This window comes from Pseudomonas nitroreducens, assembly GCF_024170165.1.
Taxonomy (GTDB): Bacteria; Pseudomonadota; Gammaproteobacteria; order Pseudomonadales; family Pseudomonadaceae; genus Pseudomonas; species Pseudomonas nitroreducens_C.
Window position 1 is genome coordinate 397,185 of the sequence record NZ_JALJXP010000004.1, and the last position, 53,648, is coordinate 450,832.

The following is a 53,648-nucleotide window of genomic DNA, read 5'->3' on the forward strand; positions in this document are numbered from 1 at the left end:
CCTGGCCACCCGCTGGCAGCCGGCGAGCACGCGGGCACGCACCAGCGCCTGGTGCTCCCAGGTCCAGGCCTCGCCCAGCTGGTAGGTCTCGAAGGCGCGCAGCGAGCTGACCAGCAGGCCGGAAGCACCGCTCGGGCGCAGGCGCATGTCCACCTCGTAGAGCATGCCCGAGGGCGTCTGCGCAGTGAGGAAGTGGATGATCTTCTGCCCCAGCCGCGTGTAGAACTGCGCGCCATCGATGGGCTTGGCGCCGTCGGTCTCGCTCTGCGGGTCGCCGTCGTGGATGAACACCAGGTCCAGGTCGGAGCCGTGCCCCAGCTCCAGGCCGCCGGACTTGCCGTAGCCGATGATGATGAAGTCCGGGTCGCACGGCGTGCCGTCGACACGGGTCGGTCGGCCATGGCGTTGTACCAGCTGGTCCCAGGTCAGGCTCAGCACCTGCTCGAGGATCGCCTCGGCCAGCCAGGTCAGGTAGTCGCTGACTTTCATCAGCGGCAGGGTCCCGGCGATTTCCGAGGCAACCACGCGCAGGGCGTGGGCCAGCTTGAAGTGGCGCAGGGTTTCCATCTGCTGTTCGAGGTCGTCCTCGGGGATGCGCATCAGCCGCTCGCGCAGCTCGGCACCCAGCTCGGCCGCCTGCGGCGGACGGAACAGCCGCCCTTCATTCAATAGCTCGTCGAGCAGGATGGGGAAGCGGGCGATCTGCTCGGCCACCATCGGACTGGCCGCACAGAGCGTCAGCAGGCGCTCCAGCGCCCCGGGGTTCTCGGTGAGCAGCACGAGATAGGCCGAACGCCGCGCCACCGCCTCGATCAGCGGCAGCACGCGCTCCAGCAGCGCATCTGCGGGGCCGCGCTCGGCGATCATGTTCAGCAGGCGCGGCATGAAGGCGTCCAGCCGCTCACGACCCAGGCGCTGCATGGCGCGCACCTGCGGGCCATTGCGCAGGTCGGTCAGGCGCTTCCAGGCCGCCGCCGGCTGGGCGAACCCGGCGTCGGCGAACTGCCGGCAGGCGGACTCCTCGTCCACCGCCTCTTCCCACAGCGGAATCCATTCGCCGCCGATGGTGGTATCCACCCGGCCTTCTTCATCCTCGTCCGGGTCGGCGATGACCTGGCGGAAGTGCCAGTCGATGCGCTCGCGCCATTGATTGGTGGCCTGGTGGAAGGCCGACCAGTTGGCGAAGCCCATGATGAAGGCGACACGGATACGCTCGAACTCGTCCTCCGGCAGCATCTGCGTCTGCCGGTCAGCGATGGCCTGCAGGGCATGCTCGGCGTAGCGCAGGAATTCGTAGCCCTCGCGCAGCTCGGCGACCACCTGCGGCGGCAGGTAGCCCTGCCCTTCGAGGATTGCCAGCACCCGCAGCAGCGGCCGCTGCTGCAGGCTGAGGTCACGACCGCCGTGGATCAGCTGGAAGGCCTGGGCGATGAACTCCACCTCGCGGATGCCGCCGGCGCCCAGCTTGATGTTCTCGCTCATGCCCTTGCGCCGGACTTCCTGCTGGATCAGCTGCTTCATGGTGCGCAGCGCCTCGATGGCGGAGAAGTCCAGGTAGCGCCGATAGACGAACGGGCGCAGCAGTTCCAGCAGGCGCTGGCCGGCTTCCTGGTCGCCGCCGACCACGCGGGCCTTGATCATCGCGTAGCGTTCCCAGTCGCGGCCCTGGTCCTGGTAGTACTGCTCCAGCGCGGCAAAGCTGTGCACCAGCGGGCCGCTGGAGCCGTAGGGACGCAGGCGCATGTCGACGCGGAAGGCGAAGCCTTCGACGGTGATGGCGTCCAGCGACTTGATCAGTTTCTGCCCCAGGCGGGTGAAGAACTCCTGGTTATCCAGCGCGCGCTTGGCGCCCTGGGTCTCGCCGCCCTCGGGGTAGCCGAAGATCAGGTCGATGTCGGAGGACAGGTTCAGCTCGCCTGCCCCCAGCTTGCCCATGCCCAGCACGATCATCTTCTGCGGCAGGCCGGAGCGGTTGCCGATTGGGACGCCGAACTGCTGGCAGTGACGCCGGTAGAGCCAGTCCAGGGACTGGTCGATGCTGGCGTCGGCGAGGTCCGACAGGTCGCGGCAGGTGCCGGCCAGGTCGCTGCGGCGGGTCAGGTCGCGCCAGATGATGCGCATCTGCTGGCGCCGGCGGAAGCGGCGCAGGCGGCGGCCCAGCTCCTCCTCATCGGCGCAGTCGGCGAGCAGCGCTTCCAGCTGTGCGCCCATCTCGCCGGGCTGCAGGGCACGCTCCAGTTCGCCGGTCGCGGCCAGCGCCAATAGAAAGGCAGGATCGCGCTGGACCTGCTCGGCGACGAAATCGCTGCCGGCGGTGACGCGGGCGAAATCGGCGTGCCGCTCGTCGGACCAGCTGTCGAAACTGGCGATCTGCTCGGCGGAAAGCGCGGCGATGGCGGTGCGGAAATTCTGCTCAGCGCGCTCGGCGAGAGGCTTGAGAGTAGCCGGCAAAGCGGCCAGGGACGGCAGGCTCATGGTCTATCCTGAGTGGTCGGCGAGGCGCCGGCATTCCTGTCTTTTCGCGCCCCTGTAGTTTTACTACTAACTTTTTCAGGGGGAGGGATGTATCCGCTGGCGATTTGTAGTAAAACTACAACCCGCCGGGCGTACCCCCGGTGCACTTCCAAGAATTCGCCGCGTCGCCCACGAGGTTGGCGCAGCTGTCGGCAACGATCTACTGGCTTCCGATTCTGGAAGCCTTTCCGCCCTGGAGCAAGCCATGCAAGACCTCGATCCCGTCGAAACCCAGGAATGGCTGGACGCCCTGGAATCGGTCCTGGACCGTGAAGGTGAAGACCGCGCCCATTACCTGATGACCCGCATGGGCGAGCTGGCCAGCCGGTCCGGCACCCAACTGCCCTACGCCATCACCACGCCGTACCGCAACAGCATCCCGGTCACCCACGAAGCCCGCATGCCCGGCGACCTGTTCATGGAACGCCGCATCCGCTCCCTGGTGCGCTGGAACGCCCTGGCGATGGTGATGAAGGCCAACAAGAACGACCCGGATCTGGGTGGCCACATCTCCTCCTTCGCCTCTTCGGCGACCCTGTACGACGTTGGCTTCAACTACTTCTTCCAGGCCCCGACCGACGAGCACGGCGGCGACCTGGTGTTCTTCCAGGGCCACGCCTCCCCCGGCGTCTACGCCCGCGCCTTCCTCGAAGGCCGCATCAGCGAAGACCAGCTGAACAACTTCCGCCAGGAAGTGGACGGCAATGGCCTGTCTTCCTACCCGCACCCCTGGCTGATGCCGGACTTCTGGCAGTTCCCGACCGTTTCCATGGGTCTGGGCCCGATCCAGGCGATCTACCAGGCGCGCTTCATGAAGTACCTGGAAAGCCGCGGTTTCATCCCCGCCGGCAAGCAGAAGGTCTGGTGCTTCATGGGCGACGGCGAGTGCGACGAGCCCGAATCCCTGGGCGCGATCTCCCTGGCCGGCCGCGAGAAGCTGGACAACCTGATCTTCGTCATCAACTGCAACCTGCAGCGCCTCGACGGCCCGGTTCGCGGCAACGGCAAGATCATCCAGGAACTCGAAGGCGTGTTCCGTGGCGCCGAATGGAACGTCAACAAGGTGGTCTGGGGTCGCTTCTGGGACCCGCTGTTCGCCAAGGACACCGCCGGCCTGCTGCAGCAGCGCATGGACGAGGTCATCGACGGCGAGTACCAGAACTACAAGGCCAAAGACGGCGCCTACGTGCGTGAGCACTTCTTCGGCGCACGTCCGGAACTGCTGGAGATGGTCAAGGACCTCTCCGACGAGGAAGTCTGGAAACTCAACCGTGGCGGCCACGACCCCTACAAGGTCTATGCGGCCTACCACCAAGCGGTCAACCACAAGGGCCAGCCGACCGTCATCCTGGCCAAGACCATCAAGGGCTACGGAACCGGCTCGGGCGAAGCGAAGAACATCGCGCACAACGTCAAGAAGGTCGACGTCGAGTCCCTGAAGTCGTTCCGCGACAAGTTCGACATCCCGATCAAGGATGCCGACCTGGAAAACCTGCCGTTCTACCGCCCCGAGGAAGGCAGCGCCGAAGCCAAGTACCTGGCCAACCGCCGTGCCGCACTGGGCGGCGTGATGCCGGTGCGCCGCGAGAAGAGCTTCCAGGTCCCGGTTCCCCCGCTGGAAACCCTCAAGGCCATGCTCGATGGCTCGGGCGACCGCGAAATCTCCACCACCATGGCCTTCGTGCGGATCATCTCGCAGCTGGTCAAGGACAAGGAACTCGGCCCGCGCATCGTCCCGATCGTGCCGGACGAAGCCCGTACCTTCGGTATGGAAGGCATGTTCCGTCAGCTGGGTATCTACTCCTCCGTCGGCCAGCTGTACGAGCCGGTGGATAAAGACCAGGTGATGTTCTACCGCGAGGACAAGAAAGGTCAGATCCTCGAGGAAGGCATCAACGAAGCCGGCGCCATGTCCAGCTGGATCGCCGCGGGTACCTCGTACTCCACGCACAACCAGCCGATGCTGCCGTTCTACATCTTCTACTCGATGTTCGGTTTCCAGCGTATCGGCGACCTGGCCTGGGCCGCTGGCGACAGCCGCGCGCACGGCTTCCTGATCGGCGGCACCGCCGGCCGTACCACCTTGAACGGTGAAGGCCTGCAGCACGAAGACGGTCACAGCCACCTGCTGGCGGCGACCATCCCGAACTGCCGCACCTACGATCCAACCTACGCGTACGAGCTGGCGGTGATCATCCGCGAAGGTTCGCGCCAGATGATCGAAGAGCAGCAGGACATCTTCTATTACATCACCGTGATGAACGAGAACTACGTCCAGCCGGCCATGCCCAAGGGCGCCGAGGAAGGCATCATCAAGGGCATGTACCTGCTCGATGAGGACAAGAAGGACGCCGCGCATCACGTGCAGCTGCTGGGTTCGGGCACCATCCTGCGCGAAGTCGAAGCCGCCGCGAAGATCCTGCGCGAAGACTTCGGCATCGGCGCCGACGTCTGGTCCGTTCCGAGCTTCAACGAACTGCGCCGCGACGGCCTGGCTGTCGAGCGCTGGAACCGCCTGCACCCGGGTCAGAAGCCCAAGCAGAGCTATGTCGAAGAGTGCCTCGCCGGCCGCAAGGGCCCGGTGATCGCCTCCACCGACTACATGAAGCTCTACGCCGAGCAGATCCGTCAGTGGGTGCCGAGCAAGGAGTTCAAGGTCCTGGGCACCGACGGCTTCGGCCGCAGCGACAGCCGCCGCAAGCTGCGCGACTTCTTCGAAGTCGACCGCCACTGGGTGGTGCTGGCCGCGCTGGAAGCCCTGGCCGATCGCGGTGATATCGAACCCAAGGTCGTGGCCGAAGCCATCGCCAAGTTCGGCATCAACCCCGAAAAACGCAACCCGCTGGACTGCTGAGGAGAGGCACGATGAGCGAACTGATTCGTGTACCCGACATCGGCAATGGTCAGGGTGAAGTCATCGAACTGCTGGTCAAGGTCGGCGACACCGTCGAGGCCGACCAGAGCCTGCTGACCCTGGAATCCGACAAGGCCAGCATGGAAATCCCCTCGCCGAAAGCCGGCGTGGTGAAGAGCCTGAAGGTCAAGGTGGGCGACACCCTGAAGGAAGGCGACGAGATCCTCGAGCTGGAAGTCGAAGGTGGTTCGGCCGCAGCCGAAGCGCCCAAGGCCGAAGCTCCGGCACCGGCCGCCGAAGCACCGAAGGCAGAGGCTCCGGCCGCTGCCCCGGCGCCGGCTGCCGCGCCCGCCGCTGCCAGCGTCCAGGACATCCATGTCCCGGACATCGGCTCGGCCGGCAAGGCGAATGTCATCGAAGTCATGGTGAAAGCCGGCGACACGGTCGAAGCCGACCAGTCGCTGATCACCCTGGAATCGGACAAGGCCAGCATGGAAATCCCCTCGCCGGCCTCCGGTGTGGTGGAAAGCGTGTCGATCAAGATCGGTGACGAAGTCGGCACCGGCGACCTGATCCTCAAGCTCAAGGTCGCGGGCGCTGCTGCCCCGGCCGCCGCAGAAGCTCCGGCTGCTGCTCCGGCTCCGGCCGCCGCCGCTCCTGCCGCTGCTCCGGCACCAGCTGCCGCGGCCAAGGCTGCGGAAGCTGCCCCGGTCGGCGCGCCCAGCCGTGACGGCGCCAAGGTCCACGCAGGCCCTGCAGTGCGCATGGTCGCCCGCGAGTTCGGCGTCGAGCTGGGTGAAGTCAAAGGCACCGGTCCGAAAGGCCGCATCCTCAAGGAAGACGTGCAGGCGTTCGTCAAGGAACAACTGCAGCGTGCCAAATCCGGCGCGCCGGCTGGCGCCAGCGGTGGCGCGGGCATCCCGCCGATCCCGGAAGTCGACTTCAGCAAGTTCGGCGAAGTGGAAGAAGTGGCCATGACCCGCCTGATGCAGGTCGGCGCCGCCAATCTGCATCGCAGCTGGCTGAACGTGCCGCACGTGACCCAGTTCGACTCGGCCGACATCACCGAGATGGAAGCCTTCCGCGTGGCCCAGAAAGCCGTCGCGGAGAAGGCCGGCGTCAAGCTGACCGTGCTGCCGATCCTGCTCAAGGCCTGTGCCCACCTGCTCAGGGAAATGCCGGACTTCAACAGCTCGCTGGCCCCCAGCGGCAAGGCGCTGATCCGCAAGAAGTACGTGAACATCGGCTTTGCCGTGGACACCCCGGATGGTCTGCTGGTCCCGGTGATCAAGAACGTCGACCAGAAGAGCCTCCTGCAGCTCGCCGCCGAAGCCGCCGAACTGGCCGAAAAAGCGCGCACCAAGAAGCTCTCCGCCGACGCCATGCAGGGCGCCTGCTTCACCATCTCCAGCCTCGGCCACATTGGCGGCACCGGCTTCACGCCGATCGTCAACGCGCCGGAAGTGGCGATCCTGGGTGTCAGCAAGGCGACCATGCAGCCGGTCTGGGACGGCAAGGCCTTCCAGCCGCGCCTGATGCTGCCGCTGTCGCTGTCCTACGATCACCGCGTGATCAACGGGGCGGCCGCCGCGCGCTACACCAAGCGCCTGTCCGATCTGCTGGGTGATATCCGCACACTGCTCCTGTAAGAGGGGCTGCTGTAAGTGTTGTAAAAGGCCGGCCCTGCGCCGGCCTTCCTCTCGACGAGCGCGCCACGCTCGTACTCTCCAGCCCTGCCGGATGGCGGGGCTTCTTTTTGTCCGGACCGGCGGTCACGCCTGGCTCCCGGCACTGCCTCAACTTCGCACTGTGACGGCCGATACAGTCTTGGCTTGTCATGGCCCCGTGCCTCATGCAAATCTTGCCAACGCCCATAGAAGTCGGGCGAGGCCATGTCCCTCGTCCAGCACCCTGGAAATCCACCGCGCATGAAGAGTCATCCCGATGCCGCCAGCCGTCAGGCGGCCGAGGTTGTCACGCAGCTTCCCGTCCCTTCGAGGCTCGGGATGCTGCGCTTCGAGCGCCTGAATGAACCCAGCTGGACCCTGCTGTTCCTCGACCCCGGCTGCGAACGCCAGATCGGCGTGCCGGCCCAGGACCTCTGCGGCATCCTCGACGCCCCCTACGCCAGCCTGATGGAGCCCGAAGCGCGCCATCGCCTGCATGAGCAGGTGCAGCAGCAACTGCTCAAGGACGGCCGCTACCGGGTGCGCTACCTGCTCCACTCGCCGCGCGGCACGCTGAACGTGCTGGAGGTCGGCGAAAGCTTCCAGCAGCACGGCCGCCAACTGCTCCATGGCTACCTGCTGCAGACCGAGGCGGACGAGCACGAAACCGAGCTGGACCCGCGCCTGCTGGACCTGGAAGCACAGAACATCCGCCTGAAGATGTCCCTGGAGATGTACCAGCGCTCCCAGGACGAACACCTGCAGCACCTGGTGCGCTCGCGCACCCAGCAGAACCTGATCGTGCGCCTGGCGCGGCACCGCTACCTGTCCAGCGACCCGCTGCTCGAAGCCGCCCAGCTGATCGCCCAGGCCGCCTGCGAGGCCTATGACGTGGCCCGCGCCGGCATCTGGCGCCTGCACACCGACCATCGCCTGGAAGCGGTAACCATCTACCGCCGCGACACCGACCAGTACGAAAAGCCGCAGGACATCGACGCCAGCAACTTCCCCAATTACCTCGACGCGGTGCACAGCGGCCGCGCCATCGACGCCCACAACGCCCAGCAGGACCCACGCACCCAGGAACTGGCGATGCGCTATCTGCGCCCGCAGGGCATCAGCGCCATGCTCGACGCCACCATCCGCGTCGGCGGCGAAGTGGTCGGCGTACTCTGCCTGGAGCATGTCGGCGAAGTGCGCATGTGGCAGAGCGACGAGATCGCCTTCGCCGGCGAGTTGGCCGACCAGTACGCCCAGGTGCTGATGAACCACGAACGGCGCAACGTCTCCAGCGCCCTTCACCTGTTCCAGCGCGCCGTCGAGCAGAGCGCCAGCGCCTTCCTGCTGATCGACCGCGACGGGCTGGTGGAATACGTCAACCCGAGCTTCACCGCGATCACCCAGTACGGCGCCGACGAAGTGCGTGGCCGCCGTCTGCCGGAGCTGCCGGCGCTGGCCAACCTCAGCGAGCTGCTGTTCGATGCGCGCTCCACCCTGGTCACGCAGAACAGCTGGCAGGGCGAGTTCCGCAGCCGGCGCAAGAACCTCGAGCCTTACTGGGGCCAGCTGTCGCTGTCCAAGGTCTACGACGACAAGGGCGAGCTGACCCACTACATCGGCATCTACGAAGACATCACCCAGAGCAAGCTGGCCCAGCAGCACATCGAGAAGCTCGCCTACCGCGACAACCTCACGGGCCTGGCCAACCGGCACTTCTTCATCAACGCCCTGGAAGAACGCCTGCAGGTGGGCAGCGAGCACTCGCTGAGCCTGCTGCTGGTGGACATCGACAACTTCAAGCGGATCAACGACAGCCTCGGCCACCAGACCGGCGACAAGCTGCTGGCCAACCTGGCCCGGCGCCTGCGCAGCAGCCTGAGCGACAGCGCCACCCTGGCACGCTTCGCCAGCAACGAATTCGCCGTGCTGCTGGAGGAGTCCGTGGCCGGCCGCGGCGAGAAGGTTGCCGCGCAGATTCTCGACGTGCTCGACAAACCGCTGTTCGTCGACAATCAACTGATCAGCATCACCGGTTCCGTGGGCATCGCCTACGCGCCGCAGCACGGCCAGGACCCGCAGACCCTGATGAAGCACGCGGGCCTGGCGCTGCACAAGGCCAAGGCCAACGGCAAGCACCAGGTGCAGACCTTCACCGAGGCAATGACCGCCGAGGCCAGCTACAAGCTGTTCGTCGAGAGCAACCTGCGCCGCGCACTGGTGCAGGATGAGCTGGCGGTGCATTACCAGCCCAAGCTGTGCCTGCGCAGCGGTGCGCTGCTCGGCCTTGAGGCCCTGCTGCGCTGGCAGCACCCGGAAAAGGGCATGATCCGCCCGGACCAGTTCATCAGCGTCGCCGAGGAAACCGGGCTGATCATCCCCATCGGCAAATGGGTGATCCGCCAGGCCTGCCGCCAGGTCCGCGAGCTGGCCGCCAAGGGCCTGGGCGAGCTGCACATGGCGATCAACCTGTCGCCCAAGCAGTTCAGCGACCCGGACCTGGTCGGCTCCATCGCCGCGATCCTCCACGAGGAAAGCATCCCGGCCTCGCAGCTGGAGCTTGAACTCACTGAAAGCCTGCTGCTGGACGCCACCGACGACACCCGCCAGCAGCTGGAGCGCCTGAAGAGCCTCGGCCTGACCCTGGCCATGGACGACTTTGGCACCGGCTACTCGTCGCTGAGCTACCTGAAGAAATTCCCCATCGACGTGATCAAGATCGATCGCAGCTTCATCAAGGACATCCCGGACAACCAGGACGACATGGAAATCACCTCGGCGGTGATCGCCATGGCCCACAACCTCAAGCTGCAGGTGGTCGCCGAAGGCGTCGAGACCGCCGCCCAGCTGGCCTTCCTCCGGCGCAACCGCTGCGACATCGGCCAGGGCTACCTGTTCGACAAGCCCATCCCCAGCCACGACCTCTCTTCCAGCCTGCAGCGCTACCCCTGCCGCCCGCACTGAGGCGCGCCGGCACGGCGTGCCCGCAGCCATCCCCGCTCCTGGAAAAAACGCTGTAATCTTCGGCCAGTACCCGAGTCTATTGCCGCCCCCATTCAGAGGAGACGAATGCCATGACCCTGCGCTCGCAAATACTTGCCCACAAGCTGGAACTGCCCAGCTCCGCCCAGGCCCTGCCGGGGCGCGAGAGCCCGATGCCGCTGCCCGAAGCGCATTACGTCAATGGCCGCCCGCTGACCGCGCCCTTCCCCGCCGGCATCCAGCAGATCGTTGTCGGCCTGGGTTGCTTCTGGGGCGCCGAGCGGCGCTTCTGGCAACAACCGGGCGTGTGGGTCACCGCGGTGGGTTATGCCGGCGGCTACACGCCGAATCCGACCTACGACGAAGTCTGCTCCGGCCTGACCGGGCACAGCGAAGTCGTGCTGGTGGCGTACGATCCTCGCGAAACCAGCATCGAGGCGCTGCTGAAGGTGTTCTGGGAGTCCCACGACCCGACCCAGGGCATGCGCCAGGGCAACGACACCGGCACCCAGTATCGCTCGGTGATCTACTGGTTCGACCAGGCGCAGAAAACCGCCATCGACGCCAGCCGCGCAGCCTTCCAGAAGGAACTCAGTGCCAAGGGCTACGGCGAGATCACCACGGAAATCCGCGAGGTGCCGCCGCTCTATTACGCCGAGGCTTATCACCAGCAGTACCTGGCGAAGAACCCCAACGGCTACTGCGGCCTGGGCGGCACCGGTGTCTGCCTGCCGGCGTGAACCTGCTCTTGTAGGAGCGAGCTTGCTCGCGAACCGGCCTCGCCGTGAAGCTGTTCGCGAGCAAGCTCGCTCCTACATGAAGACGTCCTGCAAAAAAAAGCCCCGGCACTGCCGGGGCTTTTTTCATTCGGCGATCAGCCAGTCCACCTGGCTGCTGCCTTCGCTCTGCGCCAGCGTCTGCGCCAACCACGGCAACAGCCCGCGCAGCTCTTCATCCAGCGGCCACGGCGGGTTGACGATGACCAGCCCGGAGCCATTCAGACGATCCGCCGTATCAGCCGGGTGCACGCACAGCTCCACACGGAGCATCTTCGGCGCCGAGCTTTTCTCCAGGCGCTGGTAGAAGCGCTTGAGCTGGCGGCGGTCCTTGATCGGATACCAGATGGCGACCACGGTCTGGCGCATGCGGCCGATGGCTTCGTCCAGCGCGGTCACGCAGCGCTCGAGGTCGTCCGGTTGCTCGAAGGGCGGGTCGATCAGCAGCACACCGCGCTTCTCTGCCACCGGCAGGAAGGCTCGGGGCAGCAGCCAGCCGTCGCCCTGGTGTACCGAGATGCGGCGCTCGCCAGCCATGTTGGCCTTGAGCAGGCGGCCGTCTTCCGGGTGCAGTTCGTTGAGCATCACCCGGTCCTGCGGGCGGGTCAGGCGGCGCGCCAGCTCCGGCGAGCCGGGGTAGAACTCCAGGCCGCCATCGGGATTCAGCGCGCCTACGACGTCCAGGTAATCCTGCAGCAGCTCCGGCAGGTCTTCGCGCTCAACCAGGCGGCCGATGCCCGACTCCCACTCGCCGGTACGGCTGGCTTCGTCGCCCAGCAGGTCGTACAGGCCGATGCCGGAATGGCTGTCGAGGTAGGCGAAGGGCGTGTCCTTGCGCGCCATCAGCGCGAAGATGCGGGCCAGGACGATGTGTTTCAGCACGTCGGCGTGGTTGCCGGCGTGGTAGGCATGGCGGTAGTTCATGGATAGCGGACTCCTCAAGGCGCGCAGTTTAGGTCCTGGGGCGGGTGCGGTGCGAGTCCGCCGTCGCCGGGGCCCGCCGGAAGGCCGGGCGTTTTAGCCCTTTATCACGCTCATGGATGATTCTGTGCGCACTTCATTCACCAGACTAGACTGCGCCGATTCCAACGGAGGTCGATCCATGTCCGAGACCCTGCTCAGCTCCCGCAACCTCGCTTTCGAACTCTACGAAGTGCTCGACGCGCAGGCCCTGACCCAGCGCGAACGCTTCGCCGAGCACAACCGCGAAACCTTCGACGCCGCCCTGGGCACCGCCCGTGGCATCGCCGAGGAGCTGTTCGCCCCGCACAACCGCAAGAACGACGAGAACGAACCGCAGTACGTCGACGGCGGCGCGGTGCTCATTCCGGAAGTGAAACCGGCGGTGGACGCCTTCAACGAGGCCGGCTTCCAGAACGCCTCGCGCAGCTTCGAACAGGGCGGCATGCAGCTGCCGCACCTGCTGTCGCGCGCCTGCTTTGCGCACTTCCAGTCGGCCAACATCGCGACCTCTTCCTACCCGATGCTGAGCATGGGCTCCAGCCACCTGATCGAGACCTTCGGCAGCGAAGAACAGAAACGCCTGTTCCTCCAGCCGATGATCGAAGGCCGCTGGTTCGGCACCATGGCCCTGACCGAGCCCCATGCCGGCTCTTCCCTGGCGGACATCCGCACCCGCGCGGAACCGGCCGCCGACGGCAGCTACCGGATCAAGGGCAACAAGATCTTCATCTCCGGCGGCGACCACCCGCTGTCGGACAACATCGTGCACATGGTGCTGGCCAAGCTGCCGGACGCCCCGGCTGGCGTGAAGGGCATCAGCCTGTTCATCGTGCCGAAGTTCCTGGTCAACGACGACGGCTCTCTCGGCGCGCGCAACGACGTGACCCTGGCCGGCCTGTTCCACAAGATGGGCTGGCGCGGCACCACCTCCACCGCGCTGAACTTCGGCGACAAGGGCGAGTGCGTCGGCTATCTGGTGGGCAAACCGCACCACGGCCTGGCCTACATGTTCCAGATGATGAACGAGGCGCGCATCGGCGTCGGCATGGGCGCCATCATGCTCGGCTACGCCGGCTACCTGTATTCCCTGGAGTACGCCCGCGAGCGCCCGCAGGGCCGCCCGGTGGACGCCAAGGACCCGACCTCCGCGCCGGTCTCGATCATCGAGCACGCCGATGTGCGGCGCATGCTGCTGACCCAGAAGGCCTATGTCGAAGGCGCCTTCGACCTCGGCCTGTACGCCGCTCGCCTGGTGGACGACTGTGAGACGCTGGCCACCGAAGAAGAGCGCAAGCAGGCCCACGAGCTGCTCGACCTGCTCACCCCGATCGTCAAGTCCTGGCCCTCGGAGTTCTGCCTGAAGGCCAACGAACTGGCGATCCAGATTCTCGGCGGCCACGGCTACACCCGCGAATACCCGGTGGAGCAGTACTACCGCGACAACCGCCTCAACCCGATCCACGAAGGCACCCATGGCATCCAGTCGCTGGACCTGCTGGGCCGCAAGCTGGCGCAGAACAACGGCGCCGGCCTCAAGCAGCTGACCCGCCTGATCAGCCAGTGCTGCGAGCGCGCCAGCGCGCACCCCTCGCTGGACAAGCTGCGCGAGCCACTGGAGCAACTGATGGCGCGCCTGTCGGCGACCACCCTGAGCCTGCTCGGTGACCTGATGCAGGGCCGCGTGGCCCAGGGCCTGGCCAACTCCGCGCTGTACCTGAAGGTCTTCGGCCACGCGGTGATCGGCTGGCGCTGGCTGGAACAGGCCATTCGCGCCGAGGAAGGCCTGGCCCGTGGCGAGGCATCCGATGTCGACTTCTACCGCGGCAAGCTGCAGGCCGCGCGCTACTTCCTGACCTGGGAAGTGCCGTCCTGCCACCACGACCTGGCGCTGCTCGAAGGCCGCGACGATACCTGTTCCACCATGCAGGACGCCTGGTTCTAGGCCCCCGCATGTCCCTTTCGCCCCGGTCACGTCCGGGGCTTTTTTATGCCTGCGGAAAAGTGCAGCCGCGACAAGGGGACAAGGAATCGAATGAATTGAAGGAGTATTCCGACAACTACAGATGACCAGTCCGGCAGCAAAGCGGCGGGCAATTGCCGTTGAATGGCGCCCGCGCAACTTTTCGCTGTCATGACCATGGCCACTCAAACCTCCTGCCTCGCCACCGCTTCACACCGCCTCCTGCAGCTATTCCCATTGCTCGCCGTCACCGCGGCCCTGGGCTGCCTGCTCGCGCTGTTCAACACCGGCCCCGCCGATGCCCTCCCCCAGAGCTCCCCGCCAGGCAACGTGGCAGGCCTGCTGAGCTCCGCGCCCATCTTCAGCGCCCCCAGCACGGAGGCCCTGCAGCACGCCGACGACTATCTGCAGAGCATCGACAAGGCCATGTCCAACGGACTGGAAGTCCTGCGCGGCGGCGACGGCAAGTCGATCGCTGCGCAGAGCCGCTACTTCAACGCCCTGGTCAACGCCGGCTACGCCCAGTTCGGCTCGTCCTACTACGACCCACTGGGCAGTTGCGGCGTTGCCGGCAGCTCGGCCCGCCACCTGTGGCATACGCAGGTCCGCGCCATCAGCGGCGAGGCGAATATCTCCGGCGAAGTGAGCAGGGCGCGCACCACCTTGCAGCGCGACCGCCAGTCCTGCCTCGATGCCGTCCGGCTGCCCCTGGACGAGGCCGTGGCCTGGGCGCCCACCCTGGTGACCTCTCCGAGCCTGGTACCCATCTGGCCCAGCGCCGGTGCGTGGCCGGAAAGCGCCGCCGAACGGTCCTCAACAAACCTTTGACAGCCTTGTAAATCCGCAGGTTAGAATCGATTGGCATGCGGCCTGCATCCTGATCCCCAAGTAGCGTCGCCACTCCCCTATCCCCCAGGAGGTCGACACCTTGGATGCCGTGGCCATCAACAGCTATTTCCTGATCGCTGCTGTGCTGATCGGCATGAGCATCCTGGTCAGCTCGCTGTCCTCGCGCCTGGGCATCCCGATCCTGGTCATCTTCCTCGCCATGGGCATGATCGCGGGCACCGACGGCCCCGGCGGCATCGGCTTCTCCAACTACCCCATGGCTTACCTGGTGGGCAACCTGGCACTGGCGGTGATCCTGCTGGACGGCGGCTTGCGCACCCGGGTGTCGAGTTTCCGCGTAGCCCTCTGGCCGGCCCTGTCGCTGGCCACCGCCGGGGTGCTGATCACTGCCGGACTCACCGGGATTGCCGCCGCCTGGCTGTTCAAGCTGAGCTGGATGGAAGGCCTGCTGATCGGCGCCATCGTCGGCTCCACCGACGCCGCGGCAGTGTTCTCGCTGCTGGGCGGAAAAGGCCTGAACGAGCGGGTCACCGCCAGCCTGGAAATCGAATCGGGCAGCAACGACCCCATGGCGGTGTTCCTCACCGTTACTCTGATCGATATGCTCGCCCACGGCGAAAGCGGCCTGTCCTGGAGCTTCCTCTGGCATTTCCTGCGCGAATTCGGTATCGGCTCGGTGCTCGGCCTGGCCGGCGGCTGGCTGCTGCTGCAGGTGATCAACCGCATCCACCTGGCCAACGGCCTCTACCCGCTGCTGGCGATCAGCGGCGGCCTGCTGATCTTTGCCCTGGCCAACGCGGTGCACGGCAGTGGCATCCTCGCCATCTACCTGTGCGGCCTGGTGCTGGGCAACCAGCCGATCCGCTCGCGCCACGGCATCATGCACATGCTCGACGGCATGGCGTGGCTGGCGCAGATCGGCATGTTCCTGGTGCTGGGCCTGCTGGTCACGCCCCACGACCTGTGGCCCATCGCCCTGCCCGCCCTGGGCCTGGCGTTGTGGATGATCCTCTTCGCCCGCCCGCTGTCGGTACTGGTCGGGCTGTTCCCGTTCCGCGCCTTCCATGGCCGCGAGAAAGCCTTCATCGCCTGGGTCGGCCTGCGCGGCGCGGTGCCGATCATTCTCGCGGTGTTCCCGCTGATGGCCGGGCTGCCCAACGCTCAGCTGTTCTTCAACGTGGCCTTCTTCATCGTGCTGGTTTCGCTGCTGGTACAAGGTACCAGCCTGCCCTGGGCCGCCAGGCTGCTGCGCGTGGTGGTGCCGCCGGACCCGGCGCCGATCTCCCGCGCCGGCCTGGAAGTCCACCCGACCAGCGAGTGGGAACTGTTCGTCTACCACCTGAGCAAGGAAAAGTGGTGCATCGGCGCCGCCCTGCGCGAGCTGAAGATGCCCGAGGGCACCCGCATCGCCGCGCTGTTCCGTGGTACTCAGCTGCTGCACCCGTCCGGCAGTACCATTCTGGAAGCCGACGACATCCTCTGCGTGATCGGCCACGAGCATGACCTTTCGCCGCTGGGCAAGCTGTTCAGCCAGGCGCCGGATCGCGGCCTGAGCGCGCGCTTCTTCGGCGACTTCGTCCTCGAAGGCGACGCCCAGCTGTCCGCCGTGGCCTCGCTCTATGGCCTGAAGCTCGAAGGCGTGGACGGCGAGCAGAACCTGGGCCGCTTCATCGCCCACGAAATCGGCGGCCAGGCGATCATCGGCGACCAGGTGGAATGGAACGGACTGACCTGGACCGTGGCCGCCCTGGACGGGAACAAGATTCGCAAGGTCGGGGTCAAATTCCCGGAAGGTCGTCCAGGTCCTGGACTCTTCCTCTGACCGCCCACCGGTGCCCGCTTGCGGGCGCCGGCCCGCCAGAACTACCCTCACTCCACTTTTTGCACGAGCCGCTGAACGCGACCATGTCATTCCTGCTGCGTACCCTTCTGACCGCCGCCCTCCTGGTCGGCTCGCTCACCGGTCTGCCCGCGCTGGCCGCCGATACCTCGGTGCCCAGCGCCGACAAGGTGCAGCAGAGCCTCGATGGCCTGGCCGAGCGCAAACTGTCCGACGCCGAATCCAAGCCGATCAAGGCCAGCCTGGAAAACACCCTGAGGCTGCTGGCCGCCAAGGCTGACAGCGAGAAGCAGCTCAGCGAGCTCAACGGCCGCCTGGCCGATGCGCCCAAGCTGATCAGCGAGAACCAGAAGGCGCTCACGCGCCTCAAGGGCAGCAGCGACAAACCCGCCGCCCAGCGCTTTGGTGGCTACAACGCCACCCAGCTGGAAATGCTCCTCAACGAGCAATCCACCCAACTGGCCGCCTGGCAGAAGGAGATGATCGACGCCAAGAGCGAGATCCTCACCGCGCAGACCCGCCCCGAGCGCGCCCAGGCCGACCTGAGCAAGAATCAGACACGCCTGCTGGACATCAACACCGCACTCAAGGCCGGCAAGGAAGGCGGCAAGCCCCTGGCCGAAGAGCGCCGCAACGAGCTGCTCGCCGAGCAGGCCGCACTGACCGCGCAGAACCTGCTGCTGCGCAAGCAACTGGCCGGCAACAACCTGCTGCTCGACCTCGCCTCCAGCCAGCGTGACCTGCTGGCCGAGCGCATCGGCCGCGAGGAACGCGAGACCCTCGATCTGCAGGCGATGATCAGCGACAAGCGCCGCGAACAGTCGGAGAAGACCGTCGCCGAGCTGTCCAAGGACGCCGACCAGGCCGCCGGCACCGACAGCCTGCTGAGCCACGAGAACGCCGCCAACCTCAAGCTCTCCGACTACCTGCTGCGCACCACCGACCGCCTCAATACCCTGACCCGGCGCAACCTGGAAGCCAAGCAGCAGCTGGACAACCTGACCCAGGGCGAGCAGGCCCTGGACGAGCAGATCAACGTGCTGCGCGGCAGCCTGCTGCTGTCGAAGATCCTCTACCAGCAGAAGCAGTCGCTGCCGGTGATCAAGACCGACCAGGACCTCGCCGACGAGATCGCCGACCTGCGCCTGTACCAGTTCGAGCTGAACCAGAAGCGCGACGAGATCAACAACACCCAGGTCTACATCGACAACCTGCTGGCCCAGCAATCCCAGGAAAGCCTCACCCCGCAGCTGCGCAAGGACCTCAGCGAACTGGTGGACACGCGCCTGGAGCTGATGGAGCGCCTCAACCACGAGCTGAACGCGCTGCTCAACGAAGCCATCACCCTGCAGCTCAACCAGAAGCAGCTCAAGGAAACCAGCAGCAGCCTGCGCGCCACCCTCGAAGAGCAGATGTTCTGGATTCCCAGCAACCGCCCGCTGGACCTGTCGTGGTTCAAGATGACCCCGGCCCTGTTGCACCACCAGCTGGCCGAAGTGCCCTGGGGCTCGGGCGTGAAGGAACTGGGCGAAGGCCTGATCGACCGGCCCTTCCTGTTCCTGCCACTGCTCCTGCTGGTCGCCGCCCTGCTGTGGAAGCGCAAGTTCCTCTACGACAAGCTGGAATCGCTGAACGACGACATCGGCCACTTCAAGCGCGACAGCCAGGCCCACACCCCGCTGGCCCTGCTGCTCGCCGTGCTGCTGGCACTGCCCGGCACCCTGGCCCTGGCCATCGCCGGCCTGGCCCTGGTGCTCGACGCCCGCGGCCAGAACGCCACCCTGGGCAGCGCGCTGCTGGAGATGGCGCAGGTCTGGCTGGTGTTCTACACCGCGCACCGCATCCTGCGCCCCGGCGGCATAGCCGAGCGACACTTCCACTGGAGCCAGCCGCAGGTACAGTTCCTCGGCAAACTGATGCGCCGACTGGGCCTGGTGGTGATGGCCCTGGTCGCCGTGGTCACCGTCGCCGAGCACTCCCCCGCCACCCTCGCCGATGACGTGATCGGCATCGCCGTGGTGCTCTTCGGCTTTGGCGCCATGACCTGGCTGCTCGCCCAACTGCTGTTCAAGAGCCCCTCCAGCGAACGCCCGTCGATGGTCAAGATGATCCTCGGCCTGGGCTTCACCGCCCTGCCGGTGGCGCTGTTCCTGGCCGTGGGCTTCGGCTACTACTACACCGCGCTCAAGCTCACCGACCGGCTGATCGACACGCTGTTCCTGCTGATGTTCTGGATGGTGGTGGAAGCCACCTTCGTCCGCGGCATGGGCGTCGCCGCCCGCCGCCTGGCCTACCAGCGCGCCCTGAAGAACCGCCAGAACGCGCCCAAGGAAGGCATCGAGGGCACCGAGGTCGTCGAAGAGCCGACCCTGGGCATCGAGCAGATCAACGAACAGTCCATGCGCCTGATCCGCCTGGGCCTGCTGATCGGTTTCGTGGTCACCCTCTACTGGGTCTGGGCCGACCTGATCAGCGTCGTCTCCTACCTCGACAACGTGACCCTCTACCAGTACACCAGCGGCACCGGCGACGCGGCGTCGACCACGCCGATCAGCCTGAGCGACTTCCTCATGGCGCTGGTGATCGCCGCCGTGACCGTCGCCCTGGCGCGCAACCTGCCCGGCCTGCTCGAGGTGCTGGTGCTGCAACGCCTGACCCTGGCCCAGGGCAGCGCCTACGCCATTACCACCCTGCTGTCGTACACCATCAGCGGCGTCGGCTTCGTCAGCGCGCTGTCCACCCTCGGGGTGAGCTGGGACAAGCTGCAATGGCTGGTCGCCGCGCTGTCGGTCGGCCTCGGCTTCGGCCTGCAGGCGATCTTCTCCAACTTCGTTTCCGGCCTGATCATCCTCTTCGAGCGCCCGGTACGGATCGGCGACGTGGTGACCATCGGCACGCTGTCGGGCACGGTCAGCAGGATCCGCATCCGCGCCACCACCATCACCGACTTCGACCGCAAGGAAATCATCGTCCCCAACCAGACCTTCATCACCGGCCAGCTGGTGAACTGGTCGCTGAGCGATACGGTGACGCGGGTGACCATCAAGATCGGCCTGGCCTACGAGAGCGACCTGCCGCTGGCGCGCAAGATCATGCTCGACGCCGCCCACGCCAACACCCGCATCCTGCGCGACCCGGAGCCGGTGCTGTACTTCACCATGATCAGCGCCAGCACCTTCGACTACGAACTGCGCTTCCACGTGCGCGAGCTGGGCGACCGCAACCCGGCGGTGGACGAGACCCTCACGCGCATCGCCCTGGCCTTCCGCGAGGCCGGCATCGACATGGCCTTCAACCAGGTCGACGTGTTCCTGAAGAACTTCCAGGGCCAGGAAGCCCAGGTCATCGTCGGCCAGCAGCAACCCGCCGCCACGCCGGTGAAACTGCCCGCGGCGCAGGACGACAAACCCGGCGGCGACAAGGCCTGAGGGTGGACGCCTCCGGACAAGTCCGAGCACAATGCTCGGACTTGTCCGGAGTTAGATTGTGAAAAAGCTCGACGAACTGACCTTCGATAACCGCTTCGCCCGCCTGGGCGACGTGTTTTCCACCCAGGTCCTGCCCGATCCCATCGCCGAACCGCGTCTTGTCGTCGCCAGCCCCGCCGCCATGGCCCTGCTCGACCTCGACCCGGGCGAGGCGGACAACCCGCTGTTCGCGGAAATCTTCGCCGGGCACAAGCTCTGGGCAGAAGCCGACCCGCGCGCCATGGTCTATTCCGGGCACCAGTTCGGCTCCTACAACCCGCGCCTGGGCGACGGCCGCGGCCTGCTGCTGGGCGAGGTGGTGAACGAGGCCGGCGAGCACTGGGACCTGCACCTCAAGGGAGCGGGGCAGACGCCCTACTCGCGCATGGGCGATGGCCGCGCCGTGCTGCGCTCGTCGATCCGTGAATTCCTTGCCAGCGAATACCTCGCCGCCCTGGGCATCCCCAGCAGCCGCGCACTGTGCGTCACCGGCTCCAGCACCACGGTGTGGCGCGAGTCGAAGGAAACCGGCGCCATGCTGCTGCGCCTGGCGCCCAGCCACGTGCGCTTCGGCCACTTCGAGTACTTCTACTACACCAAGCAGGAAGACCAGCTGCGCACCCTCGGCGAGTTCGTCCTCAAGTCCTATTACCTGCACTGCCTGGACGACGAGAAGCCCTACCTGGCGTTCTTCCGCGAAGTCGTCGAGCGCAACGCCGAGATGATCGCCTGCTGGCAGGCCTACGGTTTCTGCCACGGGGTGATGAACACCGACAACATGTCGATCCTCGGCATCACCTTCGACTACGGCCCCTACGCCTTCCTCGACGACTTCGACGCCAACCACATCTGCAACCATTCCGACGACACCGGCCGCTACTCCTTCAGCAACCAGGTGCCCATCGCCCACTGGAACCTCGCGGCCCTCGGCCAGGCGCTGACGCCCTTCGTCGAAGTGGACGACCTGCGCGCCACCCTGGACCTGTTCCTGCCGCTGTACCAGGCCAGCTACCTGGACCTGATGCGCCGCCGCCTCGGCCTCACCACCGCCGAGGACGGCGACCTGGAGCTGGTGCAGCGCCTGCTGCAGACCATGCAGAAGGGCGCGGTGGATTACTCGCTGTTCTTCCGCCGCCTCGGCGATCAGGCACCGGGGCAGGCGCTGGCGGTAGTCCGCGAAGACTTCGTCGACCTCGCCGGTTTCGACGCCTGGGCCGCCGACTACCAGGCCCGCGCCGAACGCGAAGGCAGCAGCCAGGACGAACGCCGCGCCCGCATGCACGCGGTCAACCCGCTCTACGTGCTGCGCAACTACCTCGCCCAGGAAGCCATCAGCGCCGCCGAACAGGGCGATTTCAGCCTGGTGCGCCGCCTGCACGAAGTGCTCGGCAAACCCTTCGAGGAGCAGCCCGACGCCGAGGTCTTCACCCGTCGCCCGCCGGACTGGGGCAAGCACCTGGAGATCAGTTGCTCCTCCTGAGGCGGTTATAAGCTCAGCGAAAAGCGATCTAGCGGCGCCCCGCCAGCCTTGCTCCCGGTCATTGACCGGGGCCGGGCGCCGCTCGCATCCTCGGGGCTTTCTGCCACAAGGACGCTCGAACAATGAAACCGGAAACCCTGGCCATCCACGCCGGCTACAGCCCCGACCCGACCACCAAGGCCGTGGCCGTGCCGATCTACCAGACCAGCTCCTACGCTTTCGACGACACCCAGCATGGCGCCGACCTGTTCGACCTGAAGGTCGCGGGCAACATCTACACGCGCATCATGAACCCCACCAACGCGGTGCTGGAGGAGCGCGTGGCCGCCCTGGAGGGTGGCGTCGCCGCGCTGGCCGTGGCTTCCGGCATGGCCGCCATCACCTACGCCATCCAGACCGTCGCCGAGGCCGGCGACAACATCGTCTCGGTGGCCAAGCTCTACGGCGGCACCTACAACCTGTTCGCCCACACCCTGCCGCGCTTCGGCATCCAGACCCGCTTTGCGCCTCACGATGACATCGCCGCCCTCGAAGCGCTGATCGACGAACGCACCAAGGCGGTGTTCTGCGAGTCCATCGGCAACCCGGCGGGCAACATCGTCGATCTCCAGGCGCTGGCCGATGCCGCGCACCGCCACGGCGTGCCGCTGATCGTCGACAACACCGTCGCCACGCCGATCCTCTGCCGCCCGTTCGAGCACGGCGCGGACATCGTCGTGCACTCGCTGACCAAGTACATCGGTGGCCACGGCACCAGCATCGGCGGCATCGTCGTCGACTCCGGCAAATTCCCCTGGGCCGATAACAAGGCGCGCTTCCCGCTGCTCAACACGCCGGATGCGTCCTACCACGGCGTGACCTACACCGAAGCCTTCGGCCCCGCCGCCTTCATCGGCCGCTGCCGCGTGGTACCGCTGCGCAACACCGGCGCCGCGCTCTCGCCGTTCAACGCCTTCCTCATCCTGCAGGGCCTGGAAACCCTCGCCCTGCGCATGGAGCGCCACTGCGAGAACGCGGTGAAGGTCGCCCAGTACCTGCAGGACCACCCGCAGGTCGGCTGGGTGAAATACGCCGGCCTGGCCGACCACCCCGAACAGGAACTCGCGCTGCGCTACATGGGCGGCAAGCCTGCATCGATCCTCTCGTTCGGCATCAAGGGCGGGCAGGAAGCCGGTGCGCGCTTCATCGACGCGCTCCAGCTGGTGGTGCGCCTGGTGAACATCGGCGACGCCAAGTCGCTGGCCTGCCACCCGGCCTCCACCACCCACCGCCAGCTCAACGACGAGGAACTGCAGAAGGCCGGCGTGCCGCGCGACATGGTGCGCCTGTCCATCGGCATCGAGCACATCGACGACATCCTTGCCGACCTGGCCCAGGCGCTGGACGCTGCCAAGGCCTGACGGCCAACACCCACGAGGCACCGGTCGGTGTCTCGTGGGGCATCTCATGGATAACGGCTGACGCATCGCCGTCATATCCAGATGCCATCATCGAGCAGACGATGGTCGCACCATTCCGTACAATGCCGCCCCTGCCTGCACCCCAGGCAACCGCGCGACCGCGCCACCTGATACGCCAGCGAAAAGGGAATTACGCGGCCGCCCACCGCCCCCTCCCCCGTCATCCGCACTCCGACCCGCCTCCCGGCGCCGGCCGGCGGGTAACTTTTTTTCGCTCGCCACCATCGGGTTCCGTCCCGGCCTGCCGATAGTGCAGGGACGTGGTTCGCCACCCTGGCCCCCAATAACAACAATCTCCGAACGGCCTGACTTCACACAACCTTTCCTGGAGATCGTCAATGAACAGCTGGATTTCCAACCTGAGCGTGAATCTCAAGTTGGCCCTGGGCTTCGGCCTGGTCCTCGCCTTCACCGCCATCCTCGCCATCGTCAGCTGGGTCGGCCTGGGCTCGCTGATCGACCGCAGCAACTGGATGAGCGACATCACCGAGCTGAACTCACGCCTCACCAAGCTGCGCATCACCCGCCTGCAGTACATGATCGCCGACGGCGCCGAGCAGGAAGCCGCCAACGTCATGAGCACCCTGGCCGACTTCAAGGCGCAGCAGCAGAAACTGCGCGCGTCCTTCGTCAGCCCCGAGAACGTGCGCATGCTCGACCAGCTCGGCGGCATCATCGGTGACTATGAGAAGTCCCTGGCCGCCATGCGCGCCGGCTACCAGAGCGCCGGCCTCACCCGCCGCTCCCTGCAGGACAGCGCCGCCCGCGCCAACGAGCTGACCGCGCAGATCCAGCAGGACATCCTCAAGGCCCCGGCCGATGAAGAGCGCGCCACCCGCTTCCAGGCCATCACCGGCACCCGCGAGGACCTGCTGCAGGCCCGCTACGACGTGCGCGACTACCTCGCCACCGCCCTCACCAGCAACGGCGACGGCGTGACCCGCGGCCTCGACGAAAGCATCGCCGGCCTGCCGGCCCTGGAAAGCGTCCTCGGCGTCGGCGAAGCGCAGTACGTCCAGCAACTCGGCACGGCCCTGCGCACCTACCGCGACGCCGTGGTGACGCTGCGGCAGAACATGGCCGCCATCGTCCAGGCACGCAAGGAAATGACCACCCAGGGCCAGGACATCGTCAAGATCAGCGAAAATCTCTATCAGCTGCAGCTCGATCGCCGCGACGTCGAAAGCGCCAAGGCGCGCAGCCTGCAGACCCTGGTCACCCTGCTCGCGCTGGTGCTGGGCAGCATCGCCGCGTTGATCATCACCCGCCAGATCACCCGCCCGCTGCACGACACCATGGCCGTGGTCGACCGCATCGCCGCCGGCGACCTGTCGCAGACCATCCAGGTCAGCCGCCGCGACGAGCTGGGCCGGCTACAGCAGAGCATGCAGCGCATGAGCCAGAGCCTGCGCGAGCTGATCGGCGGCATCCGCGATGGCGTCACCCAGATCGCCAGCGCCGCCGAGGAGCTCTCCGCCGTCACCGAGCAGACCAGCGCCGGCGCCAACACCCAGAAGGTCGAGACCGACCAGGTCGCCACCGCCATGCACGAAATGTCCGCCACCGTGCAGGAAGTCGCTCGCAACGCCGAGCAGGCCTCCCAGGCCGCCTCCGCCGCCGACCACCAGGCCCAGGACGGCGACCGCGTGGTGAACAAGGCCGTGGAACAGATCGAGCGCCTGGCCGAGGAAGTCGAACGCTCCGCCGAAGCCATGCAGCGCCTGGAACAGGAAAGCGAGAAGATCGGCAAGGTCATGGACGTCATCAAATCGGTGGCCGAGCAGACCAACCTGCTGGCCCTCAACGCCGCCATCGAAGCCGCCCGCGCCGGCGAGGCCGGGCGCGGCTTCGCCGTGGTCGCCGACGAAGTGCGCGGCCTGGCTCAGCGTACCCAGCAATCCACCGAAGAGATCGAAGCCCTGGTCGCCGGCCTGCAGAGCGGCACCCGCCAGGTCTCCAGCGTCATGCTCGGCAGCCGCGAACTCACCGCCAGCAGCGTCGCCCTGAGCCGCCAGGCCGGCGAATCCCTCGGCGAGATCACCCGCACCGTCTCCAACATCCAGGCGATGAACCAGCAGATCGCCACCGCCGCCGAGGAACAGAGCGCCGTCGCAGAGGAAATCAGTCGCAGCGTGGTCAACGTCCGCGATGTCTCCGAGCAGACCGCCTCCGCCAACCAGGAAGTTGCCGCCTCCAGTGTCGAACTGGCGCGCCTGGGTGGGCAGTTGCAGACGCTGGTCAGCCACTTCCGCGTGTGATGTGTCGTCGCGGAAACAACGCAATGCCGCGTTGAGCCCGCCGTGACACGCCCCTTTTCCGCCTGAGGCAGAGGGGCCATCCGGCCTACCGGCCGGATCGCGGGCATGGCCCGCTCCTACAGTGGGCGGGCATGCGGCGCTTTCCTGTAGGAGCGGGCCATGCCCGCGACCTGCCCTGCGCCGGACCATCAGGGACTTGTTCGCGATCACGCCTGAGGCCGGTGGCCGGCGGGACTACATCGAATTCCCGCCGTCCTACCCCGCCTAAACCCGTCTTTTCGCAAGCTCCTGCCAGACACGGTGGATTCCCCTTCCCACCGGGTTTTCGCTTGTCTCGAATCCGTAGAATGACGACATCTTCCCGAGCATAAGCAGCACGATGCAGGAATTTTCCTGCATGTTCCACGTAAAGGAAGATGGCGATCCAGAACTACCGAACGGCACGGATCGAAAGACGCGAGCCCCCGGTGCAACGAACACCGAAGGCCCGCTAACCACAATCAGTTAACAGGCAACTAATCATGGCTAAAACCGATGGTAAGGCACCCGCACACCCCGAAAAAGGCCGTTTTCTCCCCCTGGGAACCGACTCACAACACCACGCCAATCCCCGCAACGCCACGCTCTACCTGCGCACCAACGCTCCCGCCGACGAACTCTACAACGCCGCCGAAGACCGCCTGAGCGCCGTCATCGACCTGCTCGGCATCCTCTCCCTCTCCACCCTCGACGCCCAGCCACTGCGTAACGTCCTGCAAATCAACCGCGCCCTCCTGCTGCTGGCCTCCGACGCCCACTCGCTGTACGAGGCAGACCACGAGCAGCGTGGCAGCCACAGCTAGCTCCCTGACGCGCACGGCCCGCCCTGTAGGAGCGGGCCATGCCCGCGATCCGTCGGCGGCAGCCGACACAAACTACCGAGGAGGCCAAACCCCATGAAAGGAACCTCCCGAACCGACTGGAAGCACCTGGAAGAACTACCGGACGAGGCCATCGACACCAGCGACATTCCCCAACTGCGCGAAGACTTTTTCAGCAACGCAGAACGACGAATACCGTTGGAGCACACCCCGGAGAGTCCCGAGCAGTTGATAAACACAGTCCCCGCCACCACCTAGCTCCCCATAGCCCGAGGAGCCCCATCATGTCCGATTCCCTTATCATCCCCTGTCCCCACTGCAACGGCCTGAACCGCGTACCCGCCGAGCGGGTGGGCGATTCTCCCAGTTGCGGGCGCTGCCAGTCGCCAATCGTGCTGGATACGCCGTTCGACCTCGACGAGGCCGGCTTCGCCGCCCAGGCCAAGGGCGATCTGCCGTTGCTGGTGGACGTCTGGGCCGACTGGTGCGGGCCGTGCAAGGGCTTTGCGCCGGTGTTCGAGCAGGCCGCTGCGCGGCTGTCGGGCAAGGTGCGCCTGGCCAAGCTGGACAGCGATGCCAACCCGAACCTCTCCACGCGCCTGGGGATTCGCTCGATCCCGAGCCTGATCCTGCTGCGCAATGGCCAGGAAGTGGCGCGCCAGAGTGGGGCGATGCCGCTGCCGCAGCTGCTCGACTGGCTGTCGCGCCAGGGCATCTGAGGACGAGCGTTTCGGTCAATCCACGCGGTCATTGCCAGGCCGCGTGGTACGGCTAGGCTTGGGGGCAGACCCCGCCGGCGAATCGGAGCACGCCCATGCGTCACAATCTGGAATTCATCCGCCAACTCACCGAAGAGCACATCGCCTTCGTCAAGCGCACCGGCCTCAAGGCCGAGGTGCTGGAGCCGGGCCTCGTGCGTTTGCGCATGCCGCTCAAGGACAACGAAAACCACCTGCGCAACATGTACGCCGGCGCACTGTTCACCCTGGCCGAGCTGCCCGGTGGCGTGCTGATGCTCACCAGCTTCGACGCCCGGCGCTTCTACCCCATCGTCAAGGAAGCCGGCCTGCGCTTCCTGCGCCCCGCCGCCAGCGACGTGACGGTCGAGGCGCGGCTCAGCGAAGAGGACATCCAGCGCATCGGCGAGGAAGCCACGAACCTCGGCAAGGCCGAATTCGTCCTCGACCTGCAGCTGAAGGACGAAGAAGGCAACATCGTCGCCGAAAGCCACGCCATCTATCAGTTGCGCAGTCGCTGACCCCGGGCCATTGCCCTGCATCAAGGTGAAATTTCCTACGTGGCGCGACAGTGGAAGCGCCACAGAGGGAGCCCACCATGTACAGGAACCTGCTCGTCGCCCATGACCTCAGTGTCGAGGCAGATATCGCCGTACGCCGTGCCGCGCAGCTGGCTCGCCAGCACGGCGCCAGCGTCACGCTGCTGCACGTCATCGAGGAATACTTTCCCGACCGCATGATGGCCACGGTGCGCGAAGCCGCCGAAGTGGCGCTGCGCGATGCCGCCCGCGCCAGCGATATCGCCGACTACCAGCTGGTGATCCGCCAGGGTCGCGCGGCGAACACCGTCACCCAGACGGCGCAGGAACTGGGCGCCGACCTGCTGGTGGTCGGCGCGCACCACCAGCAGCTGCTGGAGCGCTTCGACGGCACCACCCTGGAGCGTATCGCGAGGCATTGCCGTGCGCCGATCCTGCTGGCGGTGGAAGAATCCGCTGCGCCCTACGCCAAGGCCCTGGTCGGGCTCGACCTGTCGCACTGCTCCTGCCAGGCCTGGCGCGCCGGCTACCGGCTGCTCGCGCCCGAGGCCGAGCTGCTGGCGCTCAACGCCTACCAGCCGGGCAGGAAGGCCGGCCGCGCCGACAGCCACCTGGAGACCCAGCGCGAGCTGCTGCGCCAGGCGCTGCAGGATGAGCGCGCACAGGTGCCTACCAACGGGCCGCAATTGCTTTGTGCGGTGCAACAGGGCACGCCCCAGCAGGCGCTGGAGACGGCAGTGCGGGAATGGTCGCCGGACCTGCTGGTGCTTGGCAGCCGCAGCCGCGGCGCCATCGAGCAGGCGATGCTGGGCAGCTCGACGCGTTATTTCCTGCGCCGGCCGCCCTGCGATGTGCTGATCAGCCAGTAAGCGCTCAGGCTTCCAGCAGGTTGTGCAGTTCGACGAACTGCTGGGTCAGCTTGTGCCGGGGCTCGAGGAAGATCAGCGGGGTGCAGGCCTGGTGCGACTCGCGCATCTTCACCGAGCTCATCAGATACACCGGCAGCACCGGCAGCTCCTCTTCCACCAGTTCGTCCAGCAGTTGCTGCGGCAGGGTCGCGCGCGGCTGGAACTGGTTGACCACGATGCCTTCGACTTCCAGCTCCTCGTTGTGGTCTTCCTTGAGCTCTTCGATCTCCTGCAGCAGGCCGTACAGCGCCTGGCGCGAGAAGCTGTCGCAATCGAAGGGAATCAGGCAGCGATCAGCGGCGATCAGCGCGGAAACCGTGTAGAAATTCAGCGCTGGCGGAGTATCCAGGTAGATGCGGTCGTAGTCTTCGGACAGCTCGTCCAGCAGTTTGCGCAGCTTGTTGATCTTGTGCTTCTGCTCGAGCTTGGGCTGCAGGTCCGCCAGTTCCGGACTGGCCGTGACGATGTGCAGGTTGTCGAAGGGCGTCTCGTAGATGTCCACCTTGCCCTTGCGGCTGAACGGCCCGGACGACAACGTCTGCTTGAAGAAGTCGGCGATGCCCACCGGCAGGTCTTCGCCGGTCAGGCCGGTCAGGTAATGCGTGGAGTTGGCCTGGGCGTCCAGGTCCACCAGCAGGGTGCGATAGCCCTCCGCCGCGCTCACTGCCGCCAGGTTGCAGGCGATGCTGGACTTGCCGACCCCGCCCTTCTGATTGAACACCACACGCCGCATGAGCCGTCCCTCCAGGAACCAATCGAGTGCCGATGGATTCTATGCAAAGCCCATGACAAGGGCGAGCACCCTTCGCGATACGACCGCTCGGCGGCTCCTGACGATTCCTACAAGCTTCGTAACAGTGGCAACGGTAAATTGAGACACGGCCGGTGCCTTTGTAAGCAAAAGTTTGCTTGACACTGGCGCGACCCGGATAATGCCAGCATTGCGCCATGGCACGTGTCGACGAAGCCCTTGGTGATCCAGGGAAGACCATTTGCCGACAGGGATGCCCACAAGGGCCTGAAAGAGCTCGCAGCGTGATTCAATTCAATATCGACCAGTGGAGCGCCTGGGCCCCGGGTCTGTCCACGATTGCCGACTGGCAGAGCTGGGTACGCGAAGAGCGTCTACCTGACGCCGCCGCCCAACCGGATGTCGCCTTTCTCCCCGCCATGCAACGCCGCCGCCTCAGCCCCCTGGCGCGGATGGTGTTCAGTGTCGCCTGGCCGCTGGCCGACGAGCGGCCGCCGATGCCGCTGGTCTTCGTATCCCGCCACGGCGAAACCGGCCGAAGCCTGGAACTGCTGCGCGAACTGGCCGTCGAACAACCACTGTCCCCGACTCAGTTCAGCCTTTCCGTGCACAACGCGGTGATCGGCCTGTGGTCGATCCTGCGGCAGGACACTCGGGAAATGACGGCTATCGCCGGCGAACGTGACGGTTTCGAGCACGGTCTGCTGGAAGCCGCCGCACTGCTGGCCGAAGGCGCCCCGGAAGTCCTGCTGGTGGTGACCGAAGAGCCGCTGCCGGAGCTGTATGCCCCGTGGGGCGACGACGTGCCCTTCCCCTACGCCTTGGCCCTGCGCCTTAAGCCCGGCAGCGAATGGTCGCTGGAACTTGCTGAAAACGGTGCGGCCCTCGCTCCGCCGTCCGCCCCCAATGCCCTCAACCTGGTGCGCGCGCTGATCGAGCACACCGGCCTGATCCACCACCCCTGGAAGAAGCGCCTATGGACCTGGCAACGCAACCACTGAGCAAGCGCACCGACGCTTGGCTGTGGCGCCTGTTCGCCACTGGCCTGTGCTTCGCCCTGTTCGGCATCGGCGGCCTGCTGCTGCGGGTGCTGGTCTTCCCGCTGCTGGCCCTGCTGCCCGGCGACGCCCTGCGCCGCCGCACCCGCGCCCGCCAGACGGTCAGCCGGCTGTTCTGGCTGTTCGTGCAGATCATGCAGCGCAGCGGCGTGCTGAGCTTTGAAATAGAAGGAGCGGGGGAAGTTGAAGACATCTCGCGTCTGGGGCGCCCGGGGCAGATGGTGATCGCCAACCACCCCTCGCTGATCGACGTGGTCTTCCTCATCGGCCTGATCCGCGACGCCAACTGCGTAGTCAAGCAGAGCCTGTTCACCAACCCCTTCACCCGCGGCCCGGTGACGGCGGCGCAGTACATCAGCAACAACGGCAGCATGGACATGTTCGATGAAGCCGTGGCGTCGCTACAGCAGGGCCAGACCCTGATCGTCTTCCCCGAAGGCACCCGCACCACGCCCGGCAAGGCGCCCGACTTCCACCGCGGCGCGGCGTCCATTGCCCTGCGCGGCGCCAGCGTGATCACCCCGGTGACCATCAGCGTGACCCCGACCACCCTGACCAAGGCTGAGCCCTGGTACAGCATTCCCGCCCGCCGCGTGCACTTCCGGCTGCACGTCGGCGAGGACATCGACCCACAAGTCTTTGCCAGCCAGGGCCCAGCCCCGGCTGCCTCGCGCCGGCTCAATGCCTTCCTGCACCAGCATTTCATCAAGGAGCTCGCAAGAGATGAGCGATCTGCAACTGGAGATTAAACAGCTGATCATCGACGCCCTCGGCCTCGAAGATATCGGCCCTGACGACATCGGCGCCGAAGACGCGCTGTTCGGCGACGGCCTCGGCCTGGATTCGGTGGACGCCCTGGAACTGGGCCTGGCCATCCAGAAACGCTACGGCATCAAGATCGACGCCGATGCCAAGGACACCCGCCAGCACTTCGCCAACGTGGCGAGCCTGGCCGCCTTCGTGACCGCCCAGAAAGCCGCCTGAGACCGCTGACCATGCAAACCCGTGAGGACATTTTCAACACCCTGCGCGACGCCCTGGTCGAGCTGTTCGAACTGGAGCCGGAGCAGATCAGCCTCGACGCCAACCTGTATCAGGACCTGGAGATCGACAGCATCGACGCCGTCGACCTGATCGACCACCTCAAGCGCCAGACCGGCAAGAAGATCGCCGCCGAGGAGTTCAAGTCGGTGCGTACCGTCGGCGACGTGGTCGAAGCGGTCTATCGCCTGGCCAACCCATGACCCGCCTGGTCGGGCTCGGCCTGCTGCTGGCCGGGCTGCTCTACCCGTTCGCGATCTACTTCGGCATCGATCACCTGTCGCCGAAATTCTTCGCGTTGCTGCTGGGCGGGCTGTGGTTCGCCCGCAGCCTGGGCAGCGGGCAACGCCCCGGGCAACGCTGGATGGCGCTGGCGGCCGTGGCCTTCTGCATGCTGCTGTGGTTCCTCAATGAGCCGCACCTGCTGCGCTGGTACCCGGTGCTGATCAGCGCCGGCCTGCTGAGCCTGTTCGCCCTCAGCCTGAAATTCGGCCCGCCGCTGGTGGAGCGCCTGGCGCGCCTGCGCGAGCCGGAGCTGCCGCCCCACGCGGTGCGCTACACCCGCCGGGTGACCCAGGCCTGGGTGCTGTTCTTCCTGGGCAACGGCCTGATCGCCGCCGCCCTCACACTGTGGGCGCCGCTGGCCTGGTGGACGCTGTACAACGGCCTGATTTCCTACCTGCTGATGGGCGTGCTGTTCGCCGTCGAGTGGCTGGTGCGGCAGCGGGTCAGAGGTCAAGGATGAAATCGATTTCCCTCGCCCGGCTGCTGCTGGAGCTGCCCGCCGGGCGTCCATTGGCGCTGGAGCCGGAGCTGCTGGCCGGCGATTTCCGGCAGCGCGTGTGCAGCGCTGCCGGCGCCCTGCGCCGGCGTGAAGCGCGCCGCGTGGCGATCCACCTGGAAGACGCCGCCGAACTGGCCATCGCCCTCTACGCCTGCTGGCTGGCCGGTGCCGAAGCCGTGCTGCCGGCGGACAACCTCGCCCACAGCCGCGAGCGGCTGACGACGCAGATCGACGCCTGGATCGGCGACCAGCCCGGCGACCTGCTGCTGGCCGAGCTGAATGGCCCTGCGCTGGCGCCCGCCGAGCTGGACCTCGACGCCTGCCGCCTGGTGCTGAGCACCTCCGGCTCCACCGGCGAGCCCAAGCTGATCGGCAAATCGCTGCGCCAACTGAGCAACGAAGTGCAGGTGCTGGACGCGCTCTGGGGCGCCGAACTGGGCGATGCGCGCATCCTCGGCAGCGTCGCCGCGCAACACATCTACGGCCTGCTGTTCCGCGTGCTCTGGCCGCTGGCCACTGGGCGCGCCTTCCTGCGTCGGCAGATCGCCTTTCCCGAAGACCTGCAACGCCTGAGCCTCGAGCAGCCGCGCTTCGCCTGGATCGGCAGCCCGGCGCTGCTCAAGCGCATGGGTGACAACCTCGACTGGCCGGCGCTGCGCCCGGTGGTGCGGGTGTTCTCCTCCGGCGGCCCGCTACCGGCCGAAGCTGGCGAGTTGCTGCACGAGCGCCTCGGCCAGGCTCCCACGGAAATCTACGGCAGCTCCGAGACCGGCGGCATCGCCTGGCGCCAGGGCGGCCAGCTGTGGCAGCCGTTCGACGGCGTAACCCTGAGCCAGAACGAGCATGGCGCGCTGCGCATCGAATCGACCTACCTGCCACCCGGCGAAACCGAACAGACCGCCGATGCCGCGCGCCTGTGCGCCGACGGCCGCTTCGAGCTGCTGGGCCGGCTCGACCGCATCGTCAAGCTGGAAGAAAAACGCATCTCCCTGCCGCAACTGGAAGCGGCGCTGATGAAACACCCCTTCGTCAGCGAAGCGCGCCTGGGCGTGGTGCAGGAAAACCGTGCCAGCCTCGGAGCGCTGGTCGCCCTGAGCGATGCCGGTCTGCATGCGCTGCGCAATGGCGGTCGTCGCGCGCTGACCCAGCGTCTGCGCGAGCACCTCGCCGGTCACTGCGAAGCCCTTGCCCTGCCGCGCCGCTGGCGCCTGCTGCGATGCCTGCCGGGCAACACCCAGGGCAAGCTGCCGCAGAGCCTGGTCGACGAACTGCTGCACGCCCCGCGCAGTTTGGCGCCAGAAGTGCTGGCGCACAGCGAGGCCGATGGCGAGCAGCATTTCCAATTGGAAATCCCGCCGGACCTCGCCTGCTTCCCGGGCCATTTCCCCACGGCGCCGGTGCTGCCGGGCGTGGTGCAGGTGCAGTGGGCGCAGCAACTGGCCCGCCAGGTGCTGGAGCTGCCGCCGCGCTTCGGCGGCATGGAAGTGCTGAAGTTCCAGCAACTGCTGCGGCCCGGCGACACCTGCCAGCTGTCCCTGCGCTGGGACGCCGCGCGCGGCAAGCTGTACTTCGCCTTCACCCGCGGCGAAGCCGCCTGCTCCTCCGGGCGCATCCTCCTCGGAGCGGACGCATGAACACGCGTCCCTGCGCGGTCATTCCGGTGTACAACCACGAGCACGCGCTGCCCCAGGTGGTCGCCGAACTGCTCGCCGCCGGCCTGCCCTGCGTGCTGGTGGACGACGCCTCCAGCCGCGAGTGTGCGGCAGTGATGGACCAGCTCGGCGAAGTCCGCGACACGTACCTGGTACGCCTGCCGGTGAACCAGGGCAAGGGCGGCGCGGTGATGGCCGGCCTGCGCGAAGCCGCGCGCCTGGGCTTCACTCACGCGTTGCAGGTGGACGCCGACGGCCAGCATGACCTGGGCGACGTGCAGCGCTTCCTCGGCACTTCGCGCGAGCATCCCGAAGCGCTGGTCTGCGGCTATCCGCAGTACGACGCCAGCGTGCCCAAGGGCCGTCTCTACGCGCGCTACCTGACCCACGTCTGGGTGTGGATCAACAGCCTGTCGCTGTCGATCCGCGACGGCATGTGTGGCTTCCGCGTCTACCCGCTGGCGCCCACGCTCAAGCTGATCGACAGCACCACACTGGGCAGGCGCATGGACTTCGACCCGGAAATCCTCGTCCGCCTGGCCTGGCGCAACCAGCCGATGCAGTGGCTGCCGACGCGGGTGCATTACCCGCTCGACGGTCTCTCGCACTTCCGCCTGTTCCACGACAACGCGCTGATCTCCTCCATGCATGCCCGGCTGTTCTTCGGCATGCTCTGGCGCTCGCCGGCGATCCTCTGGCGCCGCCTGCGGAGCGCCGCGTGAGCGCGCAGCACTGGGCGCAACAGCGCGAGCGCGGCAGCCTGCTGCTGATGCGCGTCACCGCCTGGGCGGCGCGTACCCTCGGCCGCCGCCTGCTGTCGCCGCTGCTCCACCTGATCGTGCTGTACTTCTTCCTCTTCGGCGCCCGCGCGCGCGGCGCCATCCGCGAGTACCAGCAGCGCCTGGCGCAGCACAGCTGTGACGCCTCGCTGAGCCCGAGCACCGGCCGCGTGTTCGGCCAGTTCATGGCCTTCGCCGACGCCATCCTCGACAAGCTCGACGTCTGGGCCGGCCGCCTGGACCTGGCCAGCATCGAGCTGAACGACCCGCACAACCTGCGCGCGCAACTGCGCAGCGGCCGCGGCCAGCTGCTGGTGGGTGCGCACCTGGGCAACCTCGAAGTCTGCCGCGCGCTGGCCGAACTGGGCGAAAAGGTGCGCATGAACGTGCTGGTGCACACCCGCCACGCCGAGCAGTTCAACCAGCTACTTGGGGAATCCGGCGCCAGCCACCTGCGGCTGATCCAGGTGAGCGAGCTGGACCCGGCGATCATGCTGCAACTGTCCCAGCGCCTGGACGCCGGCGAGTGGCTGGCGATTGCCGGCGACCGCATCCCGCTGCACGGCGGGCGCAACGTCGAGGTGGATTTCCTCGGCGCCCCGGCCGCCTTCCCGCAGGGGCCCTGGCTGCTCGCCGGGCTGCTGCAGTGCCCGGCCAACCTGATGTTCTGCCTAAAGGAAGAGGGCCGCTACCGGGTGCACCTGGAGCCCTTCGCCGAACGCATCCAGTGGCGCCGCAGCGACCGCGCGGAGGTCCTGAAACACTGGACCCAGCGCTACGCCCAGCGCCTGGAACACTACTGCCTGCGCGCGCCGCAGCAGTGGTTCAACTTCTACCCGTTCTGGAAAGCCCATGACGACAGCCACTGACACGCCGGTTTTCGGCCAAGGCCACCTGAGCATCGAACAGATCGTCGCCCTCGCCGAGCGCCGCGTCGAAAGCCGCCTGGACGACGCCGCCGGATTCCGCGCGCGGATCGCCCGCGGCGCGCAGTTCCTCGACACCCTGCTGGACAAGGAAGGCGTGATCTACGGCGTCACCACCGGTTACGGCGATTCCTGCGTGGTGGCCGTGCCGCTGGAGCACGTCGAGGCGCTGCCGCAGCACCTGTTCACCTTCCACGGCTGCGGCCTGGGCAAGCTGCTGGAGCCGGCCGCCGTACGCGCCGTGCTCGCCGCGCGCCTGCGCTCGCTGAGCCACGGGGTTTCCGGCGTGCGCCTGGAGCTGCTGGAGCGCCTGCACGCCTTCCTCGAACTGGACATCCTGCCGCGGATCCCGGAAGAGGGCTCGGTAGGTGCCAGCGGCGATCTCACGCCGCTGTCCTACGTCGCCGCGACCCTCGCTGGCGAGCGTGAAGTGCTCTGGCGCGGCGAGCGCCGCAGCGCCGCCGACGTGCATGCCGAGCTCGGCTGGCAACCGCTGGTGCTGCGGCCCAAGGAAGCGCTGGCACTGATGAACGGCACGGCGGTGATGACCGGCCTCGCCTGCCTCGCTTACTCGCGCGCCGACTACCTGCTCAAGCTCGCCACGCGCATCACCGCGCTGAACGTGATCGCCCTGCAGGGCAACCCGGAGCACTTCGACGAGCGCCTGTTCGCCGCCAAGCCGCATCCGGGGCAGATGCAGGTCGCCGCGTGGATTCGCCAGGACCTCGCCATCGACGCGCCGACGCCGCCGCTGCACCGCCTGCAGGATCGCTACTCGCTGCGCTGCGCGCCCCACGTGCTGGGTGTGCTGGCCGACAGCCTGGGCCTGCTGCGGCAGTTCATCGAGATCGAACTGAACAGCGCCAACGACAACCCGATCATCGACGCCGAGGAAGAGCGCGTGCTCCACGGCGGGCACTTCTACGGCGGGCACATCGCCTTCGCCATGGACAGCCTGAAGAACCTCGTCGCCAACGTCGCCGACCTGCTCGACCGGCAGCTCGCGCTGCTGGTGGACACCCGTTACAACCACGGCCTGCCGAGCAACCTTTCGGGCGCGCCAGCGGACCGCGCGATGATCAACCACGGCTTCAAGGCCGTGCAGATCGGCGCCAGCGCCTGGACCGCCGAGGCGCTGAAAAACACTATGCCGGCCAGCGTGTTCTCGCGCTCCACCGAGTGCCACAACCAGGACAAGGTGAGCATGGGCACCATCGCCGCGCGCGATGCCCTGCGCACCCTGGAGCTGACCGAACAGGTAGCCGCCGCCACCCTGCTGGCCGCGCAACAGGGCGTCTGGCTGCGCTGCGCCGAAAGCGGTGCGCGCCCGCTGCCGGCGCCGCTGGGCGGCATGCACGAGCAGCTCGGCCGGGACTTCCCGCCGCTGATCGAGGATCGCGCCCTGGAAGGCGAACTGCGCCTGTGCCTGGAGCGCATCCGCGCGCGCCACTGGGGGCTCTATGCGTAAGGCCGGAGTGCTGCAGGCCGAGGTGGAAATCCTCGTGCCGTTCTTCGACGTCGACATGATGGAAGTGGTCTGGCACGGCCACTACGTCAAGTACCTGGAAGTCGCGCGCTGCGCCCTGCTCGACAAGCTCGACCACAACTACTCGCAGATGCGCGAGGCCGGCTACGCCTGGCCGGTGATCGACCTGCAGCTGCGCTACGTGCGTGGTGCGCGCTTCGGCCAGCGCATCAGTGTGCGCGCCGACCTGGTGGAGTGGGAGAACCGCCTGAAGATCAACTACCTGATCAGCGACGCCGGGACCGGCGAGCGCCTGACCCGCGCCAGCAGCACCCAGGTGGCGGTGGAGATCGCCAGCCGCGAGATGCAGATGGCCTCGCCCGCCGTGTTCATCGACGCCGTGCAGCGTGCGCTGGAGGCTGAAGCATGCTGAAGCGCGCCTTGCTTGTCTGTGGCTTGCTGCTCGCACCTCTGGCCCATGCCTTCGACCTGCCGCAACTCGCCGCGCAGCTCGGCAAGCCAGCGGTGGTGCGTGGCGAGTTCGTCCAGGAGAAGCACCTGCGCTCGCTGCCGCAACCGCTGGTGAGCAAGGGCCACTTCGTCCTCGCCAAGCAGCACGGCCTGCTCTGGCTGTTGCAGACGCCGCTGAAGCAGGACTACCGCATCGATGACCAGGGCATCGCCCGGCGTGACGCCAACGGCTGGCAGCAACTGCCGCAACGCAGCGCCAGCGCGCAGCAGAACCGCCTGTTCCTCGCCGTGCTGGAAGGCGACAGCAGCGGCCTGCAGCGCGACTTCGATCTCGCCCTGAGCGGCGAGGCGAACGACTGGACACTCACCCTGACGCCGCGCGCCGTGCTGCTCAAGCAGATCTTCGACAGCATCGAGATCGCCGGCGGCGAACTGGTGCAGCGCATCGAACTGCACGAAGCCCAGGGCGACCGCACCGTGCTGCGCATGACCAGCAGCCAGCCCGGCGACAGCCTGACCGATGCGGAGCGCAGCGACTTTGCCCGCTGAACGGCCGCAGTGGTTGCCGCGCCTGGTGATTGCCGGGCTGCTGGCGCTGCTCGCCCTCGCCGCCTGGCAATGGCGCGGCGCCGCGCCGCTGAGTACCGACCTGCTGGAACTGGTGCCCGGCGGCAGCCGTGACGCCCTGCAGAAGCAGGCCGAGCAGCGCATGCAGGAGCCGCTCAACCGCGAGCTGCTGGTGCTGGTCGGCTACCCCGAGCGCGACACCGCCATCGCCCACGCCCGTGAGCTGGCTGAGCGCTGGCAGGCCAGCGGCGTCTACGAGAGGGTGCAGTGGGGCGTACAGGCGGACCTGCCGGCCCTGCGTGAACAACTGCGCACCGGTCGCCTCGCGCTGCTCAACGCCGATGACCGCCAACAGCTCACCGACGAGCCGACGGCCTTCGTCCAGCAGCGCGTCGAGCAACTCTTCGATCCCTTCTCCGGCTTCGGCCTGCTGCCCAACGACCAGGACTGGTTCGGCCTGGCCCTGCGCATCCAGCACCACCAGCCGCTGACGGCCAAGGTGCAGCTGGATATCGGCAGCGGTGCGCTGGTCGCCGAAGACGACGGGCGCAGCTGGGTACTGCTGCGCGCCCGCACCCGCGTCGATGCCTTCGACATGAACCTGCCGCGTGCAGTCGCCGCGCAGATCGCCGAGGCGCGCCAGCAACTGGCCGCCGATGGCGGCCAGATGGTCGCCGCCAGCGGCCTGCTCTACGCCGCCGACGGCCAGCGTCAGGCCAGCCGTGAAATGACCTGGGTTGGCGGCGGCGCCGCGCTGGGCACGCTGCTCTTGCTGTTGCTCGCGTTCCGCCGCGTGCGCGCACTGCTGGCCTTCCTGCCGGTGCTGGTCGGCGTGCTCGCTGGCGCCACCGCCTGCATCGCGCTGTTCGGCAAGATCAACCTGCTCACTTTGGTGCTCGGCGCCAGCCTGATCGGCGTGGCCTCGGATTACCCGCTGCACTATCTGTCGAAAGCCTGGACTGTCGCTGGCAACAATGAACAGCAGTGGCAGCCCTGGCATGCGCTGAAACTCAGCCAGCGCGGACTGCTCCTGAGCTTGGCCACCAACCTGATCGGCTACCTCGCCCTGGCCTGCACGCCCTTCCCGGCGCTGACCCAGGTGGCGACCTTCTCGGTGGCCGGCCTGCTCGCCGCCTACCTGTGCGTGATCGGCCTGCTGCCGCTGCTGCTGCGCGGCGATGCCATCGCACCACAACCGGCGCTGCTCTCGCTGGGCGAGCGCCTGATCGCCCTGCGCCAATCCCTGCTCCAGCGTACCGGCAGCTGGCCGCTGCTCGCGGTGGTCGCGCTGTTCTGCGCCGGCGGGCTGTGGCAACTGCAGGTAAAGAACGACCTGCGCCAGTGGCTGGGCGCCAAGCCACAATTGCTCAGCGAGGCCCAGGCCGCCGCACGCATCACCGGCTACCAGCCCACCAGCCAGTTCTTCCTGGTCCGCGCCAGCGATGAAACCCAACTGCTGCAACGCCAGGCCGAACTGGCCGCGCGGCTGGACAAGCTGGTTGCCTCCGGCCAGCTCAAGGGCTACCTCGCCCTCAACCAGCTGCTCGCCACCGCTCAGCAGCAACAGCAGGTCCGCGAAGCCCTGCGCCAGTTGCCACAGCACTGGCAGGCGCTGATCGACCTGGGGATTCCACAGGCCGCGCTGCAAGCCGAACTGGATCAGCTCGAACAGCTTCCGCCACAGTCCCTGGACCAGGCACTCAAAGGTCCGCTGGGCGAGCCCTGGCGGCCCCTGTGGCTGGGCACGGCGGACGGCGGCGTGGCCGGGCTGGTGAGCCTGCAGGGGCTATCCGACGCGAGCCTGCTGGCCGAACAGGCCAAGGGGCTGCAAGGCGTGCAGCTGGTGGATCGCCTCGGCGAGCTGAACCGCCTGTTCGCCGCCACCCAGGTCAGCGCCACCGAACTCAAGCTGCTGTCCTGCGTGCTGATCTTCGCCCTACTGCTCAAGCCCTTCGGCCCGCGCGGCGCCCTGCGCATCGTCCTGCTGCCGCTGCTGGCGGCGCTGTGCAGCCTCGCCAGCCTCGGCTGGCTGGGGCAGCCGCTGACGCTGTTCAGTCTGTTCGGCCTGCTGCTGGTCACCGCCATCGGCGTGGATTACACCATCCTCATGCGCGAACGCGTCGGTGGTGCGGCGGTGAGCCTGGTCGGCGTGCTGCTGGCAGCCATCACCACCTGGCTGTCGTTCGGCCTGCTGGCCCTGTCAGCCACGCCAGTGATCAGCAATTTCGGCCTGGCCGTGGGGCTGGGCCTGGGGTTCTGCTTCCTGTTCTGCCCCTGGGCGCAGGAAGGTCAGCAGAAGGGAGCCAGCCCATGCTGACGCTGCTGTTCTGGCTAACCATGCCGCCGCTGTTCGCCCTGGCGGTGCTCGGCGGGCGACGCCTGCGCCTGCTGCCCATCGTCAGTCAGTTGCTGGTGGCAGGCCTGCTGCTGCCGCTGCTGTTCATCGTCTTGCAGGGCCACGGATTCGAGGTGCGCACGCTGGTCTCCGCGCCCTGGCTGCGGCCGCTCTACGACATCGGCTTCGCGCTGCTGCTGGGGCACATCCTCAGCGATGTGATCGACCTCGACCTCAGCCGCCAGAGCCTGAAGATCGCCCTGCCCAGCTTCGCCGTGCCTCTGGCCTGCGGCATGGCCAGCGCCTGGTGGCTGCTGGGCGTGCGCGAGGGCATGAGCGTGCTGGGCATCGGCCTGCTGTTCTCGATCACCGCGATCCCGGTGCTCTACCTGTTCCTGCGCAACATCGATTACCCCGAGGACGCCACCCGCCGCCTGATGCACGCGGCGGTGCTGATGGACCTGTGGTGCTGGAGCCTGTTCGGCCTGGCCGAAGGCAGCAGCGATCCGTCCCGGCTGGTCTGGCCCCTGCTCGTCGGCATGGCTCCGCTGTTGCTGCGCCTGTTCCGCGTGCGCCAGCCCCTGGCCTACAGCCTGCCCTTCTTCGGCCTGATGATCGTGTTCCAGCACTGGCACCTGAACACCCTGGTGTTCGCCATCACCTGGCTGATGGCCCAGGCCGCGGTGCGCCAGCCGTTCCGCCTGCCGATCTCGCACCGCGCGGCGCTGGCCCTGCAGAACACCCTGCTGGTGCCGCTGGTGCTGGCCTTCGGCATCCTGCAGATCGATTTCCACCACGCTCTCTCCGGCTACTCCTGGCTCTACCTCGGCGCGCTGCTGGTGCTGCCGGTACTCAGCAAGCTGGCCGGCAGCTGGCTCGGCCTGCGCTGGGCACTGCCGGGCGCCAGCCGTGGCCAGCTGTGGCAGGAAAGCCTGCTGCTGAACATCCGCGGGCTGACCGAGATCGTCTTCCTCAACCTGTTGTTCCAGCAGGGCCACATCGATTCGCTGCTGTATTTCAGCCTGCTGCTGATGAGCCTGTTCGCCACCCTGCTGCCCGCTCTCTGCGGCGTGCGCCGTCCGCGCAGCGCCAACGCACCCCAGGACATAGCCCCGGCAAGGAGCCCTTCTGATGCCCGTCCCTGAACAGCAACAACGCACCGTCGTCGTCATCGGCGCCGGCCCGTCCGGCGCCATCGCCGCCGCCCTGCTCAAGCGCAAGGGCCACGACGTGCTGGTGCTGGAGCGCCAGCGCTTCCCGCGCTTCTCCATCGGCGAGAGTCTGCTGTCGCACTGCCTGGACTTCGTCGAGGAAGCCGGGATGCTCGACGCGGTGCACGCGGCCGGTTTCCAGGTGAAGCACGGCGCGGCCTTCGGCTGGGGCGAGCGCTACACCGCGTTCGACTTCCGCGACAAGTTCACGCAAGGCAAGGGCTCGACCTTCCAGGTCCAGCGCGCGCGCTTCGACCAGTTGCTGGCCGACCAGGCGGAACTGCAGGGCGTGGAAATCCGCTACGAGGAAGAAATCATCGCCGCCGACTTCGCTGGCGACTGCCCGCGCCTGCGCGTGCGCCGCCTGGACGGCAGCGAATACGAGGTGGAATGCGCCTTCGTCCTCGACGCCAGCGGCTACGGCCGTGTGCTGCCGCGCCTGCTGGACCTTGAGGCGCCGTCTGGTTTCCCGGTACGTCGCGCCGTGTTCACGCACATCGAGGACCGTATCGACGCGCCGCACTTCGACCGCGAGAATATCCTCATCAGCATCCACCCCGAGGAACGCGGCATCTGGTACTGGACCATCCCCTTCAGCGATGGCCGCACCTCCATCGGCGTGGTCGCCGAGGATCGTCACTTCGAAGGCAAGCTGGATGACCTGGACGCCTGCCTGAAGGGCTTCTTCGAGGCCGCACCGAACCTGCGCCCACTGCTGCAGAACGCCGTGTGGGACACCCCCGCGCGCACCCTCGGCGGCTACTCGGCGAACGTCAAGCGCCTGGCCGGGCCGGGCTTCGCCCTGCTGGGCAACGCGGCAGAATTCCTCGACCCGGTGTTCTCCTCCGGCGTCACCATTGCCATGCGCTCGTCCAGCATGGCGGCCAACCTGCTCGACCGTCAGCTCAAGGGCGAGACGGTGGACTGGGAGGCCGACTTCGCCCAGCCGCTCAAGCGCGGCGTGGACACCTTCCGCGCCTATGTCGAGGGCTGGTACGACGGCAGCTTCCAGGACGTGATCTTCTACGAGAAGGCCACCCCGGAAATCCGCCGGATGATCTGCTCCATCCTCGCCGGCTACGCCTGGGACACGCGCAATCCCTTCGTCGCCGAACCGCAGCGTCGCCTGCGGGTGCTCTCCGAAATCTGCGCCAGCTGAAAGGACAAGGACTGTCATGACCCGCCCCGCCTCCACCTACGTCGAAGAAACCCGTTTCGGTTTCTGGTTCCTGCAGAGCCACACCTGGCAGCACCACGTGCTGCGCGTGGCGATCAACGATCTGAAGCGCCTGGTCAGCTGGGACATCCCGGTCAACCCGGTGCTGCTGGATGCCGGCTGCGGCCAGGGCCGCTCGTTCCGCCTGCTGCGCGAGGCGTTCAAGCCCGGGCGCATGATCGGCCTCGACGCCGACCCGCACAGCCTCGACTGCTCGGCCGTGGAAGCGGCGCGGGAGAACGTGGAGGTGGAGCTCAACTGCGCCGACTGCGCCGACCTGATGCTGCCCTCGGCCAGCGTCGATATCCTGTTCTGCCACCAGACCTTCCATCACCTGGTGGAGCAGGAGCAGGCGCTGCAGGAGTTCTGGCGCGTGCTCAAGCCGGGGGGCCTGCTGCTGTTCGCCGAATCCACCGAGGCATACATCGATACCTGGGTGATCCGCTGGTTCTTCCGCCACCCGATGCACGTGCAGAAGAGCGCCGCGCAGTACCTGCAGATGCTCCGCGAACAGGGCTTCGAGTTCAGCGAGAAGAACGTCTCCTACCCCTACCTGTGGTGGAGTCGCGCCAAGGACTTCGGCCTGCTGGAACGCTGGGGCCTGCGCAAGCCGAAGCCGTTCGGCCAGCGCGAGGAAACCCTGGTCAACGCCGTGGTACGCAAACCCCTGGAGAGCCGCTGAGCATGATCCGCTGGCTGAGTCTCGCCTTCCTTGCGCTGCTGGCCGGTTGCGCCCAGCAAGCGCCGCTGCCGTCTGCACTACCGCCGCTGGCAACGCCGCTGCAGCTGCACATCCAGCGCGAACAGGCAGGCGCCAGCCAGGACTGGTTGCTGGTGATTCAACAGGAACACCACGCGTTGCGCTGGTCGCTGATCGATCCGCTGGGCATCCCTCTGTCGCGCCAGCTGCTGCGTGACGGAGAATGGAGCAACGACGGCCTGCTGCCGCCCAACCCGGAAGCGCGCGAGCTCTTCGCCGTACTGCTGTTCGCGCTCACCCCCGAGGGTGAACTGGCCGCGCGCTACCCGGCCACGGATTACCAGATACGCAGCGATGGGCGCAGCCTGCAGCAGCGCTGGAACATCCGTTACCGTTCGGCGCAGGATTTCACCCTGCAAGGCGCCGAGCTCCGCTACCACGTGACGCCCCTGGAAGCCGCGCCATGAACACTCTCTACCTCAACGAGCTGGGCCTGATCTGCGCGCTGGGCAACGACCAGCGCGAAGTGGCCGCCGCGCTGCTGGCGGGCGAATCCGCCGGCATGCAGGTGCAGTCCGGCTGGGTGCCGGGCCGGAGCCTGCCGGTGGGGACGGTCAAGGCGCGCCTGGCGAACATCCCCGACAAGCACCACGACACCCGCAACAACCGCCTGCTGCTGGCCGCCGCCACGCAGATCGACCCGGCCATCCGCAGCGCCATCCAGCGCTACGGCGCCAGCCGCGTGGCAGTGGTACTGGGCACCAGCACCTCGGGCATTCAGGAAACCACCCAGGGCGTGCGCCACCACAGCCTGCACGGGCAGTTGCCCGAAGGCTTCCACTACTCCCACCAGGAGCTGTCGGACCCGGCGGTATACCTTGCCGAACACTACGAGCTGGCCGGCCCCGCCTACGTGATCTCCACCGCCTGCACCTCCAGCGGCCGCGCCCTGCAGAGTGCGCGCCGGCTGCTGAACCTCGGGCTGTGCGACGCCGTGCTGTGCGGTGGCGTGGACAGCTTGTGCGAACTGACGCTGAACGGCTTCAGCTCCCTGGAGGCCGTCTCGGATGAGCTCTGCAACCCCTTCTCGGCCAATCGCCAGGGCATCAACATCGGCGAAGGTGCCGCGCTGTTCCTGATGACCCGCGAGCCCGGCGCGGTGGCGCTGCTCGGCAGCGGCGCCAGTTCCGATGCGCACCATATTTCCGCCCCCGACCCCGAGGGCCGTGGCGCCCGCGAGGCGATGCGCAAGGCGCTGACCGAAGCCGGCCTGCAGCCCGAGCAGATCGCCTACCTGAACCTGCACGGCACCGCGACCGTGCACAACGACGCCATGGAAAGCCTCGCCGTCAGCGCCGAGTTCCCCTTTGGGGTGCCCTGCTCCTCGACCAAACCGCTGTCCGGACATACCCTCGGCGCCGCCGGCGCACTGGAAGCGGCGTTCTGCTGGCTACTGCTGAGCGAGCACAACCCGGATAATCGCCTGCCGCCACAGCGCTGGGATGGCGTCGCCGACCCGCAACTGCCGGCGCTGAACCTGGTGGGCGAGGATGCACCGCGCCTGCCGGGCGCAGGCCCGCGCTACCTGATGAGCAATTCGTTCGCCTTCGGCGGCAACAACATCAGCCTGATCCTGGGCGAGATGAGCAACGACTCTGGAGTGACCCGATGATCGACTGGCCGATCGCATCCCTGCTGCCGCATGCGGGCGACATGATCCTCATCGACGAAGTGCTCGACTTCGGCGACGAGGACATCCGCACACGCCTGACGGTGCGTCCGGGCGGCCTGTTCAACGAGGCCGACGGCAGCCTACCGGCCTGGGTCGGCGTGGAACTGATGGCGCAGAGCGTCGCCGCCTACGCCGGTTGCCAGGCGCGCTCGCGCGGCGAGCCGGTGGAGCTGGGCTTCCTGCTCGGCACCCGCCAGTACCAGTGCGACGCGGCGAGCTTCCCCGCCGGCGCGCCAATCACTATCCATGCCATCCGCACCCTGCAGGACGACAATGGCATGGGCGTCTTCGAATGCCATCTGGAGGGGCCGGGGATCAAGGCGCTGGCGCGCCTCACCGTGTTCCGCCCGCCAGAGGTTGCCAGCTACCTACAAGAACCTGCCGTGAAAGAGCCAAGCGTATGACTGATTCCATCCTCGTAACCGGCTCCAGCCGCGGCATCGGCCGCGCCATCGCCCTGCGCCTGGCCCGGGCCGGCTTCGACCTGGTGCTGCACTGCCGCAGCGGCCGCGCCGAAGCCGACGCCGTGCAGGCCGAAATCCAGGCACTGGGCCGCAGCGCCCGCGTACTGCAGTTCGACGTGGCCGACCGCGAAGCCGCACGGAGCATCCTCGAAGCCGACGTGGAAACCCACGGCGCTTACTACGGCGTGGTATGCAACGCCGGCCTGACCCGCGACGGCGCCTTCCCCGCACTCACCGAAGAGGACTGGGACCAGGTGCTGCGCACCAATCTGGATGGCTTCTACAACGTCCTGCACCCGGTGATCATGCCGATGATCCGCCGCCGCCAGCCGGGGCGCATCGTCTGCATCACCTCGGTGTCCGGGCTGATCGGCAACCGCGGCCAGGTCAACTACAGCGCCTCCAAGGCCGGCGTGATCGGCGCCGCCAAGGCCCTGGCCATCGAGCTGGGTAAACGGAAGATCACGGTGAACTGCGTGGCGCCGGGCCTGATCGACACCGCCATGCTCGACGAGCAGGTGCCGGTGGAGGAAATCCTCAGGATGATTCCCGCCCAGCGCATGGGCACCCCGGAAGAAGTTGCCGGCGCGGTGAACTTCCTGATGTCGGCCGAGGCCGGCTACATCACCCGCCAGGTGCTGGCGGTCAACGGAGGACTGTGCTGATGAAGCGCGTGGTCATCACCGGCATGTCCGGCATCACCTCCCTGGGTTCGGACTGGGCGAGCATCGAGGCGAACTTCAGCGCCAGCCAGAGCGGCATCCGCCGCATGGACGACTGGGACCGCTTCACCGAACTGAACACCCGCCTGGCCGGCCCGGTGCTGGACTTCGTCGTGCCCAGGCACTGGACCCGCAAGCAGCTGCGCAGCATGGGCCGCGTCTCGCGCCTGTCGGTGGGCGCCGCCGAGCGCGCGCTGGCCGATGCCGGGCTGCTGGGCGACGAGTCCATCCGTGACGGGCGCATGGGCGTGGCCTGCGGTTCGTCCACCGGCAGCACCGACGAGATCAAGGCATTCGGCAACATGCTGCTGAATTCGGTGGCCGACGGCCTCAACGCCAACTCGTACGTGCGCATGATGCCGCACACCACAGCGGCGAATATCAGCATCTTCTTCGGCCTCACCGGCCGGGTGATCCCCACCTCCAGCGCCTGCACCAGCGGCAGCCAGGGCATCGGCTACGCCTACGAGGCGATCCGCTTCGGCCGCCTGCCGCTGATGCTCGCCGGCGGCGCCGAGGAGCTGTGCCCGACCGAGGCCATGGTGTTCGACGCGCTCTACGCCACCAGCCTGAAAAACGACACCCCGCAGCAGACGCCGCGCCCCTACGACAGCGGCCGCGATGGCCTGGTGATCGGCGAAGGCGCCGGCATGCTGGTGCTGGAGGACCTGGATCACGCGCTCGCCCGCGGTGCGCACATCCACGCCGAGATCGTCGGTTTCGGCAGCAACGCCGACGGCCAGCACACCACCCGCCCGGAACAGTCGACCATGCGCCGCGCGATGGAGCTGGCGCTGGAAGATGCCGGTCTGCCGACCGAGGCCATCGGTTACGTGAATGGCCACGGCACCGCCACCGAGCAGGGCGACATCGCCGAGACCCTGGCCACCAGCGAGCTCTTTGGAAATCGCATGCCCATCAGCTCGCAGAAGAGTTTCCTGGGCCACACTCTGGGAGCGTGCGGCGCGCTGGAGTCCTGGTTCAGCATCGAGATGATGAACAGCGACCGCTACGTGCACACCCTCAACCTGGACGAGATCGACCCGCGCTGCGGCGACCTCGACTACCTGCGGGGCGAGCCGCGCGCGATGAGCCACGAGTACGTGATGAACAACAACTTCGCCTTCGGCGGCATCAACACCTCGCTGATCTTCAAGCGCTGGCGCTGAGCACCGTTCAAAGGCAGAGCCAAACGACACTGCAAGGAGAGCAAACCATGTCCCGACTGATCCGCAGCCTGCTGCTCTGCGTGGCCACCACGATGGCCGTCGGTTGCACCACCAAGCCCGTGGAGAACATCGACCAGAGCCTGCCGCCGGACAGCAACCGCACCTCGGTACAGGTGCAGGCGGCGATCCACGACGCGCTGGAAGAACAGAAATGGACCGTGCAGCAGGATTCCGGCAGCGTGATCTACGCCGAGATCACCGTGCGCGAGCGGCACCACGCCGAGGTCAGCATTCCCTACAGCAGCCAGCAGTACTCCATCAAGCTGCGCAGCAGCAGCGGCCTGGACGAGAAGGATGGGCAGATCCACCGCAACTACAACAAGTGGGTCGCCATCCTCAACAACAAGATCCTGCAGAACCTGCACCTCGCCCCGCCGAGCAACTGATCCCCCTCATCGACAAGGAGTCGATCCATGCAACGCAAGACCCTCGGGCTGTTCGCCCTCGCGCTCTGCGCGTCCATTCCCGGCATCAGCCAGGCTCGCGACACCACCCTGCACCTGCCTTTCGACGAAGTCGTCGCCGAAGCGGTGAAGGCCGGTCGCCTGGACGGCAGCGTGAAGTTCTACCTGGCGGGCAACCCGGCGGGTGACAAGCTGAACGTGATCCAGTCCGGCGCCATCACCAACAAGAAGACCAACGCCTTCAACAAGAGCGACGAGGAAGCCTGCCGCTGGGCTCTGCAATCGGCACTGATCACCCTGCAGGATTCGGCAAAGAAGGCCGGCGCCACCGCCGTGACCAACATCGTCAGCTACTACAAGCGCAACGAGTTCAAGGACGCCAGGCAGTTCGAGTGCCACGCCGGGGCGGTCATCGCCGGCGTCGCGCTGAAAGCGGACTACGCCAAGTAAGCCGCTGCCCCGCAACGCTGTCCGCCGTGCCCGGCTCTGGGCATCGGCGGATAAAGCATTCCGCTTTATCCGCCCTACGTTATCCGGCCCACCCGTAGGGCGCATAACGCCCCCGGGCGTTATCCGCCGATGCACCTGAGTCAGGCCTGGATTTGCTGGGTCACCAGGTCGAAGAACGACTGCGCCAGGCGTGACGTCTCGTTGCGCCGCCGCACCAGCCACACCGAGCTGGTCGCACCCGGGTCGCTGAGGGTGCGATAGACCACACCGTCCACCCGCGTCCGGCGGAACGACGCCGGCAGCATCGACACACCGAGCCCCGCTGCCACCAGGCCGATGATGGTCATCGCTTCGCCCGCTTCCTGGGCGATGCGCGGGCTGAAGCCAGCCTGCCGCGACAGCGCCATCAGCTGGCTGTAGAGGCCCGTGCCGTAGCTGCGCGGGAAGAACACGAAGGGTTCGTCCGCCAGCAGGGCGAACTCCAGCCCCTCCTGGCTGGCCTGGGCCAGCGGATGATCGGCGCGCAGCACGGCCACCAGCGGCTCGCTGAACAGTTCCACGGCTTCGAGGGTTTCCGGCAGCGGGATCGGGCGGATCAGGCCGACCTGCACGCGCTCTTCCAGCAGCGCCTGCACCGCTTGCCCGCTGCTCAGTTCCTGCAGGTCCAGGTGTACGTCGGGGTAGGCCTGGCGGAACGCCAGGATGGCGCGCGGGATGCTGGAGGTGAACGGCGCCGACGCGGTGAAGCCGACCTTCAGCTCACCGATCTCGCCCTGGTGCGCGCGCCGTGCCAGCAGCACGGCACGGTCCACCTGCTGGAGCACCTGTCGCGCTTCGTCGAGAAACAGCCTGCCGGCCTCGGTGAGCGCCACGCGGCGGTTGGTGCGCTCCAGCAGGCGTGCGCCGATCTCCTCCTCCAGCGCCTGGATCTGCTGGCTCAGCGGCGGCTGGGAAATTCCCAGCTGCTCGGCGGCACGGCCGAAGTGCAGCTCCTCGGCGACGGCGATGAAGTAACGCAGGTGTCGCAGTTCCATGGTGCCCTCGCTGAAATAGCGGTTATCGGATCGGAAAACTGACTTTCCCCGACGACTGATACCTCGGGTTTCCCCTCTCCCTAACCCTCTCCCTGAAGGGAGAGGGGACCGTTCAGTGCAGGATGAAACCTAAGCGTCAGCCGGCACAGACAGCTCCCTCTCCCTTCGGAGCGGGGTGCGCAGCCAGGGCGGGGGGAGAGGGTTCCCCCAAAACACAGGAGCGCCATAGGCGAAGTCCCTGCCACGCCGCCAAGATCGGCGCCCCATCGAATGATTCGCAAAACGACTCAAATGTGTCGATTAATATATTGGAAATAATAAAGCCCGCTCCTTATCCTTTCCACACAAGCCCAATAACGACTACCAACCTGCTCCTTGCCTGGCCGCGCGGGCCTTTGCCGCCATTCCAGGCCCTCTGCTGTCATTCACCCCCAGCTTTACCATCCAGAGGTGTGTCGTGAGTCAACCTGCCCTGCGGGCTTTGCGGGAAGAACATTCCATGGCGGCCGATCCGGCTGCCGTAAAAGAACCAGTGGCCGCCAACGAGCCGGCCGATCTGCTGGAGAGCGCACGCGAAGCCAACGGCGACGTGGTGCGTGCCGTCGAAGAAATCGAAACCTACATCGAGAAAGGCACCCCGGAATTCATGCGCACTTCGCTGGCGCTGTTCTCCGGCGGCTTCGCCACCTTCGCCCTGCTCTACTGCGTGCAGCCGATGATGCCGGTGCTGTCGAAGGCCTTCGACCTGACCGCCGCGCAGAGCAGCCTGGTGCTGTCGATCTCCACCATCACCATGGCCTTCGGCCTGCTGGTCACCGGGCCGATCTCCGACGCCATCGGGCGCAAGTCGATCATGGTCGCCTCGCTGATCCTCGCCGCCCTGTTCACCCTCGGCAGCTCACTGATGCCGACCTGGCACGGCGTGCTGGCGATGCGCGCGTTGCTCGGTCTGTCCCTCAGCGGCCTGGCGGCGGTGGGCATGACCTACCTCTCCGAGGAAATCCACCCGCAGCACATCGGTCTGTCCATGGGGCTGTACATCGGCGGCAACGCCATTGGCGGCATGAGCGGGCGGCTGATCAGCGGCGTGCTGGTGGACTACGTGAACTGGCACGTGGCGCTGGCCACTCTGGGCATGCTCGCCCTCGCCGCGGCGCTGCTGTTCTGGCGCATCCTCCCTGAGTCGAAGAATTTCCGCCCGGCGCCGCTCGAGCCCCGCCGGCTGATCGAGGGTTTCACCGGGCACTTCCGCGATGCCGGCCTGCCCTGGCTGTTCCTCGAAGCCTTCCTGCTGATGGGCGCCTTCGTCACCCTGTTCAACTACATCGGCTACCGCCTGCTGGCAGAGCCCTACCACCTGAGCCAGGCCATCGTCGGCGTGCTCTCGCTGGTCTACCTGTCGGGCATCTACAGCTCGGCCTGGGTCGGCTCGCTGGCCGACAAGCTGGGCCGGCGCAAGGTGCTCTGGGCGATGATCGCGCTGATGCTCGGCGGTGTGCTGATCACCCTGCTGCAACCGCTGGCCCTGGTACTGGCCGGCCTGCTGGTGTTCACCTTCGGCTTCTTCGGCGCGCACTCGGTGGCCAGCAGCTGGATCGGCCGCCGCGCCCTCAAGGCCAAGGGGCAGGCCTCGTCGCTCTACCTGTTCTGCTACTACACCGGTTCCAGCGTCGCCGGCACCGCCGGCGGTCTGTTCTGGCACCAGTACGGCTGGAACGGCGTGGGCCTGTTCATCGCCGGCCTGCTGGGAATCGGCCTGTTGGTGGCCCTGCACCTGGCGCGCCTGCCAGTGTTACCGCGTGACCTGCCTGCACTCAACAAGGCTGGGTAGTTTCTACACACAAAACGCAGTGCATGCCTAAAAACGACATGGAACGGTCGTACAAAGACATTTATCTCGGATCCGACAACGCCTGCCAGATGGGCGTTGTAGGAAAAATTCCCAGACTACGACTTAAGTCGTAACAGAATGTGGCGCGATCCTTGCGTTCACAATGTCGAACGACTTGTTGGAATCCTGAAACGGACCTCGACTCCCGCAGTACGCAATTCCCTCCGTAGTTGTAGGTAAAGCATGAGCAGCACCCCCTCTTCCGGGCTCTCCCAGGGCCTGCAAAATCGTCACGTCACGATGCTTTCGATCGCCGGTGCCATTGGCGCGGGCCTGTTCGTAGGCTCCGGCCACGCCATCGCCGAAGCCGGCCCGGCCGTCATGGTTTCCTATCTGGTCGCCGGTCTGCTGGTGGTCCTGGTGATGCGCATGCTGGCCGAAATGGCCGTCGCGCAGCCGGACAGCGGCTCCTTCTCCACCTACGCCGACCGTTCCATCGGCCACTGGGCCGGTTTCACCATCGGCTGGCTGTACTGGTGGTTCTGGGTCCTGGTGATCCCGCTGGAAGCCAACGCTGCCGCGGCGATCATCCACGCCTGGTTCCCCGGCGCGCCGATCTGGGTGCTGGCCTTCCTGATCACCTCCGCGCTGACCGTGACCAACCTGTTCAGCGTGAAGAACTACGGTGAGTTCGAGTTCTGGCTGGCGTTGATCAAGGTCGTCTCGATCATCGCCTTCCTGGTGCTGGGTTGCGCGGCCATCTTCGGCTTCTCGCCCAACAGCGAAGTCTCCGGCATCGGCCACCTGACCAGCGAAGGCTTCCTGCCCAAGGGCTGGGGCGCCGTGCTCGCCGCGCTGCTGACCACCATGTTCTCCTTCATGGGTTCGGAAATCGTCACCATCGCCGCCACCGAGTCCAAGGACCCGGAGCAGCAAATCACCCGCGCCACCAACTCGGTGATCTGGCGTATCGCGCTGTTCTACCTGCTGTCGATCCTGATCGTGGTCTGCCTGGTGCCGTGGAACGACCCGCGCCTGGTCAGCATGGGCTCCTACCAGACCGTGCTGGAACACCTGCACATCCCGTACGCCAAGCTGATCGTCGACATCATCGTGCTGGTCTCGGTGACCAGCTGCCTGAACTCAGCGCTCTACACCGCCTCGCGCATGATGTACTCGCTGAGCAAGCGCGGCGACGCGCCGAAGATCGCCCAGGTGACCAGCGCCAGCCGCACCCCGGTCTACGCCGTGCTGCTGTCTACTGCCATGGCCTTCCTGTGCACCTTCGCCAACTACCTGGCCCCGGCTGAAGTGTTCAACTTCCTGCTGGCCAGCTCCGGCGCCATCGCCCTGCTGGTGTACCTGGTGATCGCCCTGTCGCAGCTGCGCATGCGCAAGAAGCTGCTCGCCCAGGGCCATGAGCTGAAGCTGAAGATGTGGCTGTTCCCCTGGCTGACCTGGGCGGTGATCATCTTCATCGTCGGCGCCCTGGTGATCATGCTGATCCGCCCGGACCACCGCATGGAAGTGGTCGCCACCACCCTGCTGACCGTCGTGGTGGTCTGCTCCGGCCTGCTGGTGTCCAACCGCCGCAAGTCCCAACGCGCCGCCGGCCTGGTGGGCGATGCTGCGTGATGCACTCTGAGGGGGCCTGACGCTCCTTGAGGGAATGAAGAAGCCCCGCTGCAGAGCGGGGCTTTTTTATTGCGTCGCGAAACGCCTTGCCGTGCGGTTCGCGAGCAAGGATTGGGCGTCCCCCTCGGCCCTGCGAAGAGCCGATGCTTCGCCCTGGCTCTTAAGGTCTTCCAGAGAAATATCCGCGCACGCCGAGTGCCCCGTTCAGGAGGCGTCGTTGAAGCGGAGTTTCAGGGGTTGAGCGACATGGATGTCGCGAGAGCTGCGATGGGCCAGGGATGGCCCTTCGCAGCGTGCCCCTGAAACTTCGCTTCAACGAGGGTATTTTTCGCCCTAAGCGAAAAACCGGATGTCCGGGGTGTAGGAGACAACCACATAGGTAACAAACGAGTTCAGTCACATGGGTGACACTCGCATCTTCAGATATCGCCTACTTCGCTCCCTTTCGTCCAGCTTGCCGATGACGATTGGTCCGAAATGAACAGCCCAGATTCCGTCGCCAATCAGCTCTAGGCCAACGAGTTGTCGTCGTAGCACCGATCCCACGTAAATCTGCATCCCGCGCCGATTGACCAGCCCAGCGCTGTCGACTCGATAGACCTCGATATGGCTCGCATAGCTGGGCTCTGGCAGCCGGTTCGGGAACGGGCGCGATGAAGGGACGTAGAGTTGGGCCGGGGTTTTCTGCTCCAGCGCCTCGTGAGGTCGTTCATGGTTGTAGTGCCGCACAAATGCATCAAAGCGGGCCTGCTGACGCTTCAGATCAGGTTCTGGCAACTGCGCAGTAGCGAGCTTGAGCGTGCGGTGCATACGCTCATGGCGGCCGTTCTGTTCCGGTCGTCCAGGAGCGATGCGCTCAGGCAGGATGCCCAGCCGCAGCCACCAGATCGACAGTTGTGAAAGCCCCGCACGCCCTGTGCTGACGAAGGGAGTACCGTTGTCGGTGCGCATGCGCGATGGCAGGCCGTAGGTGCGAAAGAGTCGTTCGAAGACGGCCTGAGTTTCAGCCAGACGTGGCCCGAGCAGACCATCGCAGGCCAGCAGGTAACGGCTGGCATGATCCATCACGGTAAGGGGATA

45 protein-coding genes (1 of these 45 only partly in view) are annotated in these 53,648 nt (G+C 66.7%); 40 read left to right on the forward strand and 5 right to left on the reverse strand.

Features of this window, described 5'->3' with window-relative positions; translation table 11 throughout:
* A protein-coding gene (glnE, locus tag J2T47_RS11170; protein ID WP_253446029.1) for a bifunctional [glutamate--ammonia ligase]-adenylyl-L-tyrosine phosphorylase/[glutamate--ammonia-ligase] adenylyltransferase crosses the window boundary here: on the reverse strand, window positions 1–2,475 show its 5' portion. 471 nt of this gene lie to the left of the window's left edge; only the first 2,475 of its 2,946 coding nucleotides appear in the window; it begins with the start codon at window positions 2,473–2,475; its stop codon lies beyond the left edge, outside the window.
* Window positions 2,476–2,719: 244 nt separating this feature from the next.
* On the opposite strand from glnE, the gene aceE reads away from it, so the two are divergent.
* The 4 genes from aceE (at window position 2,720) to msrA (ending at window position 10,754) form a co-directional block, all read left to right on the forward strand.
* Window positions 2,720–5,368 (forward strand): pyruvate dehydrogenase (acetyl-transferring), homodimeric type, encoded by a 2,649-nt coding sequence (gene aceE / locus J2T47_RS11175; protein WP_253446033.1) that lies wholly within the window; start codon window positions 2,720–2,722, stop codon window positions 5,366–5,368.
* 11 nt (window positions 5,369–5,379) lie between these two features.
* Window positions 5,380–7,017 (forward strand): dihydrolipoyllysine-residue acetyltransferase, encoded by a 1,638-nt coding sequence (aceF, locus tag J2T47_RS11180; RefSeq protein ID WP_253446037.1) that lies wholly within the window; start codon window positions 5,380–5,382, stop codon window positions 7,015–7,017.
* Between the two features lie 279 nt (window positions 7,018–7,296).
* The gene (locus J2T47_RS11185) at window positions 7,297–9,996 is read left to right on the forward strand and encodes a putative bifunctional diguanylate cyclase/phosphodiesterase (RefSeq protein WP_253446040.1); all 2,700 of its coding nucleotides are present in this window, start codon (window positions 7,297–7,299) and stop codon (window positions 9,994–9,996) included.
* 110 nt (window positions 9,997–10,106) lie between these two features.
* Window positions 10,107–10,754 (forward strand): peptide-methionine (S)-S-oxide reductase MsrA, encoded by a 648-nt coding sequence (gene msrA, locus J2T47_RS11190; RefSeq protein WP_253446043.1) that lies wholly within the window; start codon window positions 10,107–10,109, stop codon window positions 10,752–10,754.
* Window positions 10,755–10,877: 123 nt separating this feature from the next.
* Here msrA and J2T47_RS11195 read toward each other — a convergent pair whose 3' ends face one another.
* The gene (locus tag J2T47_RS11195) at window positions 10,878–11,714 is read right to left on the reverse strand and encodes a 23S rRNA (adenine(2030)-N(6))-methyltransferase RlmJ (protein WP_253446046.1); all 837 of its coding nucleotides are present in this window, start codon (window positions 11,712–11,714) and stop codon (window positions 10,878–10,880) included.
* A 178-nt stretch (window positions 11,715–11,892) separates the two neighbouring features.
* Between J2T47_RS11195 and J2T47_RS11200 the strand changes: the two genes are divergently transcribed.
* The 12 genes from J2T47_RS11200 to J2T47_RS11255 all read left to right on the forward strand — a co-directional run bounded on the left by J2T47_RS11200 (window position 11,893) and on the right by J2T47_RS11255 (window position 28,072).
* Entirely contained in the window at window positions 11,893–13,695 is a 1,803-nt protein-coding gene (locus tag J2T47_RS11200) for an acyl-CoA dehydrogenase (protein WP_253446049.1), read from the forward strand.
* 255 nt (window positions 13,696–13,950) lie between these two features.
* On the forward strand, window positions 13,951–14,541 hold the full coding sequence (locus J2T47_RS11205; protein WP_253446051.1) for a hypothetical protein: 591 nt from the start codon (window positions 13,951–13,953) through the stop codon (window positions 14,539–14,541).
* A 100-nt stretch (window positions 14,542–14,641) separates the two neighbouring features.
* Window positions 14,642–16,384 carry a potassium/proton antiporter gene (locus tag J2T47_RS11210; protein ID WP_253446054.1) on the forward strand — a complete coding sequence of 581 codons (1,743 nt, stop codon included), beginning with the start codon at window positions 14,642–14,644 and terminating at the stop codon, window positions 16,382–16,384.
* An 83-nt stretch (window positions 16,385–16,467) separates the two neighbouring features.
* Complete coding sequence (mscK, locus tag J2T47_RS11215; RefSeq protein WP_253446057.1) at window positions 16,468–19,830, forward strand: mechanosensitive channel MscK; 3,363 nt, start codon at window positions 16,468–16,470, stop codon at window positions 19,828–19,830.
* Between the two features lie 58 nt (window positions 19,831–19,888).
* On the forward strand, window positions 19,889–21,349 hold the full coding sequence (gene selO, locus J2T47_RS11220; protein ID WP_253446060.1) for a protein adenylyltransferase SelO: 1,461 nt from the start codon (window positions 19,889–19,891) through the stop codon (window positions 21,347–21,349).
* Window positions 21,350–21,471: 122 nt separating this feature from the next.
* Window positions 21,472–22,749: a bifunctional O-acetylhomoserine aminocarboxypropyltransferase/cysteine synthase gene (locus J2T47_RS11225; RefSeq protein WP_253446063.1), complete on the forward strand. Its 1,278-nt coding sequence runs from the start codon at window positions 21,472–21,474 to the stop codon at window positions 22,747–22,749.
* A gap of 533 nt (window positions 22,750–23,282) precedes the next feature.
* Window positions 23,283–25,067, forward strand: a complete 1,785-nt coding sequence (locus J2T47_RS11230) for a methyl-accepting chemotaxis protein (protein ID WP_437180975.1) — start codon at window positions 23,283–23,285, stop codon at window positions 25,065–25,067.
* 521 nt (window positions 25,068–25,588) lie between these two features.
* Window positions 25,589–25,909, forward strand: coding sequence for a hypothetical protein (locus tag J2T47_RS11235; protein WP_253446068.1), 321 nt, complete (start codon window positions 25,589–25,591; stop codon window positions 25,907–25,909).
* Window positions 25,910–26,002: 93 nt separating this feature from the next.
* Window positions 26,003–26,185, forward strand: a complete 183-nt coding sequence (locus J2T47_RS11240) for a hypothetical protein (protein WP_253446071.1) — start codon at window positions 26,003–26,005, stop codon at window positions 26,183–26,185.
* 26 nt (window positions 26,186–26,211) lie between these two features.
* Window positions 26,212–26,646, forward strand: coding sequence for a thioredoxin TrxC (gene trxC, locus J2T47_RS11245; RefSeq protein ID WP_253446074.1), 435 nt, complete (start codon window positions 26,212–26,214; stop codon window positions 26,644–26,646).
* A gap of 95 nt (window positions 26,647–26,741) precedes the next feature.
* Window positions 26,742–27,185 carry a YiiD C-terminal domain-containing protein gene (locus tag J2T47_RS11250; protein WP_253446078.1) on the forward strand — a complete coding sequence of 148 codons (444 nt, stop codon included), beginning with the start codon at window positions 26,742–26,744 and terminating at the stop codon, window positions 27,183–27,185.
* 77 nt (window positions 27,186–27,262) lie between these two features.
* Complete coding sequence (locus tag J2T47_RS11255; protein ID WP_253446080.1) at window positions 27,263–28,072, forward strand: universal stress protein; 810 nt, start codon at window positions 27,263–27,265, stop codon at window positions 28,070–28,072.
* Between the two features lie 4 nt (window positions 28,073–28,076).
* Here J2T47_RS11255 and J2T47_RS11260 read toward each other — a convergent pair whose 3' ends face one another.
* Complete coding sequence (locus tag J2T47_RS11260; RefSeq protein WP_138523465.1) at window positions 28,077–28,844, reverse strand: ParA family protein; 768 nt, start codon at window positions 28,842–28,844, stop codon at window positions 28,077–28,079.
* Window positions 28,845–29,146: 302 nt separating this feature from the next.
* On the opposite strand from J2T47_RS11260, the gene J2T47_RS11265 reads away from it, so the two are divergent.
* The 22 genes from J2T47_RS11265 to J2T47_RS11370 are packed head-to-tail and all read left to right on the forward strand — an operon-like array spanning window position 29,147 to window position 48,068.
* Window positions 29,147–29,863, forward strand: a complete 717-nt coding sequence (locus J2T47_RS11265; protein ID WP_253446083.1) for a beta-ketoacyl synthase chain length factor — start codon at window positions 29,147–29,149, stop codon at window positions 29,861–29,863.
* A complete protein-coding gene (locus J2T47_RS11270; protein WP_253446086.1) occupies window positions 29,839–30,669 on the forward strand; it encodes a lysophospholipid acyltransferase family protein in 831 nt (276 codons plus the stop codon). The genes J2T47_RS11265 and J2T47_RS11270 overlap by 25 nt, the downstream gene beginning before the upstream one ends.
* Entirely contained in the window at window positions 30,644–30,904 is a 261-nt protein-coding gene (locus J2T47_RS11275) for a phosphopantetheine-binding protein (RefSeq protein ID WP_045216036.1), read from the forward strand. The genes J2T47_RS11270 and J2T47_RS11275 overlap by 26 nt, the downstream gene beginning before the upstream one ends.
* Before the next feature lie 11 nt (window positions 30,905–30,915).
* Window positions 30,916–31,164, forward strand: a complete 249-nt coding sequence (locus J2T47_RS11280) for an acyl carrier protein (protein WP_081515447.1) — start codon at window positions 30,916–30,918, stop codon at window positions 31,162–31,164.
* Entirely contained in the window at window positions 31,161–31,706 is a 546-nt protein-coding gene (locus tag J2T47_RS11285) for a hypothetical protein (RefSeq protein WP_081515446.1), read from the forward strand. The genes J2T47_RS11280 and J2T47_RS11285 overlap by 4 nt, the downstream gene beginning before the upstream one ends.
* Complete coding sequence (locus J2T47_RS11290) at window positions 31,703–33,379, forward strand: AMP-binding protein (protein ID WP_253446089.1); 1,677 nt, start codon at window positions 31,703–31,705, stop codon at window positions 33,377–33,379. The genes J2T47_RS11285 and J2T47_RS11290 overlap by 4 nt, the downstream gene beginning before the upstream one ends.
* Window positions 33,376–34,119, forward strand: coding sequence for a glycosyltransferase family 2 protein (locus tag J2T47_RS11295; protein WP_253446092.1), 744 nt, complete (start codon window positions 33,376–33,378; stop codon window positions 34,117–34,119). The genes J2T47_RS11290 and J2T47_RS11295 overlap by 4 nt, the downstream gene beginning before the upstream one ends.
* A gap of 47 nt (window positions 34,120–34,166) precedes the next feature.
* Window positions 34,167–35,045, forward strand: a complete 879-nt coding sequence (locus tag J2T47_RS11300) for an LpxL/LpxP family acyltransferase (protein WP_253446179.1) — start codon at window positions 34,167–34,169, stop codon at window positions 35,043–35,045.
* Window positions 35,029–36,570, forward strand: coding sequence for an HAL/PAL/TAL family ammonia-lyase (locus J2T47_RS11305; protein WP_253446095.1), 1,542 nt, complete (start codon window positions 35,029–35,031; stop codon window positions 36,568–36,570). The genes J2T47_RS11300 and J2T47_RS11305 overlap by 17 nt, the downstream gene beginning before the upstream one ends.
* Window positions 36,563–37,000: an acyl-CoA thioesterase gene (locus J2T47_RS11310; protein ID WP_253446099.1), complete on the forward strand. Its 438-nt coding sequence runs from the start codon at window positions 36,563–36,565 to the stop codon at window positions 36,998–37,000. The genes J2T47_RS11305 and J2T47_RS11310 overlap by 8 nt, the downstream gene beginning before the upstream one ends.
* Entirely contained in the window at window positions 36,994–37,587 is a 594-nt protein-coding gene (locus J2T47_RS11315) for an outer membrane lipoprotein carrier protein LolA (protein WP_253446102.1), read from the forward strand. The genes J2T47_RS11310 and J2T47_RS11315 overlap by 7 nt, the downstream gene beginning before the upstream one ends.
* Window positions 37,577–39,922, forward strand: coding sequence for an MMPL family transporter (locus J2T47_RS11320; protein WP_253446105.1), 2,346 nt, complete (start codon window positions 37,577–37,579; stop codon window positions 39,920–39,922). The genes J2T47_RS11315 and J2T47_RS11320 overlap by 11 nt, the downstream gene beginning before the upstream one ends.
* Complete coding sequence (locus J2T47_RS11325) at window positions 39,916–41,085, forward strand: sodium:proton antiporter (protein WP_253446108.1); 1,170 nt, start codon at window positions 39,916–39,918, stop codon at window positions 41,083–41,085. Before J2T47_RS11320 ends, J2T47_RS11325 begins: the two co-directional genes overlap by 7 nt.
* Complete coding sequence (locus J2T47_RS11330; RefSeq protein ID WP_253446111.1) at window positions 41,072–42,310, forward strand: NAD(P)/FAD-dependent oxidoreductase; 1,239 nt, start codon at window positions 41,072–41,074, stop codon at window positions 42,308–42,310. The genes J2T47_RS11325 and J2T47_RS11330 overlap by 14 nt, the downstream gene beginning before the upstream one ends.
* Window positions 42,311–42,326: 16 nt before the next feature.
* Complete coding sequence (locus tag J2T47_RS11335) at window positions 42,327–43,049, forward strand: class I SAM-dependent methyltransferase (RefSeq protein WP_253446114.1); 723 nt, start codon at window positions 42,327–42,329, stop codon at window positions 43,047–43,049.
* A gap of 2 nt (window positions 43,050–43,051) precedes the next feature.
* On the forward strand, window positions 43,052–43,534 hold the full coding sequence (locus tag J2T47_RS11340; protein WP_253446117.1) for a hypothetical protein: 483 nt from the start codon (window positions 43,052–43,054) through the stop codon (window positions 43,532–43,534).
* The gene (locus J2T47_RS11345; RefSeq protein WP_253446120.1) at window positions 43,531–44,739 is read left to right on the forward strand and encodes a beta-ketoacyl-[acyl-carrier-protein] synthase family protein; all 1,209 of its coding nucleotides are present in this window, start codon (window positions 43,531–43,533) and stop codon (window positions 44,737–44,739) included. Before J2T47_RS11340 ends, J2T47_RS11345 begins: the two co-directional genes overlap by 4 nt.
* Complete coding sequence (locus tag J2T47_RS11350) at window positions 44,736–45,203, forward strand: hotdog family protein (RefSeq protein WP_253446123.1); 468 nt, start codon at window positions 44,736–44,738, stop codon at window positions 45,201–45,203. The genes J2T47_RS11345 and J2T47_RS11350 overlap by 4 nt, the downstream gene beginning before the upstream one ends.
* A complete protein-coding gene (gene fabG / locus J2T47_RS11355; protein ID WP_253446126.1) occupies window positions 45,200–45,928 on the forward strand; it encodes a 3-oxoacyl-ACP reductase FabG in 729 nt (242 codons plus the stop codon). Before J2T47_RS11350 ends, fabG begins: the two co-directional genes overlap by 4 nt.
* Window positions 45,928–47,154, forward strand: coding sequence for a beta-ketoacyl-ACP synthase (locus tag J2T47_RS11360; RefSeq protein WP_253446129.1), 1,227 nt, complete (start codon window positions 45,928–45,930; stop codon window positions 47,152–47,154). The genes fabG and J2T47_RS11360 overlap by 1 nt, the downstream gene beginning before the upstream one ends.
* 47 nt (window positions 47,155–47,201) lie before the next feature.
* Window positions 47,202–47,600, forward strand: a complete 399-nt coding sequence (locus tag J2T47_RS11365; RefSeq protein ID WP_253446132.1) for a hypothetical protein — start codon at window positions 47,202–47,204, stop codon at window positions 47,598–47,600.
* 27 nt (window positions 47,601–47,627) lie between these two features.
* Window positions 47,628–48,068: an excinuclease gene (locus J2T47_RS11370; RefSeq protein ID WP_253446135.1), complete on the forward strand. Its 441-nt coding sequence runs from the start codon at window positions 47,628–47,630 to the stop codon at window positions 48,066–48,068.
* A gap of 140 nt (window positions 48,069–48,208) precedes the next feature.
* Here J2T47_RS11370 and J2T47_RS11375 read toward each other — a convergent pair whose 3' ends face one another.
* Entirely contained in the window at window positions 48,209–49,102 is an 894-nt protein-coding gene (locus J2T47_RS11375) for a LysR family transcriptional regulator (protein ID WP_253446138.1), read from the reverse strand.
* Between the two features lie 499 nt (window positions 49,103–49,601).
* On the opposite strand from J2T47_RS11375, the gene J2T47_RS11380 reads away from it, so the two are divergent.
* Window positions 49,602–50,933: an MFS transporter gene (locus J2T47_RS11380; RefSeq protein ID WP_253446141.1), complete on the forward strand. Its 1,332-nt coding sequence runs from the start codon at window positions 49,602–49,604 to the stop codon at window positions 50,931–50,933.
* Between the two features lie 243 nt (window positions 50,934–51,176).
* Window positions 51,177–52,568: a GABA permease gene (gene gabP, locus J2T47_RS11385; protein ID WP_253446144.1), complete on the forward strand. Its 1,392-nt coding sequence runs from the start codon at window positions 51,177–51,179 to the stop codon at window positions 52,566–52,568.
* A 396-nt stretch (window positions 52,569–52,964) separates the two neighbouring features.
* Here the strand turns inward: gabP and J2T47_RS11390 are convergent.
* The coding region (locus tag J2T47_RS11390) for an integrase core domain-containing protein (RefSeq protein WP_253446147.1) at window positions 52,965–53,648 on the reverse strand (684 nt) is incomplete at its 5' end.

What these genes read in the sequence shown, in the direction of transcription:
- J2T47_RS11295 (WP_253446092.1), top strand. Translation starts at nt 33,376, where the DNA reads ATGAACACGCGTCCCTGCGCGGTCATTCCGGTGTACAACCACGAGCAC.
- fabG (WP_253446126.1), top strand. Translation starts at nt 45,200, where the DNA reads ATGACTGATTCCATCCTCGTAACCGGCTCCAGCCGCGGCATCGGCCGC.
- aceE (WP_253446033.1), top strand. Translation starts at nt 2,720, where the DNA reads ATGCAAGACCTCGATCCCGTCGAAACCCAGGAATGGCTGGACGCCCTG.
- J2T47_RS11280 (WP_081515447.1), top strand. Translation starts at nt 30,916, where the DNA reads ATGCAAACCCGTGAGGACATTTTCAACACCCTGCGCGACGCCCTGGTC.
- J2T47_RS11235 (WP_253446068.1), top strand. Translation starts at nt 25,589, where the DNA reads ATGGCTAAAACCGATGGTAAGGCACCCGCACACCCCGAAAAAGGCCGT.
- J2T47_RS11300 (WP_253446179.1), top strand. Translation starts at nt 34,167, where the DNA reads ATGCGCGTCACCGCCTGGGCGGCGCGTACCCTCGGCCGCCGCCTGCTG.
- J2T47_RS11225 (WP_253446063.1), top strand. Translation starts at nt 21,472, where the DNA reads ATGAAACCGGAAACCCTGGCCATCCACGCCGGCTACAGCCCCGACCCG.
- J2T47_RS11240 (WP_253446071.1), top strand. Translation starts at nt 26,003, where the DNA reads ATGAAAGGAACCTCCCGAACCGACTGGAAGCACCTGGAAGAACTACCG.
- J2T47_RS11230 (WP_437180975.1), top strand. Translation starts at nt 23,283, where the DNA reads ATGAGCGACATCACCGAGCTGAACTCACGCCTCACCAAGCTGCGCATC.
- J2T47_RS11330 (WP_253446111.1), top strand. Translation starts at nt 41,072, where the DNA reads ATGCCCGTCCCTGAACAGCAACAACGCACCGTCGTCGTCATCGGCGCC.
- J2T47_RS11360 (WP_253446129.1), top strand. Translation starts at nt 45,928, where the DNA reads ATGAAGCGCGTGGTCATCACCGGCATGTCCGGCATCACCTCCCTGGGT.
- J2T47_RS11275 (WP_045216036.1), top strand. Translation starts at nt 30,644, where the DNA reads ATGAGCGATCTGCAACTGGAGATTAAACAGCTGATCATCGACGCCCTC.
- J2T47_RS11325 (WP_253446108.1), top strand. Translation starts at nt 39,916, where the DNA reads ATGCTGACGCTGCTGTTCTGGCTAACCATGCCGCCGCTGTTCGCCCTG.
- J2T47_RS11305 (WP_253446095.1), top strand. Translation starts at nt 35,029, where the DNA reads ATGACGACAGCCACTGACACGCCGGTTTTCGGCCAAGGCCACCTGAGC.
- J2T47_RS11370 (WP_253446135.1), top strand. Translation starts at nt 47,628, where the DNA reads ATGCAACGCAAGACCCTCGGGCTGTTCGCCCTCGCGCTCTGCGCGTCC.
- J2T47_RS11375 (WP_253446138.1), bottom strand. Translation starts at nt 49,102, where the DNA reads ATGGAACTGCGACACCTGCGTTACTTCATCGCCGTCGCCGAGGAGCTG.
- J2T47_RS11270 (WP_253446086.1), top strand. Translation starts at nt 29,839, where the DNA reads ATGGACCTGGCAACGCAACCACTGAGCAAGCGCACCGACGCTTGGCTG.
- J2T47_RS11380 (WP_253446141.1), top strand. Translation starts at nt 49,602, where the DNA reads ATGGCGGCCGATCCGGCTGCCGTAAAAGAACCAGTGGCCGCCAACGAG.
- J2T47_RS11340 (WP_253446117.1), top strand. Translation starts at nt 43,052, where the DNA reads ATGATCCGCTGGCTGAGTCTCGCCTTCCTTGCGCTGCTGGCCGGTTGC.
- gabP (WP_253446144.1), top strand. Translation starts at nt 51,177, where the DNA reads ATGAGCAGCACCCCCTCTTCCGGGCTCTCCCAGGGCCTGCAAAATCGT.
- trxC (WP_253446074.1), top strand. Translation starts at nt 26,212, where the DNA reads ATGTCCGATTCCCTTATCATCCCCTGTCCCCACTGCAACGGCCTGAAC.
- J2T47_RS11350 (WP_253446123.1), top strand. Translation starts at nt 44,736, where the DNA reads ATGATCGACTGGCCGATCGCATCCCTGCTGCCGCATGCGGGCGACATG.
- J2T47_RS11315 (WP_253446102.1), top strand. Translation starts at nt 36,994, where the DNA reads ATGCTGAAGCGCGCCTTGCTTGTCTGTGGCTTGCTGCTCGCACCTCTG.
- J2T47_RS11195 (WP_253446046.1), bottom strand. Translation starts at nt 11,714, where the DNA reads ATGAACTACCGCCATGCCTACCACGCCGGCAACCACGCCGACGTGCTG.
- J2T47_RS11185 (WP_253446040.1), top strand. Translation starts at nt 7,297, where the DNA reads ATGAAGAGTCATCCCGATGCCGCCAGCCGTCAGGCGGCCGAGGTTGTC.
- J2T47_RS11250 (WP_253446078.1), top strand. Translation starts at nt 26,742, where the DNA reads ATGCGTCACAATCTGGAATTCATCCGCCAACTCACCGAAGAGCACATC.
- mscK (WP_253446057.1), top strand. Translation starts at nt 16,468, where the DNA reads ATGTCATTCCTGCTGCGTACCCTTCTGACCGCCGCCCTCCTGGTCGGC.
- J2T47_RS11345 (WP_253446120.1), top strand. Translation starts at nt 43,531, where the DNA reads ATGAACACTCTCTACCTCAACGAGCTGGGCCTGATCTGCGCGCTGGGC.
- J2T47_RS11260 (WP_138523465.1), bottom strand. Translation starts at nt 28,844, where the DNA reads ATGCGGCGTGTGGTGTTCAATCAGAAGGGCGGGGTCGGCAAGTCCAGC.
- J2T47_RS11285 (WP_081515446.1), top strand. Translation starts at nt 31,161, where the DNA reads ATGACCCGCCTGGTCGGGCTCGGCCTGCTGCTGGCCGGGCTGCTCTAC.
- J2T47_RS11255 (WP_253446080.1), top strand. Translation starts at nt 27,263, where the DNA reads ATGTACAGGAACCTGCTCGTCGCCCATGACCTCAGTGTCGAGGCAGAT.
- aceF (WP_253446037.1), top strand. Translation starts at nt 5,380, where the DNA reads ATGAGCGAACTGATTCGTGTACCCGACATCGGCAATGGTCAGGGTGAA.
- J2T47_RS11310 (WP_253446099.1), top strand. Translation starts at nt 36,563, where the DNA reads ATGCGTAAGGCCGGAGTGCTGCAGGCCGAGGTGGAAATCCTCGTGCCG.
- J2T47_RS11290 (WP_253446089.1), top strand. Translation starts at nt 31,703, where the DNA reads ATGAAATCGATTTCCCTCGCCCGGCTGCTGCTGGAGCTGCCCGCCGGG.
- J2T47_RS11200 (WP_253446049.1), top strand. Translation starts at nt 11,893, where the DNA reads ATGTCCGAGACCCTGCTCAGCTCCCGCAACCTCGCTTTCGAACTCTAC.
- J2T47_RS11365 (WP_253446132.1), top strand. Translation starts at nt 47,202, where the DNA reads ATGTCCCGACTGATCCGCAGCCTGCTGCTCTGCGTGGCCACCACGATG.
- J2T47_RS11335 (WP_253446114.1), top strand. Translation starts at nt 42,327, where the DNA reads ATGACCCGCCCCGCCTCCACCTACGTCGAAGAAACCCGTTTCGGTTTC.
- msrA (WP_253446043.1), top strand. Translation starts at nt 10,107, where the DNA reads ATGACCCTGCGCTCGCAAATACTTGCCCACAAGCTGGAACTGCCCAGC.